The sequence below is a fragment of the Mesorhizobium sp. M0293 genome (genome assembly GCF_040321735.1).
Lineage (GTDB): Bacteria > Pseudomonadota > Alphaproteobacteria > Rhizobiales > Rhizobiaceae > Mesorhizobium.
This window is the reverse complement of record NZ_JAMYSA010000056.1, coordinates 1-41,677: the sequence shown is the minus strand read 5'-3', so window position 1 is coordinate 41,677 and position 41,677 is coordinate 1. Positions and strand designations below refer to the sequence as shown.

Sequence of the window (41,677 nt, the reverse complement as noted above, 5' to 3'; positions counted from 1 at the left end):
GGACAATCGCGAGACCATCTTCGACATCGTCGCCCGCACCGCCGAACAATGCTTCATGCCGCTGACCGTCGGCGGCGGCGTGCGCCAGGTCGCCGACATCAGGAAGCTGCTGCTGGCTGGCGCCGACAAGGTGTCGATCAACACGGCGGCGGTGAAGAACCCGGATTTCGTCGCCGAGGCGGCCGACAAGTTCGGCAACCAGTGCATCGTCGTCGCCATCGACGCCAAGAAGGTGTCTGGCACCGGCGAGGCCGATCGCTGGGAGATATTCACCCATGGCGGGCGCGAGAAGACCGGCATCGACGCGGTCGAATTCGCTCGGCTGATGGTCGATCGCGGCGCCGGCGAGATCCTGCTGACGTCGATGGACCGAGACGGCACCAAGGCCGGCTACGACATCGCACTGACCCGCGCCATTGCCCACGCGGTGCGCGCGCCGGTGATCGCTTCCGGCGGGGTCGGCACGCTGGATCACATGGTCGAAGGCATTCGCGATGGCCATGCCGGCGCGGTGCTGGCGGCCTCCATCTTCCATTTCGGCACCTACACGATAGCGCAGGCCAAGGCGCATATGGCCGCCGCGGGGCTGCCGATGCGGCTGGACTCCCTCGGTAATCGGTCCTAAAGCATGATCCCGAAAAATGGGAACCGGTTTTCGGAAAAAGATCATGCTTAAACAAGCAGATAGATGACGGTCATGACAGAGTTTTCGCTATCCGACCTGGAAAAGATCATCGGGGAACGCGCCCATTCCGGTGATCCGGACTCCTGGACCGCAAACCTGTTTGCGCGCGGCATCGACAAGGCGGCGCAGAAGCTCGGTGAAGAAGCGGTCGAGACTGTCATTGCCGCCGTCAAGGGCGATAAGCAGGCCCTCGTTTCGGAAAGTGCCGATCTTGTATATCATTGGCTCGTCGTTCTCGGCCTCTCCGGGGTTCCGCTGAGCGAGGTGCTTAGGGAACTCGAAGGCCGCACCAGGCGTTCGGGCATCGCCGAGAAGGCGTCACGGCCCAAGGGCTGACCGCGAGGAGGGCAGGTATCTCGATGGATCAGCTCGCGCCAACCGAGAAATATTCCCCCTTTCGTTTCTTCTCCGCCGAGCAATGGTCGCAATTCCGCGCCGACACGCCATTGACGCTGAGCGCGGACGAATTCCGCCGCCTGCGTTCGCTCAACGACCCGATCGACCTCGAAGAGGTCAAGCGCATCTATCTGTCGCTGTCGCGGCTTTTGTCCGCGCATGTCGAGGCGAGCCAGCTGCTGTTCAGGCAACGCCAGGCCTTCTTCAACGCGGTGGACATCGTCAAGACGCCTTTCATCATCGGCATTGCCGGTTCCGTCGCGGTCGGCAAATCGACCACGGCGCGCGTGTTGAAGGAGCTGTTGGCGCGTTGGCCGTCGAGCCCCAAGGTCGACCTCATCACCACCGACGGCTTCCTGCTGCCCAACGAGGTGCTGCGCCGCGAGAACCTGATGGAACGCAAGGGTTTTCCAGACAGCTACGACGTCGGCGCGCTGCTGCGCTTCCTCTCGGGCATCAAGTCGGCGCTGCCCGATGTCCGCGCGCCGGTCTATTCGCACCTGACCTATGACGTCATTCCCGGCGAGTTCGTCACCATCGACCGGCCCGACATCCTGATCTTCGAAGGCATCAATGTCCTGCAGCCAGGCAAGCTGCCGCAGGACGGCAAGATCGTGCCCTTCCTGTCGGATTTCTTCGACTTCGCCATCTATATCGACGCCGACGAGAAGCTGATCCACAATTGGTACATCTCCCGCTTCATGCGGCTGCGCGAGACCGCCTTCCGCAACCCGGACTCCTTCTTTCACCGCTATTCGCAGCTCTCGGAGGGTTCGGCGCGCGCCATCGCCGAAGGCCTGTGGACGAACATCAATCTGAAGAATCTGCGCGAAAACATCCTGCCGACGCGGGCCCGCGCCGACTTGATCCTGCGCAAGGGCGCCGACCATCTCGTTGAGGAAGTGGCGCTCAGGAAGCTGTGACGGCCGGCTTCGTCACCCGTCGCAGCGTCAGGTTGATGCGGCCGCCATTTTTCAGCAGCGCCGAGGTCGAGGGATAGATCCGATCGACGCCGTGAAAGCACAGCCGCCCCTCGCCGCCGAGCACCACGACATCGCCGCTTTTCAGTCGGAACGACTTGGTGGCACCATCGCGCGTCGCCCCCTCGCCCGTCACTTGGCCGACCCGGAACAGGCAGTCGTCGCCGAGCGAGACGGAAACCACCGGCGCCGAAAAATCGGCCTCGTCGCGGTCCTGGTGCAGGCCCATTTTTGCTTCCGGCGTATAGAAATTGACCAGGCACGCCTCAGGCGGATGCGGATAGCCAGAGACCTGCCGCCACAGCTCGAGCAATGCCTCCGGGATTGGCGGCCATGGCGCTCCGGTCACCGGATGGGTCGGCTGGTAGCGGTAGCCCTGCTCCTTGTCGGTGACCCAGCCGAGCGGGCCGCAATTGGTCATGCGAACGCTCATCTCCTTGCCGGTGCGCGGCATGGCCGGCACGAACAGCGGCGCCTGCTGCACGATATTTCTCACCTCCTCGACCAGCGCTTCCTGCACGCTGCGTGACAGGTAAGCCGGCATGTGGCGGACGCCTTTGGGCAGGACAAGCACGGATTCGGTCACCTCGCGAAGAGTTCGGAACCGTAAAATGTCACGATCGAATGAAAACGGCGACCCGAAAGCCGCCGCTCATGCCTAATTCGCAGTTCGCCCCGATCAGGCCAGGTCCGGTATCCGCAGCACCTGGCCCGGATAGATCTTGTCGGGATGGGTCAGCATCGGCTTGTTGGCCTCGAAGATGACCGTGTTCTTGACACCCTTGCCCTTGCCGTAGCTCTTCTCGGCGATCTTCCAGAGATTGTCGCCCTTCTGGACAGTATAGAAGGTGGGTTCCTTGGCTGGGGCCGCGGTCTTGCCGGCCTCTGGCGCGACCTGCAATTCGTCCGCCTGCACCTTGGAGACGCCAAGCGTGTTGCCGACGGCGATGACCGCCTTTTCGAAGATCGACTGGTCCTTGACCACACCCTTGAGTACTGCCGTATCACCCTTGACGACGACCTCGACGCCATCGGTGCCGAGCTTGTGCGAATCGAGCTCCTTCTTGAGTGTATCGGCCGTGGGTGCGGCTTCTTCGTCGCCGCCGATGCCCAGTTTCTTGCCGACGCTCTTGACGAAATCGAACATGCCCATCTTTGGTCTCCCTTGCTGTGGCAATGAGGGAACCTTGCATCTGCGATGCGAAATGGGAAGTCGTTTTGAGCGCGTTATTGGTGTGGTGCTTAATCGTTCTCCACCCGGCCGCGTAGTTTCTTGATCGTGCCGCGTCCGGCCTTGCTCTTCAGCCGCCGCTCCACGGCGCCCTTCGACGGCCGCGTCTTCTTGCGCGGCGGCGGCGGCGGTTCGGCGGCCTTGGCGACCAGCGCCGTAAGCCGTGCGCGTGCGTCCGCCCGGTTCTGTTCCTGGGTGCGGAAGCGGCCTGGCTCGATGACGATGACACCGTCCTTGGTGGCGCGCTGGCCGGCAAGCTTGATCGCCCGCTCGCGCACGCGCTCCGACAGGCCCGTCGCGTTGGCCGCGTCGAAGCGCAGTTGCACCGCTGTCGCCACCTTGTTGACGTTCTGGCCGCCCGGACCGGACGAACGGATGAAGTCCTCGTGCAGGTCGCCCGGGTAGATCACCGCATCGTCGGATATGATGATGTTGTCGTCGTTCGCCATGCCGCAGTCATGGCGCGGCGGATCGAAAAAGAAAAGGCCCGATCGAAACCGGGCCTTTCAACGATAGCCGAGCCGGATGGCGTGATTACTCCGCCGCTTCCTGCATGCGCGGCGCGGCACCCAGCACCACGGCGTCGACATGGCTTTCGAATTTCTCGAAGTTGACGGCAAACATGCCGACCAGTCTTGTCGCCTGCAGGTCATAGCCGGCCTTGTCCGCCCAGGTCGCCCGAGGGTCCAGAATCATCGGGTCGAGAATGGCGCTGTCGACGCCGCGAACCGCCACCGGCACCTCGAAACCGAAATGCGGGTCGGTGCGGAACTCGGCCGTCTTCAGCGAGCCGTCGAGTGCGGCGGCAAGCAAGGCCCGCGTCGCCTTGATCGGCATCCGCTTGCCGGTGCCGTAGGCGCCGCCGGTCCAGCCGGTGTTGACCAGCCAGCAATCGGCACCATGGCGTGCAATCAGTTCACGCAGCAGATTGCCGTATTCCGATGGATGACGTGGCATGAAGGGGGCACCGAAGCAGGTCGAAAACGTCGCTTCGGGCTCGGTCACGCCCTTTTCGGTCCCGGCCACCTTGGCGGTGTAACCGGACAGGAAATGATACATCGCCTGCGCCGGGCTCAGCCGCGCGATCGGCGGCATCACGCCGAAGGCATCTGCGGTCAGCATGATGATGTTGTTGGGATGGTTGGCGCGTCCGGTCTTGCTGGCGTTGGGGATGAAATCCAGCGGGTAGGCGCAGCGTGTGTTCTCGGTGAGCCTTCCATCGTTGAAATCCGGCACGCCATGGACATCGAGCACGACATTTTCCAGCACGGTGCCGAAGCGCTGCGTGGTGGCAAAGATTTCCGGCTCGGCCTCCGCCGACAGCTTGATCGTCTTGGCGTAGCAGCCGCCTTCGAAATTGAAGATGCCGTGCGGCCCCCAGCCATGCTCGTCGTCGCCGATCAGCGTGCGCGAGGGATCGGCCGAGAGCGTCGTCTTGCCGGTGCCCGACAGGCCGAAGAAGATGGCGGCATCGCCGGCCGCACCCTCATTGGCCGAGCAATGCATCGGCATCACGCCTTTCGCCGGCAGCAGATAGTTGAGCATGGTGAACACCGACTTCTTCATCTCGCCGGCATAGGAGGTGCCACCGATCAGCACGATCTTGCGCGTGAGATCGACGGCGATCACCGTTTCGGTGCGGCTGCCGTGGCGGACGGGATCGGCTCGGAAGGACGGCAGGTCGATGATGGTCATCTCGGGCACGAAATGCTCAAGTTCGGCCGCATTCGGACGGATGAGCAGATTGCGGATGAACAGCGAGTGCCAGGCAAACTCGGTGATCACCCTGGTGGGCAGCTTCAGCTCCTCATCGGCGCCGCCGACCAGATCCTGGACGTAAAGATCCTTGTCCGCGGCATGCGCCCGGAAATCGGCAAGCAGCGTGTCGAACTGGGCCGGCGAGATCGCCTTGTTGTTGTCCCACCAGATATGCGGCTCGGTGGCGCCGTCGCGGACGACGAACTTGTCCTTGGGCGAGCGGCCGGTGTGCTGGCCGGTCTCGGCGACCAGCGCGCCATGTGCGGTCAGCCGGGCTTCGCCGCGCCGGATCGATTCCTCATAAAGCGCGGCTGCACCGAAATTATAGCGCACCATGCCGGTGGTTTTCAGGCCGATATGATCGATCGCGCAGGCGGAATTGCGTTTGCCGACTTCCGACATGGGTGTCCCTTCTGGATTTGCCGCATCTTTGCCGGCACGTTTCCGGCAAGCCCGCACCGCAGGCTGAAATGGTCAGAACCAGAAAAGCCAAATGATATCAAATCATTAATCGATTTAAATATTTTGAAAGTTGTTTAAATCGTTTATATGTGCAAAAAGTTTCGCGGTTGCCCAAAGGATTGGCGATGTTCGTTCGTCCAATCCATATCGAGGTAGGATTGTGGCCGCCGGCAAGCCGCGCGTGACAGCGGACAAGGCCTATGCCACATTTTGTACCTAATTTGTCCTGCAAAAGCCCCTTCTACGAAAGAAGGGACAGCTCATGAGGGAGCCGCTTGAAATGGCAACAATCGCGCTTGTCGATGACGACCGCAACATTCTGACATCGGTGTCGATCGCCCTCGAATCCGAGGGGTATCGCGTCGAGACCTACACGGATGGTGCGTCAGCGCTGGAAGGATTGGCGGCACGCCCGCCGAATCTTGCCATCCTCGACATCAAGATGCCGCGCATGGACGGCATGGAACTGCTGCGCCGGATGCGCCAGAAGTCCGACCTCCCGGTGATCTTCCTGACTTCCAAGGACGACGAGATCGATGAATTGTTCGGCCTCAAGATGGGCGCCGACGATTTCATCCGCAAACCGTTCTCGCAGCGTCTGCTGGTCGAGCGGGTGCGCGCCGTGCTGCGCCGTGCCAGTGCCCGCGAAGCCGCGGCCAAGACACCAAGCCAAGCGGCCCGCTCGCTCGAGCGCGGTCAGCTTGTCATGGACCAGGAGCGCCATACCTGCACTTGGAAGGGCGAGCCGGTGACGCTCACGGTCACCGAATTCCTCATCCTGCATTCGCTGGCGCAGCGTCCCGGTGTCGTAAAAAGCCGTGATGCGCTGATGGATTCGGCCTATGATGAACAGGTCTATGTCGACGACCGCACCATCGACAGCCACATCAAGCGGCTGCGCAAGAAGTTCAAGGCCGTCGACGACGACTTCGAGATGATCGAAACCCTTTACGGAGTCGGATACCGGTTCCGCGAAGCGTAAGTTAGCAGGGACTGCTATTCGATGGCAGTGGAAGCACAGCGAAGCAGACCGGCGGGCGCCTCCAGGCGGCCGTCGCGGATCATGCCGTCTTTCGTGTCGAAGATCACGGTGCCGATGCGCCGCTTCCTCGGCCATCATATCTTTTCCAGCCTGACGCGGCGTATCCTCTTCCTCAACCTTGCCGGCCTTGCCGTCCTGGTGACCGGCATCCTCTATCTCAACACCTTCCGCGACGGGCTGATCGACGCCCGCGTCGAAAGCCTGATGACCCAGGGCGAGATCATCGCCGGCGCGATCGCCGCGTCGGCGACGGTCGAGACGGACTCGATCAGCATCGACCCGGAAAAGCTGCTTGAGCTGCAGGCCGGCGAAAGCCTGGGACCGGGCTCCGACCAACTCGACAATCTCGACTTCCCGATCAACCCGGAGCGCGTCGCGCCGGTGCTGAGAAGGTTGATCTCGCCGACCCGGACCCGCGCCCGCATCTATGACCGCGACGCCAATCTGCTGCTCGATTCGCGCCATCTCTATTCGCGCGGCCAGATCCTGCGCTACGACCTGCCGCCGGTCGAAGAGGAAGAGCCCGACCTGGTCGAGCGCATCCAGAAATTCGTCTTCGACTTCTTCCGCAACACCGAGCTGCCGGTCTATCACGAGCAGCCGGGCGGCAATGGCGCCGCCTTCCCGGAAGTGGTCAAGGCGCTCACCGGCAGCCCGTCTACCATCGTTCGCGTCTCGGAACAGGGCGAGCAGATCGTTTCCGTGGCGGTGCCGATCCAGCGCTTCCGCGCCGTTCTTGGCGTGCTGATGCTGTCGACCGAAGGCGGCGACATCGACAAGATCGTTGCCGCCGAGCGCAAGGCCATCCTGCGCGTCTTCGGCATCGCGGCCTTGGTCACCGCCATCCTGTCGCTGCTGCTCGCCTCCACCATCGCCAATCCGCTGCGCCGGCTGTCGGCGGCGGCCGTGCGGGTGCGGCGCGGCGTCAAGAGCCGTGAGGAAATCCCCGACTTTTCCGACCGCCAGGACGAGATCGGCAATCTGTCGATCGCCATACGCGACATGACCAACGCGCTCTACGCCCGCATCGAGGCGATCGAAAGCTTTGCGGCAGATGTGTCGCATGAATTGAAGAACCCGCTGACGTCGCTGCGCAGCGCGGTGGAAACCTTGCCGCTGGCCAAGAACGACGATTCGCGCGGCCGTTTGATGGACATCATCCAGCACGATGTCAGGCGGCTGGACCGGCTCATCACCGATATTTCCGACGCCTCACGCCTTGATGCGGAGCTCGCGCGCGAAGATGCCGGGAACGTCGACCTGAAGAAATTCATCACCGATCTCGTCGCCGTTTCGCGTGAAGCCACGCGCAACAAGAAGGCGGTCGAGATCGAGTTCAAGGTCGCCAAACTGCCGCAAGGCGTCAAAGGCTATTTCGTCGTTGGCCATGATCTGCGCATCGGCCAGGTCATCACCAATTTGATCGAGAACGCCCGCTCCTTCGTTCCCGAGGACCATGGCCACATCGGCCTGTCGCTGGCGCGCGCCGGCAAGTTCAACATTGTCACCGTCGACGACAATGGTCCCGGCATCCGCGCCGACAACATCGACCGCATCTTCGAACGCTTCTACACCGACCGGCCGGCCGGCGAGGCGTTCGGCCAGAATTCCGGCCTTGGCCTGTCGATATCCAGGCAGATCGTCGAGGCCCATGGCGGCACGCTGACCGCCGAGAACATCCCGGGCACCAAACCCGGCGAGATCAAGGGTGCGCGCTTTGTCGTGACGCTGCCGGCCGAAGCATGATCCCGAAAAGTGGAAACCGGTTTTCGGACAAGATCATCATGCTTCATCCAAAAACATGATCGTGCAAGATCGTGCCTGATTCAGTTGCACAGCCTGAAAACATTCACGGAACCGCGATCCTGATCGGCGAGCGCGGCGTCCTTATCACCGGGCCGTCCGGCGCCGGCAAGACGACGCTGGCGCTGACACTCCTGGACCATTGCCGCGCGCGCGGGCTGTTCTCGCGGCTGATCGGCGACGACAGGCTGCTTGCCGCGGCCCGCGCCGGGCGGCTGGTCTGTCGCGTGCCGGCGACCATCGCCGGTCTCGCCGAAGTACCTGGGTTCATGCCGCGCCCGCTGCCGTTTGAGCCGGGCGGAGTGATCGACCTGCATGTGAGGCTGGTGCCCAAGGCAGAGATGGCCCGTTTCCAGGAGGAAATCAGCGAGCCGGTCGCAGGCTGCCCGGTGCCGCGTATCGACCTCGCCGAGCGTAACGCTGCCACGGCCTTGCCGGCCGTGATGGCGCGGCTGTCGATCGCGCCTTTTCTATGATCCGCCCCGGCTTTTTTGCTGCAATGCGTCAAAATGGCATGGGCCTGCGCAATTTTGGGCTTGTCAACGGGCCGCGCGTCGACAAGATAGCGCTCCCGCCGCCAGGAATGGCTGGCGAGCATAATATGCGCCTGTGAAGCGGCGATGACGGGAGCCACCAAAGAATGATCGGACTCGTGCTTGTAACGCACGGTCAACTGGCCGCCGAGTTTCGACATGCCGTGGAACATGTCGTCGGGCCACAAGACAATTTCGAAACCGTGGCGATCGGCGCCGACGACGATATGGAGCAGCGTCGCCGCGACATCGTCGATGCGGTTGCCCGTGTCGACACCGGGACAGGCGTCATCGTGCTGACCGACATGTTCGGCGGCACGCCCTCCAATCTCGCTATCTCGGTGATGGAATCGGGCCGCACGGAGGTGATCGCCGGCATGAACCTGCCGATGCTGATCAAGCTCTCCTCGATCCGCAAGGGCGACAATATGGCGGCCGCCCTCGACGAGGCTCAGGCGGCCGGCCGCAAATACATCAATGTCGCCAGCCAGCTTTTGAGCAGCAAATGAACGCGCTGTACCCGGAAAAAGATCATATTGCCAAAGATACGATCACCAGGGACTTTCCCATCATCAACCAGCGCGGCCTGCACGCGCGCGCCTCGGCGAAGTTCGTCCAGCTGGCCAGCGGTTTCGACGCTTCGGTGCATGTCGAGAAGGACGGCGTCAAAGTCGGCGGCACCTCGATCATGGGCCTGATGATGCTGGCGGCAAGCCCCGGCTACTCGATCCGTGTTACCGCCAGCGGACCGGAGGCCCGGCAGGTCATCGACGCCCTTGAGCAGCTGGTGGCGTCTCGTTTCGGCGAGGAAAGCTGATCCGGTGCATCGCAAATGCATGTCCGAGAGACATGCACGAATAAAGATTTCTTTATATCCCATTGTCGTCTTCGCCCCGATCTGCTAGTCAGGCCGGCAATTCGCGCCCTTCGACGCGCCGGCCGGCGTGGGCGCATCCGCTACCAATTCGCAGCACAACATTCGCAGGGAGTACTACCATGACGGGTAGCAAGGACTATGTGGTCGCCGACATCTCGCTTGCCGGCTGGGGCCGCAAGGAAATCGAGATCGCCGAAACCGAAATGCCGGGCCTGATGGCCAGCCGCGAGGAATTCGGCGACAAGAAGCCGCTCAAGGGCGCGCGCGTCACCGGCTCGCTGCACATGACCATCCAGACGGCGGTGCTGATCGAGACGCTGAAGGCGCTCGGCGCCGATATCCGCTGGGCCTCCTGCAACATCTTCTCGACCCAGGATCACGCGGCCGCGGCCATTGCCGAGGCTGGCATCCCGGTGTTTGCCGTCAAGGGTGAGAGCCTCGAGCAGTACTGGGACTACACCGACAAGATCTTCCAGTGGACCGACGGCGGCCTTTCCAACATGATCCTCGATGATGGCGGCGACGCCACCATGTACATTCTGATCGGCGCGCGCGCCGAGGCCGGCGAGGACGTGCTGTCCAACCCGCAGAGCGAGGAGGAGGAGTACTTCTACGCCCAGGTCAAGAAGCGCCTGAAGGCCTCGCCCGGCTTCTTCACTAAGCAGAAGGCGGCGATCCGCGGCGTCACCGAAGAGACGACGACCGGCGTCAACCGGCTTTACCAGCTGCAGAAGAAGGGCCTGCTGCCCTTCCCCGCCATCAACGTCAACGACTCGGTCACCAAGTCGAAGTTCGACAACAAGTATGGCTGCAAGGAATCGCTCGTCGACGGCATCCGTCGCGGCACCGACACGATGATGGCCGGCAAGGTCGCGGTCGTCTGCGGTTATGGCGACGTCGGCAAGGGCTCGTCGGCCTCGCTCAAGGGTGCCGGCGCCCGCGTCAAGGTCACCGAGGTCGATCCGATCTGCGCCCTGCAGGCGGCGATGGACGGTTTTGAAGTCGTCACGCTGGAAGACGCGGCTCCGACCGCCGACATCGTCATCACCACCACCGGCAACAAGGATGTCGTTACCCTCGACCACATGCGTTCGATGAAGGACATGGTGATCGTCGGCAACATCGGCCACTTCGACAACGAGATCCAGGTGGCTTCGCTGCGCAACCTGAAATGGACCAACGTCAAACCGCAGGTCGACATGATCACCTTCCCGGACGGCAAGCGGATGATCCTTTTGTCGGAAGGCCGTTTGCTCAATCTGGGCAACGCCACCGGTCACCCGAGCTTCGTCATGTCGGCGTCCTTCACCAACCAGGTGCTGGCCCAGATCGAGCTGTACACCAAGCCCGGCCAGTACGAGAACCAGGTCTACGTCCTGCCCAAGCACCTCGATGAAAAGGTCGCGCGCCTGCATCTCGACAAGCTTGGCGCCCGCCTGACCGAATTGTCCGGTGAGCAGGCCGCCTATATCGGCGTCACCCAGCAGGGGCCGTTCAAGCCGGAACACTACCGCTATTAACCAAAGCTAAAATTACTACCAGATATTGAGGCCGGGCGATTGACTTTTCGCCCGGCTTTATTTTTGCGCGCCATCAGCCTTCACGCCGATTCGGCGAGGGTTTATTGTCAGGTGATTCGGCGATGCTTCCGGCCCGAGAGGGGTTCAAGAGAGGTGCGCATCAGGGCGGTCTTGCATTCAGGCGGCGGAGAGGACCAAGACATGCCGGGGCAACACCCGCACAGAGCGGGACGGGCCGTTTCCGGCGGCCATGACGATTCGAGGATCACCGGCTCCGCCTTGCAAAACGGAAGCCTGTCCTGGCGCGCCCGCGCGTCAATCTTCCTTGCCACCTCCGCGCTTGCCGGCCCCTTGGCCGGTGCTGTCGCGCATGCCGAAACCGCTGGTTCCGCCGTCGCCGGATTTTCCATGAGCGCCGTCGAGGTGATGCAGCTTGCGGTGTTTGTCGGTGTGACGGGTGCTGCGCTGATATCGGCGATCGTCCTCATCCGCGAAAGAGCCCGCACCTCGGCGGAAAATGTCGAGCTCAGGAGCCGCCTCGCCGACATCAACGCGGCGCTCCGCCGCTCGGAGGCGCTGCTCAATCTGCGCGACCAGCGCGTGGTCGTCTGGGCCGCGGAAAACAAGAAGCCCGAACTCATCGGCACATTGCCCGTCGAAAGCGGCGCTCCGGAGGACAGGGCGGCTTTTCTTGCTTTCGGCCGCTGGCTGATGCCGCGTTCGGCGGCGGCGCTTGAACATGCCGTTGCGGGATTGCGCGAAAAGGCGAAACCCTTCGACCTCGTCATCGAATCGCAGGCCGGCGCGCCGCTCGAAGTGCATGGCCGCAAGAGTGCGGCGCATGTGCTCGTGCGCTTCGTCTCGCTTTCGGAGACGCAGCGCAGCCAAGCCAGGCTGAAGATCGAGAACCAGCGGTTGGCCGCCGACCATGACACCATGATCGGCCTGCTCGACGCGCTGAACATGCCAGCCTGGCTGCGCAGCGAGGATGGGCGGCTGAAGTGGGTCAACCGCGCCTATGCCGATGCGGTCGAGGCTGAAAATGCCGAAGCCGCGGTACGGGAGGCAAAAGAGTTCCTCGGCGGCCAGGCACGCGACGCAATTGCCGCCCAGCACAAGACGCATCCGGTCTTCGAACAGTCGCTTTCCACCGTGATCGAAGGCGATCGCCGTGTGTTCGCGGTCACCGATTTCGCCGGCAGCGATGGCTCGGCCGGTCTTGCTTGCGACACCAGCGCTATCGAGACGGTTCGCGGCGAATACGAGCGGACCGTCAGGAGCCATGCCGACACGCTCGACCAGCTCAATACGGCGGTCGCCATTTTCGACACCGACGAGAAGCTTCGGTTCTTCAACCAGGCTTTCCAGAAGCTGTGGGGCCTCGACAGCGGCTTCCTGCACAGTGCTCCCGACAATGCGCTGCTGCTCGACCGGCTGCGCAGCGAGGGCAAGATCGCCGAGCAACCTGAATGGCGCCGCTGGAAGGAAGGCCTGCTCAGCGCCTATCGCGCTGTCGAATCCCAGGAACATTGGTGGCATCTGCCGGACGGCAAGACCATCCGCGTCGTCGCCAACCCGCAGCCCAAGGGTGGCGTGACCTGGGTGTTCGAGAACCTGACCGAGAAGATGGACCTCGAAAGCCGCTACCAGACGGCGGTGCGCGTCCAGGGCGAGACGCTCGACAATCTTGCCGAAGGCGTGGCGGTGTTCGGCCCCGACGGCAGGCTTCGTCTGTCGAACCCCGCCTTTGCCACGCTCTGGGGTTTGAGCGGCGAAGCGGCCAAGGCCAATGTCCACGTGTCCACGATCCGCGACCTTTGCGACCGGCAGGCGGCGGACAGTCCCTGGCCAGGCTTCGTGGCGGCCGTCACCGGGTTCGACGACGAGCGCCGCGACCGCCACGGCCAGACCGAACTCAACAACGGCAACGTGCTGAGCTACGCCATGATCCCGTTGCCCAACGGGCAAGTGATGATGACCTTCGTCGATGTCACCGACAGCGTCCATGTCGAACGGGCGCTGAAGGACAAGAACGAGGCGCTGCAAAAATCCGACCAGCTCAAGAACGAATTCGTCCAGCACGTCTCCTATGAGTTGCGCTCGCCGCTGACCAACATCATCGGCTTCACCGAACTGCTGTCGCAGCCCACGACCGGTCCGCTGACGCAGAAGCAGCGCGAATATGTCGAGCATGTCAGCTCGTCTTCCTCGGTCCTGCTCACCATCGTCAACGATATCCTCGACCTGGCGACGGTGGACGCCGGCATCATGCAACTCGACATTTCCGAGGTGCAGGTCGATCGCACCATTGCGGCCGCGGCCGAACTGGTGGCCGACCGGCTGGAAGAGCATTCGATCAGGCTCGAGGTCGACGCCACTGCCGCGCCGAAGACGTTCCACGGCGACGAAATCCGTGTCCGCCAGATCCTCTACAATCTGCTCAGCAACGCCGCCAACTACGCGCCGGAAGCCAGCACCATCCGGCTCACTTGCCGCCATCTGGCGGACGGGGTGGAATTCTCGGTTCATGACGACGGCCCCGGCATGCCGCCCGATGTGCTCGATTCGGTGTTCCGCCGTTTCGAGCCGCGCGCCAATGGCGGCCGCCGGCGCGGCGCCGGTCTCGGCCTGTCGATCGTCAAGAGCTTTGTCGAGCTGCATGGCGGCAGCGTTCGCATCGAAACCGGCAAGGACAAGGGTACGACCGTCATCTGCACCTTTCCCGACATGCCGGGCATCCGCGCCGCGGCCGAGTAGCGCGCTCGATGACCGAATTGGTGCTGGAGCGTTTACTCGCCGACGAGACACAGACAGCGCGGCTGGGCGAGGATCTCGCGCTGTCGCTACGCCCGGGTGATGTGCTTGCCCTCAAGGGCGATCTCGGTGCCGGCAAATCCACGCTCGCCCGAGCCTTGATCAGGACCCTGGCCGACGATGCCGGCCTCGATGTGCCGAGCCCGACCTTCACGCTGGTGCAGAGCTACGACACCCGCATTCCGGTCCATCATTTCGATCTCTACCGCCTGTCCTCGGCGGCCGAGATCGATGAGCTCGGCTTCGACGAAGCCCTGACCCAAGGCGCTGCTTTGGTCGAATGGCCGGAACGGGCGGAAGATTATCTGCCGAAAACCACGGTCCTGATCGAACTCGTCCAGCATGGCGACGGCCGCCTGGCGCGGCTGTCGGGGCAGGATGCTGCCTTCGACCGGGCGGCACGGTCGCTGGCTATGCGCGACTTTCTCGTGAACGCTGGCTGGGGGGAAGCGCAGCGCCGCCATTTCATCGGCGATGCCTCGGCCCGCTCCTATGAGATCGTTTCGCTGCCGGACCGGAAGCCGCAAGTGCTGATGAACTCGCCCCGGCTGGTCCTCGGCCCGCCGGTGCGCGACGGCAGGCCCTATGCCGAAATCGCTCACACCGCCCAGTCGGTCTCGGCCTTCGTCGCCATCGACCGTGCCTTGAAGGCCGGCGGCGTCAGCGTTCCGGAAATCCATGCCGAGGACCAGGAGCAGGGGTTTTTGCTTCTCGAACATCTGGGTTCGGAAGGGTTTCTCGGCAGCGATGGCCAGCCGGTGGCGGAGCGCTGCGCGGCGGCGGCCGAGCTGTTGGCCATGATGCATGGCAGGACTTGGCCGCGACGCCTGGAAACAGGGCTGGGCGGCTTCCACGAAGTGCCGCCTTTCGACCGCGATGCCATGATGATCGAAGCCGATCTGCTGGTCGACTGGTACGTGCCGGCGATATCGGGCAGCCCGGCAAGCGACAGGTTGCGCGCCGGCTACCACAAGGAATGGAACGTGCTTCTCGACCGGCTGCACGGCCGCGAAGTCACACTGATGCTGCGTGATTTCCATTCGCCCAACATCATCTGGCGTGGCGACCGTTCCGGGCATGATCGGCTGGGCATCGTCGATTTCCAGGATGCGCTGATCGGCCCATCCGCCTATGATGTCGCCTCGCTCGCCATGGACGCGCGCGTCACCATGTCACCCGAGATCGAGAAACAGACGCTGGATGCCTATATCGCGGTGCGCCACGCAGCCGGTGCTTTCGACGAAGCAAGTTTCCTGGAATCCTACGCAATCATGGCGGCGCAGCGAAACTCCAAGATCCTCGGCATCTTCGTTCGTCTCGAAAAGCGCGACGGCAAGCCCTATTATCTAAAACACCTGCCGCGCATTCGTGACTATCTGCGCCGGGCCTTGTCTCATCCGGCGCTGGCAAGCCTGCGGGATTTCTACAACGCCAACGGTTTGCTGGAGGAGCGAGCGCTGTGACAGCAAAACCGGACACCGCCATCGTACTTGCCGCCGGGCTCGGCAAACGCATGCGGCCGATCACCGACACCATTCCCAAGCCGCTGGTCCAGATCGCCGGCAAGACATTGCTCGACTGGAGCCTCGACAGCCTGGCCGCCGCCGGTGTCGGCAAGGCCGTGGTCAACGTCCATTATTTTCCCGAACAGATCGTCGCCCATGTCGCGGCGCGCCAGTCGCCGAAGATTGTTATCTCCGATGAGAGTGAGAAACTGCTCGATTCCGCCGGCGGCATCGTCAAGGCTTTGCCGGAGCTGGGTGGGCAGCCCTTCTACATCCTCAACGCCGACACGTTCTGGATCGACGACGGTCCTCTCAATCTCAAGCGCCTCGCCCTTGCATGGGACGCAGCGAAAATGGATATTCTGCTGATGCTGGCGGATCTCCATCAGGCGACCGGACACTGCGGCAGCACCGATTTCCTGGTGGCGCCGGATGGTGGCTTGCGGCGTTCAAAAGGCGATCCGGCGGGCCTGATCTATGCCGGCGCGGCGATCGTCCATCCGCGCCTGTTCAGGCATGCACCGGCCGGGCCGCACTCGCTCAACGCTTATTTCGACACGGCCATTGCTGCCGGGCGCCTGTTCGGCATGCCGATGCATGGCCACTGGATCACCGTCGGCACACCCGATGCCATTGCGCTCGCTGAAGCGGCGGTCGCCGGCGCGCTAGCCGAGTTGCAATGAGCGGCTCAAGCCGCGTTTTCTCAATTCCACCCGGAGCGCCGTTTCTGCCGACGCTTGCCGAGGCGCTGCTTGCCGGCCGCCTCGTTCCGGGCTTTCGCTTCGACGGCGACCCGCTCGCTCTGGCCGATGTCACCATCTATGTGCCGACTCGCCGCGCCGCGCGCGCCTTGCGGGGTGTCTTCGTCGACAGCCTGGCGGCACGCGGCGGCGGCGGTTCGGCGATCCTGCCGGTCATCCGCCCACTCGGCGAATTCGACGAGGACGAGGCCGTATTCGAGACCGAGGCAGCGGCCGCCATCGACCTCGCACCACCGATCGCCGCTGCCGAACGCCTGTTGCTGCTGACGCCGCTGGGGCGCGCCTGGAAACGCAGGCTGCCGGCGCATGTCGCCGCCCTCTTCGCCGAGGAGATCGTCATCCCGGCCTCCACCGCCGACGCGATCTGGCTGGCGCGCGATCTCGCGGGGCTGATGGATGAGATTGAGACGGAAGGCACGGACTGGGCCAAACTCACCGATCTGGTAACCGGCAGCCTTGCCGGATGGTGGCAGGTGACGCTCGAATTCCTCGGCATTGTCACCGAAGCCTGGCCGAAATTCCTTGCCGAGAGCGATCGCTCAAACCCGGCCGCACATCGCAGCGCGCTGATCCGCGCCGAGGCAGCGCGGCTGCAGCGCAATCCGCCCGCTTGACCGGTCATCGCCGCAGGCTCGACCGGCTCGATACCGGCCACCGCCGAACTGCTTGCCGCGATCGCGCGCTTGCCCGGCGGCGCCATCGTGCTGCCCGGCCTTGACCGGACACTGGACGAAGCGTCCTTCCAGGCAATCGCGGCGCCCGGCGCCCGTCCGGCCGTGCTCGGCCACCCCCAATATGGCCTCGCCAGGCTGATCGGCAAGATCGGCGTGTTGCGCGGCGATGTCGAGGAGATCGGCGCGGCCGAACCGCAACTTGCGCTTCGCGCCGCTCTTGTCGGCGAAGCGTTGCGGCCGGCCGAGACCACCGAATTGTGGGCCGAGACGCGCGACGGCTTTTCAGCATCCGACATCGCCGGGGCCTTCGCCGGCGTGACCTTGCTCGAAGCGGCCAGCGAACGCGATGAAGCCGTCGCCATTGCCGTCGCGCTGAAGCGCGCGGTCGAAGTATCAGGCCAAAGGGCGGCTCTCGTCACCGGAGACCGCGCGCTGGCGCGGCGCGTCTCGATCGAGCTCCAGCGCTTCGGCGTCGTCGCAGACGATTCCGGCGGAACCTCGCTCGCCAACACCCCGCCGGCCAGTCTGCTCCGGCTGGCGCTCGAAGCGGTGTTCCGGCCGGGCGATCCGGTTGGCCTCTTATCGCTGCTCAAGCATCCGCTGCTTGGCCTCGGCCTCGAACGCGCTGATGTGCGCCATGCGGCGGAACTGGTCGAACTGGTGGCGCTGCGCGGCGGCACAGGCCGCCCCGATATCGTTTCGCTGCCGGAACTATTCGAGGCCCGCCTCACCGGCCTGGGCAGCGGCAGCCGGCCGCCCTTCTGGTTTTCCCGGTTGACCGTGCGCGCCATCGAAAGCGCGCGGAATTTGCTGGACCGTCTCACGCAAGCACTGGCGCCACTTGCGGCTTTCCGGAGCCAAGGTGACGCCGACCTTGCCGCGCTGGTCGGGGCCAGCGTCGTCGCACTCGAAAATCTCGGCCGCACCGCCGATGGCGGTCTTGGAGAACTCTATGCCGGTGACGCGGGCGAAAGGCTTGCCGAACTGCTGCGCGGGCTGGTCGCGGCTTCCGCATCGCTGTCTTTCGCGGCGAGCGAATGGCCAGACGTGATGGCGGCACTGATCGCGCCTGAAACTGTCAAGCCGGCGCAAGGCACCGACAGGAACATCGCCATCTGGGGCGCGCTGGAAGCGCGCTTGCAGACTGTCGATACGCTGGTCATCGGCGGGCTCAACGAGGGCGTGTGGCCGCGCAAGCCAGAGAGCGACCGCTTCATGTCGCGGCTGATGAAGACCGGTATCGACCTCGAACCGCCGGAACGGCGCATCGGCCTCGCCGCGCATGATTTCCAGATGGCCATGGGGGCGAAGAAGGTGGTGCTGTCCCGCTCGGCGCGCGCCGGCGATGCGCCCGCCGTACCGTCGCGCTGGTTGCAGCGTCTGCTCACCTTCATCGGTAAGGACCAGGGGCTAGAGATACGCCGCCGCGGCGACGAACTGCTCGCCTGGGCGCGCTCGCTCGACACCGGCCCAAGGCAGGATTTCGCGCCGCGGCCACAGCCGAAACCGCCACTGTCAGTGCGCCCAACCCATTTCTCGGTCACCGAGATCGAGACCCTGCGCCGGGATCCCTACGCCGTCTATGCAAGACGGATCCTCGGCCTGATGCCGCTCGATCCGGTCATCCGCGACCCCGGTGCGGCCGAGCGCGGCACGCTGTTCCATGCCATCCTGCATCTGTTCTCGGCGCGCGTCGCCGATCCGCGCGCGCCAGATGCGCTCGCCGGCCTCATATCAGCCGGCCGCGCCTGTTTTGCCGAAGCCGCACTTCCGGCCGATGTCGAGGCGGTGTGGTGGCCGCGTTTTGAAAAACTCGCCGCCAACATCATCGAGTGGGAGCGCACGCGCGCCGACGCGGTGATACGGCGACATGCCGAGGAGCGCGCCGGCAAGACCGTCGTCGGCCAGTCCGGTGTGACGCTGTCCGGCTACGCCGACCGCGTCGACCTATTGGCCGGCGGCATGGCCGACATACTGGATTACAAGACCGGCTCCTCGCCGTCCAAGGCGCAGGCGCACACGCTGCTGGCGCCGCAGCTGGCGCTGGAGGGCGCACTGCTCAGGCGTGGCGCCTTCAAGGATTTGGGCGCGCGCGAACCCTCGCAACTGGCCTTCATCAGGTTGAAGCCGAATGGCGAGGTGTTCGAGGAGTCCATCCTCGAACACAACCGCCAGCCGCGGACCGCCACAGATCTTGCCGAAGAGGCCTGGGCGCGGCTGGAAAAGCTTCTGATCCACTATGCCGACCCGGCGACGGGCTATCTGTCGCGCGCGCTGCCGTTTCGCGAAGGCGAGACCGATGGCGACTACGACCATCTCGCTCGCGTGCTTGAATGGTCGGCCGGCGGCGACGCCGGTGACGAGGGAGGGGAGGCATGAAGAAGGCCTATCCCATCCCGAGCGACACCGCGACCAGCCAGGCCCGCGCGGCCGATCCTCAGAATTCCGCCTGGGTCTCGGCGAACGCCGGCTCCGGCAAGACCCATGTGCTGGCCCAGCGCGTAATCCGGCTGCTGCTGCGCGGCACCGATCCGTCGAAGATCCTGTGTCTGACCTACACGCGCGCCGCCGCCGCCAACATGTCCAATCGGGTGTTCTCGACACTGTCGGAATGGACGACGCTCGGTGACGCGGATCTGGCGTCGAAGGTCGAGGCGCTGGAAGAGCGTCGGCCCGATATCGAGACCATGCGCCGGGCGCGGCGCCTGTTCGCCGAGGCGCTGGAAACACCCGGCGGGCTGAAGATCCAGACCATTCACGCCTTCTGCGAATCGGTGCTGCACCAGTTCCCGCTGGAAGCCAACATCCCAGCTCATTTCGAGATGCTCGACGGCCAGATGGAGGCATCGCTGTTTGCCGCCGCGCGTCGCGACATGATCTCCGGAACCGCCGCCGGCGACAGGGATCTGGCCGAGGCCTTTGCCACCATCCTCGACCGTGGCGGCGAAGCCGGGCTCGACGCCTTGCTGGGCGAGATCGTGCGCAAGCGTGACGGCTTGCGCAATTTCATCGACGCGGTCGGGCGCGAGGGCACGCGCTTCCAGGCGCTGTTCGACGAATTCCATTTCCGCCCCGGCCAGACCGCCGAAGGCATAGCGGCATCGGCCTGGCCGCTGCCGGGTTTCCTGCCGGACTATTTTGCCGGCTTCGCCCAGGCCGCCGACGCCACCGATGCGAGAGCGGTGCTGAACAACATCCTGCCCTATGCGCGCCAGGCTTTCGCCGAAAGCGATCCCATTCGCCGCCTGCAATTGCTCGCAAGAGCCTTCCTCAAGACCGATGGCGATGCCTATGACCCGGCCAAGGCCTTCAAGAAGGCGCTGGTCGACCGGCTGCCGGATCTGGCGGAACGCTACCTCTCGGCGGCCAACACGATCGTTGAAACCGTTGACCGGCTGGCCCTGTTCCGGATGCTGGAAGGCACGGTTGCCGCGCTGACCATCGCCGACTGGCTGATCGCTCGCTATGAAGTGCTGAAGCGCAGCCGCGGCTTTCTCGACTTCAACGACCTGATCACCCGCACCGTCAACCTTCTGGCGCGGCCCGATGCCGGCCCCTGGGTGCAATACAAGCTCGACCAGGGCATCGATCATATCCTGCTCGACGAGGCGCAGGACACCAGCCCGGATCAATGGGAGGTTGTGAAGCGGCTGGCGGAAGAGTTCTTTGCCGGCTTCGGCGCCCGCGACAGGGTCCATCGCACGGTCTTCGCCGTCGGTGACGAGAAGCAGTCGATCTATTCTTTTCAAGGAGCGGCACCGGACTCCTTCGCCGACAGCCGGCTGCTGTTTGCGGGACGAGTGCGCGACGCCGAAGCGTCCTTCGCCGACCTCAAGCTGACCTGGTCGTTTCGCTCGACCGACGACGTTTTGGCCGCCGTCGACCGCGTCTTCGCCGATCCCCTCGTGCGGCGCGGCATCAGTCACGATCCCGACCCGCTGAGCCACAAGGCGATCCGCACCGATGCGCCGGGCTATGTCGAGGTCTGGCCGTCGGTCGGCGCCGATGTCGTCGACGAGCCCGACGACTGGACGCAAGCCATCGACCACGCGCATGCGCCGGCGGTGCGCGTTGCCGAGAACGTCGCCGCCACCATAGCCGGCTGGATCGGCACCGGTGAGATCATCGAAGGCAGCGGCAAGCGGTTGCGGCCGGGCGACGTGCTGGTGCTGGTGCGCAAGCGCGACCGCTTCGTGCATGCGCTGACTCGCGCCTTGAAACGCCGCGACATTCCGGTCGCCGGCGCCGACCGGCTGAGCTTGCCCGGTCACATAGCGGTCAAGGACCTGATCGCGCTTGGCCATCTCCTGATCCAGCCGCAGGACGATTTGTCGCTCGCCGCCGTGCTGCGTAGTCCGATCTTCGATCTGCCTGAAGAGACGCTGTTCACGCTCGCCGCGCAGAGGCCGCCCGGCCTGTCGTTGATCGCATCGCTGCGCGCCCAGGCCGGCGACAGCGAGCGACTGATGGCGGTCGTCGCCCGGCTCGATACCTGGACGAGCGAGGCCGCCTTCAAGCCGGTGTTCGAATTCTATGCCGGGCTGCTGGCGCGCGATGGCGTGCGCAAAAAGATGATCGCGCGGCTCGGGCCTGAGGCCGGTGACATTCTCGACGAGTTCCTGAGTTTCTGCCTTGCCGAGGAGCGGACCGGCCTGCCGGGGCTGGAAGCGTTCCTGTCGACGCTGGAAAACGCCGGTCCCGAGATCAAGCGCGAGATGGACCAAACCCGCGACGAGGTCCGGGTCATGACCGTGCACGCCGCCAAGGGCCTGGAAGCGCCGGTCGTGTTCCTGGTCGATGGCGGTTCGGCCCCGTTCAGCGACCAGCATCTGCCGCGCCTGATGCCCTTCGATGGCTCCGGCGCCAATTGGGACGGCAAGGGCTATCTCTGGCGCTCAGCCAGCGACGTCGCCAACGGCTTTTCCAAAGCAGCGGCAGCGCGGGCGCGGGAACTCGCCGACGACGAATACCGCCGGCTGCTCTATGTCGGCATGACCCGCGCCGAGGACCGGCTGATCGTCTGCGGCTATCACGGCAAGCGGGCACCGAACGCCGGCACCTGGCACTCTATCGTCAGCCGAGCGCTGCTCGGCGCTCCAGAGAGCGAGCAACGTCTCCATCCCGCCGGCGGCGAGCCGGTGCATCGGTTCCATGTCACGAAGCTGCCGCCGGTCGCACTGGTATCCAGCGAGCAGGCACGGCAAGCCGACGCTTTCGAGCCTTTGCCGACAGGCCTGTTCCGGCCCTTGCCGCCTTTCGAGGACTTGCCGCGCCCGCTGTCGCCATCCGGCGCCTCGGCGCTGATCGACGAGGGCAAGGAAGCGGTGGTCGACAAGGCCTCGCCGGTGCTGGACGCCGATGCCGAGCCGGGCTTTGCCGTGCTGCGCGGGCTTGCCCTGCACAAACTGCTGCAAATGCTGCCCGGCATTGCCAAGCCCGAGCGCCAGGGCGCGGCGGAACGCTATCTCGCACGAACCGGTGCGGAATGGCCTCCGTCGGAGCGGGAGAAAGCCCTGGCTTCGGTGACCGCCATCCTTGCCGACGCTAGCTTCGGTCCGCTGTTTGCGCCGTCGTCGCGTGCCGAGGTCGCGATCATGGGCAGCCTGGAGGTCAAGGGCAAAAAGCGCTCGATTTCCGGCAAGATCGACCGGCTGGCGGTGACGCCGGATACGGTATCGATCGTCGACTACAAGACCAACCGGCCGGCACCCGCCTCTCTGGCCGAGGTCCCGCCGGCTTATGTCCTGCAGCTCGCGCTCTATCGCGCTTTGTTGCAGCCGCTTTATCCCGGACGCGCGGTCAAGGCGGCCCTGCTGTTCACCGAGGCGCCGCGGCTGATCGAGCTGCCGACCGGTGCCATGGATGACGCCCTTGCTCGACTCACGGGAGCGTGACACAACACCTGCTTGAAGACGGGCGCGATCACCACCACATTTGGTGCGACGAAAAATTTCGAAAGGATTTCTGCATGACCACTGTCAAGGTCGACAAGAGCAATTTCCAGGCCGATGTGCTTAACGCCAGCGTACCGGTCGTCGTCGATTTCTGGGCGGAATGGTGCGGTCCCTGCAAGATGATCGCGCCGGCGCTGGAAGACATCGCCACCGAACTTGGTGCCAAGATCAAGATCGCCAAGCTGAACATCGACGAGAATCCCGAACTTGCCGCGCAGTTCGGCGTGCGCTCGATTCCGACGCTGATGATCTTCAAGGGCGGCGAAGTGGCCGACATGAAGGTCGGTGCGGCGCCCAAGACCGCGCTGTCGCATTGGATCAACGGCAGCCTCGCCTGATCCATCTGAAATTCCTGATATCAAGCCCGGCCTCGCGCCGGGCTTTTTGTTGGCGTCATCTACAGCGCCGCGCGTCCTTGGACGCGCAAAGGACGCTGTAGCAGTTTGATTGGCGCATGATCCTTTCAGAAAATCGATTCCGATTTTCTGGGTCATGCGCTGCCATGCTCTGGCCCTCGCGTCCGGCCACTCCATGTCATCTGCTTGAGGGAGATAGGAGAACCCAATGACCGGATCCGCCAAGGCCACCGTCTTCATCGACAATGAGCGTGTCATCGTCACCGAATATCGCTTCGCGCCGGGCGAAAACACCGGCTGGCACCGCCACGGCCACGACTATGTCGTCGTGCCGCTGATGGACGGCAAGGTGAAGCTGTTGACCAAGGATGGCGAATCCTTTGCCGAGATGAAGAAGGGCGCACCCTATTTCCGCAAGGAAGGCGTCGAGCACGACGTCATCAACGCCAATGACGGTGAATATGCCTTCATCGAGATCGAGCTGAGGTGATGGCCTGCCATCAACTGCCATCTTGATGGCAGGCGCAGGAAAGGCTATCTTTCTCAAAAGGGAGTTTGAAATGGCCGAACCCCAGCTTTCCGTCCGCAGCGCAAAAGCACGTGATCTTGCGCATCGACTCGCTCGTCGCGAAAACCGCTCAATAGCTGATGTTGTCGAACGCGCGCTTGAATCCTATGAGATTCGGGAGGCCGGGCGAGAACCGGCATCCGCCTTCTACTCTCGCCTGACGGCAAGCGTTGGCGTCGACATCGATCTGGAAGAAATCATCCGGGAAGGCCGCAAGGTCCATACAGGGCCGGAGCTTTGATTTTCGTCGACACCAATGTGATTTCAGAGAGCCTTAGAAAGGCGCCTGACGCGGCTGTCATGGCTTGGCTGGTCCGCAACGATGCCGAACTGGCGCTTCCCACGGTCACGATTGCCGAGATCGCTTTCGGCATCCAAAAGATACGACCTGACGAGCGTGCCGATCGCCTAGAGCAAGGTCTCTCCCAATGGCGCCATCGCTTTGCCGGTCGCATTTTTGGGCTGACGGAGGAGGCGGCTCTGGCTTATGGCGAGATTATGGGAGCGGCGACGCGCCAGGGCCGGGGCATGTCGGCACCCGATGGCATGATTGCAGCGATAGTGCGCGTGAATGGCGGTCGGCTGGCGACGCGTAACCTGAACGACTTCGGTCCGGCCAACCTTGAGCTGATCTCACCTTGGGATTTCTAATGCATGTCGCCCAAAAGTGATCTCGGTTTTGGGAAGACGACATGCATAAAAACAAAGACCTAAAGCGCGCCGCCTGAATCCGTTCAAACGCGACGCGCTTTAGGGCGTTTCACCGTTTCACGGAAAGGCAGAATGCTCTACCAGTCGGCGATACGATCGCCGCCGGCGAATTGCGCACTTTTTTCGGTGTATTCGAACAGCTCTATTTTCACGTCGTTGGGGTCGCGGATCCAGGCCTGGTAAGTGTCGTCGCAGGCGAGTTTCCTGGACGTGACCTCGCATCCCTTCGACCGGATGTGAGCGATTGCCGCGTCGATATCTTCTACTTCGAGGCAGAAATGGTTGATCTGGTTCAGGTCGCTGTAGCGGGCCTCGCTTTTCCGGAACACCTCGACATGGCTGCGACCGCCGCAATCGAGATAGAACCCGAAAATCTTGCCGTCACGCAGGAAATTGAAGCGGGTGTCCATTCCCAGCACGTCGCGGTAGAAGCTTCGCGTCGCCTCCAGGTCGTCGGCGAAGATACAGACGTGAGCGAGTTGCTTGACCTTGATCATGACTGGCTCCTCTCGAGAAGGTCTGGCCTTAGGTTGGCGGCGTGCCGTTCTCGGCCAGGACAGCGCCAGCCAGATAAAGCGAACCGCCGATCAGGATGCGCGGCGCCGGACCATCCCAGGTGTCGCGCAGCAGCATCAGCGCATTGGCGACCGAACTCACCGGCTCGGCCGTCAACCCGGCATCCGTCGCGCGGATCGCCAGTTCGTCGTTCGGCACGCCGGCCTCGCTGAGGCTCACCGGCACCGTGTAGACATGCCGGGCGAGGCCCTTGAAGGCACGGAAATAGCCGCTCTGGTCCTTGGTGTTGATCATGCCCGAGATGAGGAAGAGCGGCCGCGGGTTCTTTTCTTCCTGCTCGGCCAGCGCTTCGGCAATGACCACGCCGGCGCCGGGATTGTGGCCGCCATCGAGCCAGATATCGGCGCCCTTGGGCGCCAGTTCGGCCAGCCGGCCTTGCGCCAGCTTCTGCATGCGGCCGGGCCAGGCGACACTGATCATCGCCTTTTCGGCGGCGCGATGGCTGATCTCGAAACCGGCCGCCTTGACCGCTGCGATCGCCGCCGCCGCATTGGCGAACTGGTGGCGCCCCGGCAGCCGCGGCGGCGGCAGGTCCATCAAACCGTCTTCGTCCTGGTAGACCATGCGGCCGTTTTCCTCGAAGGCGAGGAAATCCTGGCCATAGACGAAGGTGGGACACTCGAGCCGCTCGGCGGTTTCGATCAGCACCTGCAGCGCCGTCTCGCTTTCCTGAGCGCCGATGACCACCGGGCAGCCAGGCTTGATGATGCCGGCCTTTTCGGCCGCGATCAGTTCGACACGGTCGCCGAGATGGGCCTCGTGGTCGAGCGACACCGGCATGATCACCGATACGGCCGGCTCCTTGACGACATTGGTGGCATCGAAACGGCCGCCGAGCCCGACCTCGATGATGGCGACATCGGCCTGATGTTCGGAAAATAGCAGGAAAGCAACTGCGGTGAGAATCTCGAAGACGGTAATCGTCTCGCCTTCATTGGCCCTGGCGACGCGCGCGATGGCGTCGGCGAATACCCTGTCCTCGACCAGCCTGCCGCCGCCATCGGCGGCCAACCGATAGCGCTCGTGCCAGTTGACCAAATGCGGCGAGGTGTGGACATGGACGCGGTAGTCCGCCGCCTCGAGCAGGGCGCGCGAAAAGGCCGCGCACGAGCCCTTGCCATTGGTGCCGGCGATGTGGATCACCGGCGGCAACCGGTCCTGCGGATTATCAAGCCGCTCCAGCACGCGCGAAATGCGGTCGAGCGAAAGGTCGAAGCCTTTCGGGTGAAGCGCCATCAGGGCTCCGATTTCGCGGTCGGCGGCAAGCGTCATCATGGAAGAATCCTATGCGGGTCGCAAAGCGCGCGCAATCGCGGTTCGCGGCGCACGATGGCGCGTCAGGCGTGCGGTCGGGCTTCCGTCGGGATGGTGGCCGGCGGCAGGATTTCCGGCTCCAGCGGCTTTTGCTCCTCCGGCAGCTTGAGCAGCATCTTGAGCAGGCGCGCGATGGTTTCGCGCAATTCCAGCCGCGACACCACCATGTCGACCATGCCGTGCTCCATCAGATATTCGGAGCGCTGGAAGCCGTCGGGCAGTTTTTCCCGGATGGTCTGTTCGATGACGCGCGGTCCGGCAAAGCCGATCAGTGCGCCGGGCTCGGCGATGTGCACGTCGCCCAGCATGGCGTAGGAGGCCGTGACGCCGCCGGTGGTCGGGTTGGTCAAAACGACAATGTAGGGAAGGCCGGCTTCCTTCAGCCGGTCGACGCCGACCGTGGTCCTCGGCAATTGCATGAGGGACAAAATACCTTCCTGCATACGGGCGCCGCCGGAGGCGGCAAACAGGATCAGCGGCCGCTTGCGCTGCAGGGCGACTTCAAAACCATGCACGATGGCGTCACCGGCAGCCATGCCGAGCGAGCCGCCCATGAAGGCGAAGTCCTGCACCGTGACCACAACCGGCAGGCCCTCGACGGTCCCCAGCGCGTTGATGATCGCATCTTCCAGGCCGGTCTTGGCCTTGGCGTCCTTCAGCCGGTCGACATAGCGCTTCTCGTCGCGGAATTTCAGCGGGTCCTGCATGACCTTGGGGTTGTCCAGGGTCTCGTATTTGCCGTCGTCGAAGAAGAATTTCAGCCGCTCCTTGGCCGAGATCTTCATGTGATGGCCGGACGAGGGGATGACGAACTGGTTGGATTCCAGATCCTTGTGGAACACCATCTCGCCGGTCTCCGGATCCTTGATCCAGAGATTCTCGGGCATGTCGGTGCGTCGGCCGAGCATCGAATTGATCTTCGGGCGAACGTAATTGGTGATCCAGTTCATCGCTTCGGCTCCTGTCCTGACGAAGAGTTGGGTAAAGAGGTAGGGAAACTATTCGGCGGCAGCAAGGCGGGCCGAGCGCACACCTTGCGCAAGGCCGCTGACCAACGTGGCCACGGCTTCGGCAGGGTCGGCGGTCTTTTCGCCTTTCGGCCCCAGCACATTGGCCACCGCATTGACGATCGCGGTGCCGACGACGACGCCGTCGGCATTGGCGCCGATGACGCGGGCCTGCTCGGCGGTCTTGACGCCGAAGCCGACGCAGACCGGCAGGTCGGTGTGGCCCTTGATGCGCTTGACCGCCGCCGCCACCTTGCCGGTGTCGGCCAGCGCCGAGCCGGTGATGCCGGTCATCGACACATAATAGACGAAGCCCGACGTGTTCTGCAGCACCTTGGGCAGGCGCTTGTCGTCGGTGGTCGGCGTCGCCAGCCGGATGAAATTGATGCCAGCCTTGAGCGCCGGAATGCACAGTTCCTCATCCATCTCCGGCGGCAGGTCGACGACGATCAGTCCGTCGATGCCGCTGGCGATCGCGTCCTTGAGAAAGCGGTCGACGCCATAGATGTAGATCGGGTTGTAGTAGCCCATCAAAACGATAGGTGTCTCATTGTCGCCGGTCCGGAACTCCGACGCCATCTTCAGCGTCTTGACCAGCGTCTGGCCGCCTTTCAGCGCCCTGAGGCCCGCCGCCTGGATCGCCGGGCCGTCGGCCATCGGGTCGGAAAACGGCATGCCGAGCTCGATGATGTCGGCGCCTGCGCCGGGCAGTGCCTTCATGATCGACAGCGAGGTATCGTAGTCCGGGTCGCCACCCATGAAATAGGTGACGAGCGCCGGGCGGCCTTCGGTCTTCAGCTTCGCCATGCGGCGATCGATGCGGGTAGCCATGATCAGATCTCCATGCCCAGCATCGAGGCCACCGTATGCACGTCCTTGTCGCCACGGCCGGACAGATTGACGATGACGATCTGGTCCTTGTCCATGGCGGGCACGATCTTCACCGCATGCGCGATGGCATGCGCCGATTCCAGCGCCGGAATGATGCCTTCGACGCGCGTCGTCAGCTTGAAGGCTTCCAGCGCCTCGTCGTCGAGGATCGGCACATATTCGACGCGGCCTGAATCGCGCAGCCAGGAATGTTCCGGCCCGACGCCGGGATAGTCCAGTCCGGCCGAGATCGAATGGCCGTCCATGATCTGGCCGTCGGCATTCTGCAGGAGATAGGTGCGGTTGCCATGCAGCACGCCCGGCGCGCCGGCATTCATCGAGGCGCAATGCTCGATGCCATTGAGGCCGCGCCCGCCGGCCTCGATGCCGATGATGCGAACCTCTTTGTCGTCGAGGAAGGGATGGAACAAGCCGATGGCGTTCGAACCGCCGCCGACAGCGGCGATGATCGTGTCCGGCAGCCGGCCTTCCTGTTCGAGGATCTGCGCGCGCGCCTCGATGCCGATCACCGACTGGAAGTCGCGCACCAGCTCCGGATAGGGATGCGGGCCGGCGGCGGTACCGATGAGGTAATAAGTGTCCTCGACATTGGTCACCCAATCGCGAAGGGCTTCGTTCATGGCGTCCTTCAGCGTGCCGTGGCCGGCGGTCACCGGCCGCACTTCGGCGCCGAGAAGCTTCATGCGGAAGACGTTGGGGCTTTGCCGGGCGACGTCGGTGGCGCCCATATAGACGACGCAGGGAAAGCCGAAGCGGGCCGCGACTGTCGCCGACGCCACGCCGTGCTGGCCGGCGCCCGTCTCGGCGATGATGCGCTTCTTGCCCATGCGCTTGGCCAGCAGGATCTGGCCGAGGCAGTTGTTGATCTTGTGCGAACCGGTGTGGTTCAGATCCTCGCGCTTGAAATAGACTTTCGCGCCACCGAGATGCCTGGTCAGCCCTTCGGCGAAATAGAGCTTTGAGGGCCGCCCGGCATAGTGGGTCGAGAGGTCGGTGAGTTCAGCCCTGAAATCCGCGTCGTTCTTGACCTCGTTCCAGTGCCGCTCCAGGTCGAGGATCAGCGGCATCAATGTTTCGGCAACGAAACGACCGCCGAAAATACCGAACATGCCCTGTTCGTCGGGTCCAGTGCGGAAGGAATTGGGTGTCGCCGGCTTGTTCATCGCCGATCTCCTGGCATCTTGATGTCTTGAGCATGTTCTTGTCGGAAAACCAGTTCCCACATGCTCTGTTTGAACCGGTCAGGCGGCGCGGTTGTCGCGCGCTGCCCTGACGGCCCGGAAAAACTGTTCGATCAGCGCCGGATCCTTGACGCCCGGCGCGCTTTCCACGCCTGAGGAAATGTCTATTCCGGGCGGGTTAGCAAGCTGAAGGGCCTCGCCGATGTTGGCGGCGTTGAGCCCACCGGAAAGCATGTAATCGACGCCGGCGTCAAGGCCGACAAGAACGCGCCAATCGAAGGCCACCCCGTTGCCACCCGGCAACTCAGAGCCCTTTGGTGGCTTGGCGTCGAAGAGGAAGCGGTCGGCGACGCCGATGAACGGCTTTATCCGTTCGAGATCGGCAGCCACGCTGAGCGGCAGCGCCTTCATCACCGGCAGGCCATAGCTGGCCTTCACCTCGGCCACCCGCTCCGGCGTTTCCGCGCCATGCAGCTGCAGCATGTCGGGCTGCATCTTGGCAACGATTTCATCCAGGAAGACGTCACCGGCATCGACGGTGACGGCAACCGCTTTGGCCTTGCCGCGTGCGGCTTCGCGCAGACGGCCAGCCTCGGCAGGTTGGACATAGCGTGGGCTTTTCGGGAAGAAAATAAACCCGACATGGCTGGCGCCGCCGGCCAGCGCCGCGGCCATTGCCCCGTCGGTTTTCAAGCCGCAGATCTTGATGTCGAGTGCCATGGCGCGGGAATTGGCATGAAAAGCGAAAAGAGTCGAGAAAAAGCATGCTGTTTGCCGGCAAGGCCAAAGGCGCTACCTATGGATGGATAGGATGCAAGGCGGGAGCACGATCATGGCCGACAGAACCGTTGCCGAACTCAGGCAGAAGATAACGCAGGCGCGCGAGGTCATCGCCCACCTGATGGACAAGGCCGCCTTCAACGGCGCCGAGGCACACCGCGCGCTCGACTATTTCGGCAGCGACGCCTTCGACGGCAATTTTTTGCCCTGGCCGCATCATGGCGATGAGGGGCTGCGTCCGGAGGAGCTCAACGCTGCCAATGACGATTGAATGTCGTCATCCTAGGGCGGAGCGACGCGAAGCGGAGCGCAGACCCTAGGATGACGACATTGGAGGTGGCTTCGCCAATCTTCAATGGTCACGTGAGTAGCCTACTGCGCTCGACGTGCCGCCCGGCTGCCTCTACTCGAACGCAATCGCCTGCAGCGCGCCGCCATTGCGCTTCAGCCATGCCTTGCAGCGCTCCGTGTCCGGGCAAAGCTGCTCGCACAGCTTCCAGAATTTCGGCCCGTGGTTCATCTCCTTGAGATGCGCCACTTCATGCGCGACGAGGTAATTGATCACCGGCGACGGCGCCATCATGATCCGCCAGGAGAAGGACAGATTGCCGTCGGAGGTGCAGGAGCCCCAGCGGCTCGACGTGTCCTTGAAACGGACGGCCTTGGCGCGCTTGCCCAGCGCCTGGGTGTGCTTGAGCACCAGCTTCTCGATTTCCTTCTTGGCCTCGCGCTTGAGAAAATCGGCGACGCGGCGCGGCAGGTGTATGCGGTCGCCATGCACGATCAGCAGCGGGCCGCGCTCGTCGCTCGACATGGTCACGGTCCCGCGGCTTGAAGGCTCATGGACTATGCGGTGCGCCACGCCACGCACTGGGATCTTGATGCCGGGCCGCACCTGCGGCCGAGCCGGAACCTTGGCCAAACGCTGTTCCAGCCAGTCCTGATGGCGGTCGAGGAATTTTTCCACTTCGCCCCGGCGCAAGCCTGGCGGCACGGTGATGCGCAGGCCCTGGCCACCGGAATCGATGCGTAGCGTCAGCCGCCTTGCGCGATCGTTCTCGACGATCTTGAGCGGCAGCGAGCGTCCGGCAACGACATGCTCGCGCTCTTCGGGCGCGGGCTTGGGCTTTGGCAGATTGCGGAAGAAGCCGAAAGACATGGCCGGACGATACGTGATTCGAGGAAAACGAATAGAACAAAAAAGAAACGGCGCCGCTTTCGCGACGCCGTTTTTTCACGATGTGACCAGTCGCCGGGTCATTAGAGCGACGTGCGTCCAATTGGACGCACAAAGTACGCTCTAACACTTTTGAATCTACGCATCGTGCTTTCCGAAAATCGAAGTCGATTTTCGGGCCGATGCGCTAGTCGTCAAGCAGGTTCGAACCCTTGCCACGCTTGGTGGTCGTCCCCGTGCTCGGATCGGCCTTGGTTGGCGCCGTCGACTTGTTGCGGTTGGCCATGAAACGGTCGAACTCGTCCTGGTCCTTGGCGCGGCGCAATTCGCGGGCGTACTCGTCGAACTCGGTCAGCATCTCGTCGAGCTTGCGGCGTTCCTCAGCGAGGCGCTCAAGTTCTTTTTCGCGCCAGTCGTCGAAAGCGACATTGCCGGTGCGGGCGGAGCCGTGACCCCAGCGCGCGGCCTTGTCGGAACCGCGGCGGCAGCCGGCGAAGATGCCGTCGGTCGCGCGGTTGACGTCACGCTTCAAGCCATCGAGGCGGTCACCCCAGATGATGTAGGCGAGCATGGCGAAGCCGAGTGGCCAGAACACCATGAAACCGATCACCATCAACGCGATGGTTGCCGGCGTCCAGGCCGGGCGGATCAATGCAGATGTGTTCATTTTCTCCCATTCCTTCGGTTGGAGACAGCCAAGACCGGCTGCGTGGAATCGAAATGGGAAGAAGAAAACGGCGATTCAAGACAATATCCGCCAAAACCGGACAAGAGGCTGAAATGATTGTTGCTTTTTGAATGCTTCGAGGAAAAGCACGACCAATCCGGCGACAAGTCCCCAAAATGCAGCGCCGACGCCGAACAGCGTCAGTCCCGACGCGGTGACGGCGAAGGTGACGGTGGCAGGCATGTGTTCGCCTTCATCCTTCAAGGCGATCGACAAAGCATTGGCAAGCGGCGCCATCAGCGCGAGACCGGCCACCAGCACGATCAGGCTCTGCGGCAGCACGGCGAAGATCGCCACCAGCGAAGCGCCGAAAATGGCGAAGATGAGATAGGCGAGCGCATAGAACGGACCGGTCTTCCAGCGCTCGGCGGGGTCTGGATGGACGTCAGGTCCGGTGCAGATCGCCGCCGAAATCGCCGCCAGATTGGTGGTCGAGCCGCCAAACGGCGCCGACAGCAGCGAAAGCAGGCCGGTGACGCCGATCAGCGGGCCGGGCTCCGGGTGATAGCCGGCGGCGCGCAGCACGGCGAGGCCGGAGAGGTTCTGCGAAGCCATGGTGACGAGATAGAGCGGCAGCGCCAGGCCGATGATCGCGGCGGCGCTGAACTGCGGCGCGATCAGCGTCAGCGTCGACAGTTCCGGCGTCGGCAGGCCGCCGACGCGGCCGGTGAGAAATGCCGCGAGGCCGCCGCCGATCAGGACGACCAGCACCGACACCGCCGGATTGAACAGCCTGATGATGAAAAAGGCCGCGATCAGCGGCAGGATCAGCCAGGGATCGGCGGGGATGGCCTTGACCGCGTTGATGGCGAAGCTGACGAGGATGCCGGCCAGCATGCCGGATGCCACCGACGCCGGTATCCTGGCGATCAGCCGCGTCAGCGGGCCGAACAGGCCGGTAGCGATCAACAGGATGCCGGTGACGATGAAGGCTCCGACCGCCTCGTTCATCGAAAAGCCGCTCGACGCGGCGATCAGCGCCAGGCCCGGCGTCGACCATGCGGTGATAACAGGCATTTTCGTGCGCCAGGACAGCCACAGGCACTCGATCGCCATCGCCAGGCAGATCGCCGTTACCCAGCTCGCCGTCTCGATCTGCGTCGCGCCGACCGCCTTGGCGGCGGCAATGACGATGGCCAGCGTGCCGCCGAAGCCGACGATTGCCGCGACGAAGGCGGATATCGGAATGGAAAGGCGCATCAGTTTCCCCTCTGCGCCATCGCGTCGACAGCCCGCACCAGCATGTCGAGATCCTGCGGCCGCGACAGACGGTGGTCGCCATCGGGGATCAGCGACAAGGTCACGTCGTCGGCCGGCAGCAGGCTGACCAGCTTCAGCGCGTGGCTTGCCGGCACGTCCGCATCGGCCAGCCCCTGCAAGATGTGCACTGGGCAATGCGTGTCGATCGGACCCGACATCACCCTGTTATCGCGCCCGTCCTCGATCAGGGCGCGCGTGTAGATGTAGGGCTCGGCGGCATAGTCCGACGGCTCTTCGAAAAACCCCTTTTTGGCGAGGTCGCGTTTCTGCGCCTTTGTCAGCGCCGGTTCGACCAGCTCAACGGTAAAATCCGGTGCCGGCGCCAGCAGCACCAGGCCGGCGACGTTGCTGTCGCCCGCTTTGCGCAATTCCTGCACCATGCGCAGCGCAATCCAGGCGCCCATAGAGGAGCCGACCAGGATCTGCCTGCCCTTGGTGAAATGCCTGAACACGGCAAGGCTTTGCGCAAGCCATATCGAAATCGTCCCGTCGGCAAAGGCGCCGCCGGATTCGCCATGGCCTGAATAATCATGGCGCAGGAACGCGCGGCCTTCTCTTGCCGCCCAGTCCGACAGCGTCTGCGCCTTCGTGCCAAGCATGTCCGACTTGTAGCCGCCGAGCCAGACGATGCCGGGCGCAGAGCCAGCAGTGTGGCGCACCGCGATGCGCGATCCCCCAACACCGGGAAAGATTGGGACATCTAGAAAGAGTGGGGGCGTGACAATCATGGTTTTTTCCTCAACATCGGTCTTGTGACACAGCCGGCGGCGAGGCGGAAAGTGCTCGCGATGTTTCTTTGTTTGGTGCAGGGCAGCGATCAGGGTGATTTTCTGTCAATGCTGTGCTATTGACTCCGCCCGCGCGCTCACCACATTGGCGCGTCCACGCATCAACACTGACAAACCCTGAACGAAACGGCCAAGGAGACCACGACCATTCGCAGACCTTTCAAAGCAGCGGCGCCGACCAAGGATGGCCCGCGCTCCAACCGTGATATCCGGGTTCCCCGGGTCCAGCTTATCGACGCCGAAGGTCAGAACCGCGGCGATATTTCCATCAACGACGCATTGCTGCTCGCCGAAGAGGCTGGGCTCGATCTCGTCGAGATATCGCCCAATGCGGTGCCCCCCGTCGTCAAGATTCTCGATCTCGGCAAGTTGAAATACGCCAACCAGAAGAAGGCGGCCGAGGCGCGCAAGAATCAGAAGGTCATCGAGATCAAGGAGATCAAGATGCGCCCGAACATCGACAGCCATGACTATGAGACCAAGATGAAGGCGGTTCGCCGCTTCTTCGAGGAAGGCGACAAGGTCAAGCTGACGCTGCGGTTCCGTGGCCGCGAGATGGCGCATATGGAACTCGGCATGCAGCTTCTGAACAAGGTTCGCGAGGAAGTAGCGACCATCGCCAAGGTCGAGGCGGAACCGAAGCTCGAAGGCCGCCAGATGATGATGGTGCTGTCGCCGCGCTAAGCCGCGCTAAGGTGTGCTGAATACCAACACGTCTGAGATCACGATGACGTCAGGCTGGGTTGTCGCGCTTAAATCCGCCTGAATCACATCCCAAGGCGTCCCGGCGATCGGCGGGACGCCTTATTTCATTGGCCCAAGCTGCGACCGCCAGCAAAGCTCTTCGACGATCGGATTCCGCCATGGTCAATGAAGTCAAGATTTCGGACGTTCAGGACTTTAAATACGGGCTGGGCAACTATCAGCGGACACGCAGGATGGTGCTTGCCGTTCTGGTCCTGGTGCTGTTCGCGGCGTTGTTGTTCGGCCAATCGACCTTCCCGCCTGAAACCTGGGTGCATGAGTCGATCGAAATGTTCGGCGTGCTGCTGATTTTCCTCGGCATCGTCGGGCGCCTTTGGTCGACGCTCTACATTGGCGGGCGCAAATCTTCCGAGGTGGTGACCGGCGGGCCTTACTCGATCACCCGCAACCCACTTTATGTGTTCTCGACGGTAGCCGCGGCCGGCGTCGGGGCGCAGATCGGTTCGTTCTCCGGCATCGTTCTCTTCGCGCTTCTGTGCGCGGGCGCCTTCCATATCGTCATCCTGCGCGAGGAGAAATTCCTCAAGGAAGTACTCGGCGCGCCGTATGCGGCCTATCTGGCGCGGGTGCCGCGCTTCTTCCCGAAATTGTCGCTCTACCAGGAGGGCGACACGGGCAGCTTCAAGCCGCGCCTGTTGTTGACCACGCTGCTCGACGGCCTGGTGTTCCTCGTCGCGCTGCCGGCCTTCGAGCTGATCGATGGCGCTCAGCAGTCGGGCATGTTGCCGGTGCTGTTCCGGCTGCCTTAAGCCAAGGTAAGGCCTAGATAGGGCGCGCCCGGCTTCGGGTGTTGCACAGCAGCCGTCTTTCACGTATAGGACCGCCGTTCAAGAAAACCGCCCGGCAGGGCATGCCGTGGCGGTTTCATTTGCTTTTCGGGCTTTGGTCGGCCCGAAGCGAACAAGAAGCGCGATACTGCGCCAACAATACGGAGTAGCAAAATGCCCAAGATGAAGACCAAGTCCGCCGCCAAAAAGCGGTTCAAGATCACAGGTACGGGTAAAGTCCTGTCGGCTGCGGCCGGCAAGCGTCACGGCATGATCAAGCGTTCCAACAAGTTCATTCGAAATGCCCGCGGCACGATGGTTCTGGCTGAACCGGATGGCAAGAAGGTCATCAAGAATTTTCTTCCGAACGGCCTCTAAGGCATTCGGTCCGGACACGTTTTAAGGAGATCATGACATGGCACGCGTAAAGAGAGGCGTCACCTCGCACGCCAAGCACAAGAAGGTCCTGAAAGCCGCAAAAGGCTTCTACGGCCGCCGCAAGAACACCATCCGCATCGCCAAGCAGGCGGTGGAAAAGTCGCTGCAGTACGCTTACCGCGACCGCAAGAACCGCAAGCGCTCGTTCCGCGCTCTGTGGATCCAGCGCATCAACGCAGCGACCCACGAGCATGGCCTGACCTATGGCCGCTTCATCGACGGCCTCAACAAGTCGGGCATCGAGATCGATCGCAAGATCCTGTCGGATATGGCCATCCACGAGCCGCAGGCTTTCGCAGCGCTTGTGGCCAAGGCCAAGGTGGCGCTCGAATATCTGAAGAACACCACGCCGAACGCTTTTGAAAGCGCTGTCGCCTAAGACCAGCGCTTCCCAAGCATTCGCAATTCTGATTTGGGGAACCCGCGCTGGCACGGCTGGCGCGGGTTCTTTTTTGACTCTGATGTAACCAAATTGGTGACACGCCTGATGGTGGCGGGTCGCCCGATCGAGAGAGCTTCGCCGTGAACGCCACCGCTGGAAATCTTGAAGCCCTGGAAGATTCACTTCTGGCCGACATCGCGTCGGCCGCCGATGAGCCGGCCATCGAGGCCGTGCGCATCGCTGCCTTCGGCAAGAAGGGCACAGTGTCCGAGATGCTGAAAACGCTTGGCGCCATGACCGCCGAGGAGCGGCAGGTCAAGGGTCCTGTTATCAACGGCCTCAAGAACCGCGTCACCGACGCGCTGACGGCCCGCAAGGCCGAACTCAGGGATGCGGCGATCACCGCCCGCCTGGCCGCCGAAAAGGTCGACGTGACGCTGCCGGTGCGGCAGTCGCCGGCCGAGCGCGGCCGCATCCATCCGATCAGCCAGGTCATCGACGAGATCGCGGCGATCTTCGGCGATCTCGGTTTCTCCATAGCCGAAGGTCCGGATATCGAGACCGACTATTACAATTTCACCGCGCTGAATTTCCCCGAAGGCCATCCGGCGCGCGAGATGCACGACACCTTCTTCTTCCAGCCGGACGAGAAGGGCGAGCGGAAGCTTTTGCGCACCCACACCTCGCCGGTGCAGATCCGCACCATGGAGACGAAGAAGCCGCCGATCCGCATTGTCATTCCGGGCAAGACATACCGGCAGGATTCCGACGCCACCCATTCGCCGATGTTCCATCAGGTCGAGGGGCTTGTGATCGACAAGACAGCCAATGTCGCCAACATGAAGTGGGTGCTGGAGGAGTTCTGCAAGGCCTTCTTCGAGGTGCCACAGGTCAAGATGCGCTTCCGGCCGTCCTTCTTCCCGTTCACCGAGCCCAGCCTCGAGGTCGACATTCAGTGCGACCGCTCAAGGCCCGGCGAAGTGCGCTTCGGCGAAGGCTCCGACTGGATGGAGATCCTCGGCTGCGGCATGGTGCACCCCAACGTGCTGCGCCATGGCGGGCTCGACCCGGACGAATATCAGGGCTTTGCCTGGGGCATGGGCATCGACCGCATCGCCATGCTGAAATACGGCATGCCGGACCTGCGCGCCTTCTTCGATGCGGATGTACGCTGGCTGTCGCATTACGGTTTCAGGCCGCTCGACATGCCGACGCTGTTCGGCGGCCTGAGCGCATGACAGCGCCGCACACCGGCGGCTGTCGCTGCGGCGCCGTGCGGTTCGAGGCCTCGGCCGAACCGCATCACGTCAGCTATTGCCATTGCGGCGATTGCCGGCGGGCCAGCGGCGCGCCGGTATCGGCCTTTGTCGGCTTCCTGGTCGGTCAGGTCGCGTTCACCGGCAAGGCGCTGAAGATGTACGAGAACGGCCCGGTGACGCGCTCCTTCTGCGGCATCTGCGGCTCGCCCATCGCCTATGTCGACGAGCGGCTGGAGGACGACATCTACTTCATGCTCGGCGCCATGGACATGCCGGCCGATTTCAAGCCGACGCTGCATGCCTATGTCAGCGAGCAGCTTCCCTTCCTGCATATGTCCGACGACCTGCCGAGACATCTGAAAACAAGCGTCAAAAGACCAGACGGAACAATCCAATGAAATTCACCCTTTCCTGGCTCAAAGATCATCTCGAGACCGATGCCACGCTCGACGAGATCGTCGAACGGCTGACCTCGATCGGCCTCGAAGTCGAGCATGTCGACGACAAGTCGAGCCTGAAACCGTTCGTCATCGCCAGGGTTCTGACGGCGGTGCAGCATCCCGATGCCGACCGGCTGCGCGTGCTCACCGTCGACACCGGCGACGGCAAGCCACCGGTGCAGGTCGTTTGCGGCGCGCCCAATGCACGCGCGGGCCTGATCGGCGCCTTTGCCGCGCCCGGCACCTATGTTCCCGGCATCGACGTGACGCTGACGGTCGGCAAGATCAGGGGCGTCGAAAGCCATGGCATGATGTGTTCCGAGCGCGAGCTGGAACTTTCCGACGAGCACCACGGCATCATCGACCTGCCTGAAGATGCGCCGGTCGGCACCAGCTTCGCCGCCTATGCGCATCTCGACGATCCGGTCATCGAGATCAACCTGACACCCAACCGGCCGGACGCGACCAGCGTCTACGGCATCGCCAGGGATCTGGCGGCGAGCGGTCTTGGTCGCCTCGTCGGCGGCGCCATCATGCCCCATGTCGGCAACGGCATGTGCCCGGTGAAGGTGACGATCGTGGCGCCGGAACTTTGCCCCGGCTTTGCGCTGCGGCTGGTGCGTGGCGTCAAGAACGGTCCATCGCCGAAATGGCTGCAGCAGCGCTTGATCGCCATTGGGCTGCGGCCGATCAGTGCGCTGGTCGACATCACCAATTATGTCACCTTCGATCGCGGCCGGCCGCTGCATGTGTTCGACGCGAAGAAGGTTGCCGGCAATCTGGCCGTGCGGCGCGCGCACGATGGCGAAAAGGTGCAGGCGCTCGACGGCCGCGAATACACGCTGACACCAGAGATGTGCGTCATAGCAGACGACAATGGCGTCGAGTCGATCGCCGGCATCATGGGCGGCGAGCATTCGGGCTGTGACGAGAACACCACTGACGTGCTGATCGAATCTGCCCTTTGGGATCCGATCACCACGGCGCGCACCGGCCGCACGCTCGGCATCATCACCGACGCGCGCTACCGCTTCGAGCGCGGCGTCGACCCTGAATTCATGGTGCCCGGCGTCGAGCTGGCGACCAGATTGGTGCTCGATTTCTGCGGCGGCACGCCGACGGAGATCGAAGTGGCAGGCTATGGAGGCCACACGCCCAGGATCGTCTCCTTCCCGCTCTCGGAAGTGAAGCGGCTGACCGGCATCGAAGTGCCAACGGAGGAAAGCCGCCATATCCTGTCGCGCCTTGGCTTCAAGCCTGAGGGCTCGGGCGACGTCATCGATGTGGCGGTGCCGTCCTGGCGCCCGGATATCGACGGCAAGGCCGACCTGGTCGAGGAGGTGATGCGTATCCACGGCGTCGACAACATCGCACCGCAGCCGCTCGGTGCGCATGACGCGGTCAATGCCAAGATCCTCACCACGCTGCAGGTGCGTACCCGCACGGCCAAGCGCGCGCTTGCTGTACGCGGCATGATGGAAGCCGTCACCTGGTCGTTCATCCCGGCCAAACACGCCGAATTGTTCGGCGGTGGCCAGACGGCACTGAAACTCGCCAACCCGATCGCCGCCGACATGTCCGACATGCGGCCCTCGCTCTTGCCGGGGCTGATCGCCGCTGCCCAGCGCAACGCCGACAGGGGCATCGGCGACGTGGCGCTGTTCGAAGTTTCGGGCACCTATGAAGGCGACGGCGCCGACCAGCAGCGGCGCGTGGCCGCCGGCGTGCGTCGCGGCACCGCCAAGCTCGACGGTTCCGCCCGCAACTGGGCCGGCAATTCCGGCCCGGTCGGCGTGTTCGACGCCAAGGCCGACGCCATCGCCGCGCTCGAAGCCTGCGGCGCGCCGGTCGAGCGGCTGCAGATCGAGGCCGGCGGCCCGGCCTGGTATCATCCCGGCCGTTCCGGCACGATCAAGCTCGGCCCGAAAACCGTGCTCGGCACCTTCGGTGAATTTCACCCGAAGACGCTTGAGGGCCTCGACGCTTCCGGGCCGCTCTGCGGTTTCGAAGTGTTCGTCGATGCCGTGCCCGAGCCGAAGGCCAAGCCGACGAAAACCAAGCCGAAGCTGGAACTGTCTGCCTTCCAGGCGGTCAAGCGCGACTTCGCTTTCGTCGTGGACAAGACCCTCGAGGCCGGCACGCTAGTGCGCGCGGCGCTCGCCGCCGACAAGAAGCTGATATCAGGCGTTTCGGTGTTCGATATCTTCGAGGGAGCATCGCTTGGCGAGGCCAAAAAATCGATCGCCATCGAAGTGTCGATCCAGCCGGTCGAGAAGACATTGACCGACGAGGATTTCGAGGCGCTGGCCAAGCGCATCGTCGAGAATGTCGGCAAGCAGACCGGCGGCGTTCTGCGCGGCTAGAGTCTTTTGACGCAATTCCCAAGGGAAAGCGCTCTGCGCTTTTCCCGGGAAAACCGTTTCACACTTTTCCTGGAATTGCTCTGAGCCTTGCGAGCAGATGGCGAATCGCCCTCCAAAAGGGCGATGGACCATCTGCGTTATTCCGGCCTTCCTTTCGAAACGCAACGCACGGCGTTTCTTGAGATCGTCTCGGCTGACCCGCTCGTTCGCGAAGCGCTGACGCATGCCCGCGCGCTTGGTCTTGCCGACTGGCTGGTCGTCTCCGGCGCGCTCTACAACTCTGTCTGGAACCATCTGACCGGTAAGCAGCCGGGCTATGGCATCAAAGATGTCGACCTGTTCTATTTCGATGACAGCGACCTGTCCTACGAGGCGGAGGACGCGGTGATCCGCCGCGCGGCGGTGCATTTCGATGGACTGCCGCTGCCGGTCGAGGTGCGCAACCAGGCGCGGGTGCATCTGTGGTATCCGCAGAAATTCGGCCAATCGTGCCCACGCTATTCGAGTTCCAGCGAATCCGTCAGCTATTTCGCGTCGAAGACCCACGCGGTCGGCGTGCGATACAACGCGGATGGGCAGCTCGATCTGGTGGCGCCGTTCGGGCTCGACGACATTTTCTCGTTTCGCATCGTGCCGAACCGGGTGATGGACAACCAGCGGACGCATGAGGTGAAGAGTGCGCGGGCGAAGGAGCACTGGCCGGAGATTTCGGTGGTGGCTTGGTAGGAATGCCGGAATGTCGGCGCGAGGCACCCCCCTCTGTCCTGCCGGACATCTCCCCCGCAAGGGGCAGGGCTGTCCGGGGAAAGTTTTGAGTGAATCGAAATGCCGCATGTGCATGCCCCGCAAAACGGGGTTTGTCCGTCTTCTCTCTGGTTGTCGAGACTCAGAAAAGGAACGGGGCATGCGCTTTGCACCTAGCATCTTCGGGC

At 63.4% G+C, this 41,677-nt stretch carries 40 protein-coding genes and 1 pseudogene; 27 read left to right on the top strand and 14 right to left on the bottom strand.

The features are described from left to right. From hisF to coaA, 3 genes are all read left to right on the top strand, one after another. The coding region (hisF, locus tag NKJ06_RS20975) for an imidazole glycerol phosphate synthase subunit HisF (protein WP_352810492.1) at positions 1 to 625 on the top strand (625 nt) is incomplete at its 5' end. A gap of 72 nt (positions 626 to 697) precedes the next feature. Next, positions 698 to 1,021 (top strand): phosphoribosyl-ATP diphosphatase, encoded by a 324-nt coding sequence (locus NKJ06_RS20970; protein ID WP_352630632.1) that lies wholly within the window; start codon positions 698 to 700, stop codon positions 1,019 to 1,021. 23 nt (positions 1,022 to 1,044) lie between these two features. Continuing rightward, positions 1,045 to 2,004 (top strand): type I pantothenate kinase, encoded by a 960-nt coding sequence (gene coaA, locus NKJ06_RS20965; RefSeq protein ID WP_352630634.1) that lies wholly within the window; start codon positions 1,045 to 1,047, stop codon positions 2,002 to 2,004. Here coaA and NKJ06_RS20960 read toward each other — a convergent pair. The 4 genes from NKJ06_RS20960 to NKJ06_RS20945 form a co-directional block, all read right to left on the bottom strand. After that, positions 1,991 to 2,635: an alpha-ketoglutarate-dependent dioxygenase AlkB family protein gene (locus NKJ06_RS20960; protein ID WP_352630636.1), complete on the bottom strand. Its 645-nt coding sequence runs from the start codon at positions 2,633 to 2,635 to the stop codon at positions 1,991 to 1,993. The genes coaA and NKJ06_RS20960 overlap by 14 nt on opposite strands. A gap of 105 nt (positions 2,636 to 2,740) precedes the next feature. Then, complete coding sequence (gene lysM / locus NKJ06_RS20955) at positions 2,741 to 3,214, bottom strand: peptidoglycan-binding protein LysM (protein WP_352630638.1); 474 nt, start codon at positions 3,212 to 3,214, stop codon at positions 2,741 to 2,743. 89 nt (positions 3,215 to 3,303) lie between these two features. Beyond that, a complete protein-coding gene (arfB, locus tag NKJ06_RS20950; protein WP_352810490.1) occupies positions 3,304 to 3,741 on the bottom strand; it encodes an alternative ribosome rescue aminoacyl-tRNA hydrolase ArfB in 438 nt (145 codons plus the stop codon). Positions 3,742 to 3,826: 85 nt separating this feature from the next. Then, the gene (locus NKJ06_RS20945) at positions 3,827 to 5,452 is read right to left on the bottom strand and encodes a phosphoenolpyruvate carboxykinase (protein WP_352630642.1); all 1,626 of its coding nucleotides are present in this window, start codon (positions 5,450 to 5,452) and stop codon (positions 3,827 to 3,829) included. Positions 5,453 to 5,792: 340 nt separating this feature from the next. Here NKJ06_RS20945 and NKJ06_RS20940 point away from each other — a divergent pair, with 340 nt between their 5' ends. From NKJ06_RS20940 to NKJ06_RS20870, 15 genes and pseudogenes are all read left to right on the top strand, one after another. Further along, positions 5,793 to 6,494, top strand: coding sequence for a response regulator transcription factor (locus NKJ06_RS20940; RefSeq protein ID WP_352630644.1), 702 nt, complete (start codon positions 5,793 to 5,795; stop codon positions 6,492 to 6,494). A 21-nt stretch (positions 6,495 to 6,515) separates the two neighbouring features. Continuing rightward, the gene (locus NKJ06_RS20935) at positions 6,516 to 8,300 is read left to right on the top strand and encodes a sensor histidine kinase (protein ID WP_352630646.1); all 1,785 of its coding nucleotides are present in this window, start codon (positions 6,516 to 6,518) and stop codon (positions 8,298 to 8,300) included. A gap of 71 nt (positions 8,301 to 8,371) precedes the next feature. Further along, a complete protein-coding gene (locus NKJ06_RS20930; protein ID WP_352630647.1) occupies positions 8,372 to 8,833 on the top strand; it encodes an HPr kinase/phosphorylase in 462 nt (153 codons plus the stop codon). A gap of 164 nt (positions 8,834 to 8,997) precedes the next feature. After that, the gene (locus NKJ06_RS20925; protein WP_056589309.1) at positions 8,998 to 9,399 is read left to right on the top strand and encodes a PTS sugar transporter subunit IIA; all 402 of its coding nucleotides are present in this window, start codon (positions 8,998 to 9,000) and stop codon (positions 9,397 to 9,399) included. Next, a complete protein-coding gene (locus tag NKJ06_RS20920) occupies positions 9,396 to 9,707 on the top strand; it encodes an HPr family phosphocarrier protein (protein ID WP_352630650.1) in 312 nt (103 codons plus the stop codon). Before NKJ06_RS20925 ends, NKJ06_RS20920 begins: the two co-directional genes overlap by 4 nt. Positions 9,708 to 9,886: 179 nt before the next feature. Next, complete coding sequence (gene ahcY, locus NKJ06_RS20915; RefSeq protein ID WP_352630652.1) at positions 9,887 to 11,287, top strand: adenosylhomocysteinase; 1,401 nt, start codon at positions 9,887 to 9,889, stop codon at positions 11,285 to 11,287. Between the two features lie 201 nt (positions 11,288 to 11,488). Then, complete coding sequence (locus NKJ06_RS20910) at positions 11,489 to 14,044, top strand: sensor histidine kinase (RefSeq protein WP_352810487.1); 2,556 nt, start codon at positions 11,489 to 11,491, stop codon at positions 14,042 to 14,044. 8 nt (positions 14,045 to 14,052) lie between these two features. After that, positions 14,053 to 15,564, top strand: coding sequence for a tRNA (adenosine(37)-N6)-threonylcarbamoyltransferase complex ATPase subunit type 1 TsaE (tsaE, locus tag NKJ06_RS20905; protein WP_352810486.1), 1,512 nt, complete (start codon positions 14,053 to 14,055; stop codon positions 15,562 to 15,564). Continuing rightward, entirely contained in the window at positions 15,561 to 16,289 is a 729-nt protein-coding gene (locus tag NKJ06_RS20900; protein ID WP_352810485.1) for a nucleotidyltransferase family protein, read from the top strand. Before tsaE ends, NKJ06_RS20900 begins: the two co-directional genes overlap by 4 nt. Continuing rightward, a pseudogene (addB, locus tag NKJ06_RS20895) lies at positions 16,286 to 19,420 on the top strand (double-strand break repair protein AddB). The gene NKJ06_RS20900 and the pseudogene addB overlap by 4 nt, the downstream one beginning before the upstream one ends. Next, positions 19,417 to 22,935, top strand: a complete 3,519-nt coding sequence (addA, locus tag NKJ06_RS20890) for a double-strand break repair helicase AddA (RefSeq protein ID WP_352810483.1) — start codon at positions 19,417 to 19,419, stop codon at positions 22,933 to 22,935. Before addB ends, addA begins: the two are co-directional and overlap by 4 nt. Before the next feature lie 74 nt (positions 22,936 to 23,009). After that, positions 23,010 to 23,333, top strand: coding sequence for a thioredoxin (gene trxA / locus NKJ06_RS20885; RefSeq protein ID WP_023761143.1), 324 nt, complete (start codon positions 23,010 to 23,012; stop codon positions 23,331 to 23,333). Positions 23,334 to 23,559: 226 nt separating this feature from the next. Continuing rightward, positions 23,560 to 23,841, top strand: coding sequence for a cupin domain-containing protein (locus NKJ06_RS20880; protein ID WP_352810482.1), 282 nt, complete (start codon positions 23,560 to 23,562; stop codon positions 23,839 to 23,841). Positions 23,842 to 23,911: 70 nt separating this feature from the next. Then, positions 23,912 to 24,160: a type II toxin-antitoxin system VapB family antitoxin gene (locus tag NKJ06_RS20875; RefSeq protein WP_352810481.1), complete on the top strand. Its 249-nt coding sequence runs from the start codon at positions 23,912 to 23,914 to the stop codon at positions 24,158 to 24,160. Beyond that, the gene (locus NKJ06_RS20870; RefSeq protein WP_352630668.1) at positions 24,157 to 24,570 is read left to right on the top strand and encodes a type II toxin-antitoxin system VapC family toxin; all 414 of its coding nucleotides are present in this window, start codon (positions 24,157 to 24,159) and stop codon (positions 24,568 to 24,570) included. Before NKJ06_RS20875 ends, NKJ06_RS20870 begins: the two co-directional genes overlap by 4 nt. A gap of 137 nt (positions 24,571 to 24,707) precedes the next feature. Here the strand turns inward: NKJ06_RS20870 and NKJ06_RS20865 are convergent, their stop codons facing one another. The 6 genes from NKJ06_RS20865 to NKJ06_RS20840 all read right to left on the bottom strand — a co-directional run bounded on the left by NKJ06_RS20865 (position 24,708) and on the right by NKJ06_RS20840 (position 30,319). Continuing rightward, positions 24,708 to 25,127, bottom strand: coding sequence for a VOC family protein (locus NKJ06_RS20865; protein ID WP_352630670.1), 420 nt, complete (start codon positions 25,125 to 25,127; stop codon positions 24,708 to 24,710). A gap of 28 nt (positions 25,128 to 25,155) precedes the next feature. Next, positions 25,156 to 26,481 (bottom strand): bifunctional folylpolyglutamate synthase/dihydrofolate synthase, encoded by a 1,326-nt coding sequence (locus tag NKJ06_RS20860; protein WP_352630672.1) that lies wholly within the window; start codon positions 26,479 to 26,481, stop codon positions 25,156 to 25,158. A gap of 62 nt (positions 26,482 to 26,543) precedes the next feature. Beyond that, complete coding sequence (gene accD / locus NKJ06_RS20855; protein WP_352630674.1) at positions 26,544 to 27,470, bottom strand: acetyl-CoA carboxylase, carboxyltransferase subunit beta; 927 nt, start codon at positions 27,468 to 27,470, stop codon at positions 26,544 to 26,546. 48 nt (positions 27,471 to 27,518) lie between these two features. Continuing rightward, on the bottom strand, positions 27,519 to 28,358 hold the full coding sequence (trpA, locus tag NKJ06_RS20850) for a tryptophan synthase subunit alpha (RefSeq protein WP_352655362.1): 840 nt from the start codon (positions 28,356 to 28,358) through the stop codon (positions 27,519 to 27,521). A gap of 2 nt (positions 28,359 to 28,360) precedes the next feature. Next, positions 28,361 to 29,581: a tryptophan synthase subunit beta gene (gene trpB / locus NKJ06_RS20845; protein ID WP_352630678.1), complete on the bottom strand. Its 1,221-nt coding sequence runs from the start codon at positions 29,579 to 29,581 to the stop codon at positions 28,361 to 28,363. A gap of 78 nt (positions 29,582 to 29,659) precedes the next feature. Then, positions 29,660 to 30,319, bottom strand: coding sequence for a phosphoribosylanthranilate isomerase (locus NKJ06_RS20840; protein ID WP_352630680.1), 660 nt, complete (start codon positions 30,317 to 30,319; stop codon positions 29,660 to 29,662). Positions 30,320 to 30,431: 112 nt separating this feature from the next. Here NKJ06_RS20840 and NKJ06_RS20835 point away from each other — a divergent pair, with 112 nt between their 5' ends. After that, positions 30,432 to 30,650, top strand: coding sequence for a hypothetical protein (locus NKJ06_RS20835; protein ID WP_352630682.1), 219 nt, complete (start codon positions 30,432 to 30,434; stop codon positions 30,648 to 30,650). A 132-nt stretch (positions 30,651 to 30,782) separates the two neighbouring features. Here NKJ06_RS20835 and NKJ06_RS20830 read toward each other — a convergent pair whose 3' ends face one another. From NKJ06_RS20830 to NKJ06_RS20815, 4 genes are all read right to left on the bottom strand, one after another. Further along, positions 30,783 to 31,538 (bottom strand): M48 family metallopeptidase, encoded by a 756-nt coding sequence (locus tag NKJ06_RS20830; RefSeq protein ID WP_352630684.1) that lies wholly within the window; start codon positions 31,536 to 31,538, stop codon positions 30,783 to 30,785. Positions 31,539 to 31,743: 205 nt separating this feature from the next. Then, complete coding sequence (locus NKJ06_RS20825; RefSeq protein ID WP_352630686.1) at positions 31,744 to 32,223, bottom strand: DUF2852 domain-containing protein; 480 nt, start codon at positions 32,221 to 32,223, stop codon at positions 31,744 to 31,746. A gap of 75 nt (positions 32,224 to 32,298) precedes the next feature. After that, entirely contained in the window at positions 32,299 to 33,483 is a 1,185-nt protein-coding gene (locus tag NKJ06_RS20820; protein WP_352630688.1) for a benzoate/H(+) symporter BenE family transporter, read from the bottom strand. Then, complete coding sequence (locus tag NKJ06_RS20815) at positions 33,483 to 34,271, bottom strand: alpha/beta hydrolase (protein ID WP_352630690.1); 789 nt, start codon at positions 34,269 to 34,271, stop codon at positions 33,483 to 33,485. Before NKJ06_RS20815 ends, NKJ06_RS20820 begins: the two co-directional genes overlap by 1 nt. A gap of 207 nt (positions 34,272 to 34,478) precedes the next feature. On the opposite strand from NKJ06_RS20815, the gene infC reads away from it, so the two are divergent. The 8 genes from infC (at position 34,479) to NKJ06_RS20775 (ending at position 41,471) form a co-directional block, all read left to right on the top strand. After that, on the top strand, positions 34,479 to 35,015 hold the full coding sequence (gene infC, locus NKJ06_RS20810; protein WP_352630715.1) for a translation initiation factor IF-3: 537 nt from the start codon (positions 34,479 to 34,481) through the stop codon (positions 35,013 to 35,015). Positions 35,016 to 35,194: 179 nt separating this feature from the next. Next, on the top strand, positions 35,195 to 35,845 hold the full coding sequence (locus NKJ06_RS20805; RefSeq protein WP_352630692.1) for a methyltransferase family protein: 651 nt from the start codon (positions 35,195 to 35,197) through the stop codon (positions 35,843 to 35,845). Between the two features lie 192 nt (positions 35,846 to 36,037). After that, positions 36,038 to 36,241: a 50S ribosomal protein L35 gene (gene rpmI, locus NKJ06_RS20800; RefSeq protein ID WP_006201248.1), complete on the top strand. Its 204-nt coding sequence runs from the start codon at positions 36,038 to 36,040 to the stop codon at positions 36,239 to 36,241. A 37-nt stretch (positions 36,242 to 36,278) separates the two neighbouring features. Beyond that, positions 36,279 to 36,680 carry a 50S ribosomal protein L20 gene (gene rplT / locus NKJ06_RS20795; RefSeq protein ID WP_013528310.1) on the top strand — a complete coding sequence of 134 codons (402 nt, stop codon included), beginning with the start codon at positions 36,279 to 36,281 and terminating at the stop codon, positions 36,678 to 36,680. 143 nt (positions 36,681 to 36,823) lie between these two features. Then, entirely contained in the window at positions 36,824 to 37,921 is a 1,098-nt protein-coding gene (gene pheS / locus NKJ06_RS20790; protein ID WP_352630694.1) for a phenylalanine--tRNA ligase subunit alpha, read from the top strand. Continuing rightward, the gene (locus NKJ06_RS20785) at positions 37,918 to 38,340 is read left to right on the top strand and encodes a GFA family protein (protein ID WP_352630696.1); all 423 of its coding nucleotides are present in this window, start codon (positions 37,918 to 37,920) and stop codon (positions 38,338 to 38,340) included. The genes pheS and NKJ06_RS20785 overlap by 4 nt, the downstream gene beginning before the upstream one ends. Beyond that, positions 38,337 to 40,745 (top strand): phenylalanine--tRNA ligase subunit beta, encoded by a 2,409-nt coding sequence (gene pheT / locus NKJ06_RS20780; RefSeq protein WP_352810480.1) that lies wholly within the window; start codon positions 38,337 to 38,339, stop codon positions 40,743 to 40,745. The genes NKJ06_RS20785 and pheT overlap by 4 nt, the downstream gene beginning before the upstream one ends. A gap of 123 nt (positions 40,746 to 40,868) precedes the next feature. Then, entirely contained in the window at positions 40,869 to 41,471 is a 603-nt protein-coding gene (locus NKJ06_RS20775) for a nucleotidyltransferase family protein (protein ID WP_352630700.1), read from the top strand. The last annotated feature ends 206 nt before the right edge of the window (positions 41,472 to 41,677 follow it).

Coding starts and splice junctions, on each gene's coding strand:
- NKJ06_RS20970 (WP_352630632.1), top strand. CDS start 698: ATGACAGAGTTTTCGCTATCCGACCTGGAAAAGATCATCGGGGAACGC.
- coaA (WP_352630634.1), top strand. CDS start 1,045: ATGGATCAGCTCGCGCCAACCGAGAAATATTCCCCCTTTCGTTTCTTC.
- lysM (WP_352630638.1), bottom strand. CDS start 3,214: ATGGGCATGTTCGATTTCGTCAAGAGCGTCGGCAAGAAACTGGGCATC.
- arfB (WP_352810490.1), bottom strand. CDS start 3,741: ATGGCGAACGACGACAACATCATCATATCCGACGATGCGGTGATCTAC.
- NKJ06_RS20945 (WP_352630642.1), bottom strand. CDS start 5,452: ATGTCGGAAGTCGGCAAACGCAATTCCGCCTGCGCGATCGATCATATC.
- NKJ06_RS20940 (WP_352630644.1), top strand. CDS start 5,793: ATGGCAACAATCGCGCTTGTCGATGACGACCGCAACATTCTGACATCG.
- NKJ06_RS20935 (WP_352630646.1), top strand. CDS start 6,516: ATGGCAGTGGAAGCACAGCGAAGCAGACCGGCGGGCGCCTCCAGGCGG.
- NKJ06_RS20925 (WP_056589309.1), top strand. CDS start 8,998: ATGATCGGACTCGTGCTTGTAACGCACGGTCAACTGGCCGCCGAGTTT.
- NKJ06_RS20920 (WP_352630650.1), top strand. CDS start 9,396: ATGAACGCGCTGTACCCGGAAAAAGATCATATTGCCAAAGATACGATC.
- ahcY (WP_352630652.1), top strand. CDS start 9,887: ATGACGGGTAGCAAGGACTATGTGGTCGCCGACATCTCGCTTGCCGGC.
- NKJ06_RS20910 (WP_352810487.1), top strand. CDS start 11,489: ATGCCGGGGCAACACCCGCACAGAGCGGGACGGGCCGTTTCCGGCGGC.
- tsaE (WP_352810486.1), top strand. CDS start 14,053: ATGACCGAATTGGTGCTGGAGCGTTTACTCGCCGACGAGACACAGACA.
- addA (WP_352810483.1), top strand. CDS start 19,417: ATGAAGAAGGCCTATCCCATCCCGAGCGACACCGCGACCAGCCAGGCC.
- trxA (WP_023761143.1), top strand. CDS start 23,010: ATGACCACTGTCAAGGTCGACAAGAGCAATTTCCAGGCCGATGTGCTT.
- NKJ06_RS20880 (WP_352810482.1), top strand. CDS start 23,560: ATGACCGGATCCGCCAAGGCCACCGTCTTCATCGACAATGAGCGTGTC.
- NKJ06_RS20875 (WP_352810481.1), top strand. CDS start 23,912: ATGGCCGAACCCCAGCTTTCCGTCCGCAGCGCAAAAGCACGTGATCTT.
- NKJ06_RS20865 (WP_352630670.1), bottom strand. CDS start 25,127: ATGATCAAGGTCAAGCAACTCGCTCACGTCTGTATCTTCGCCGACGAC.
- NKJ06_RS20860 (WP_352630672.1), bottom strand. CDS start 26,481: ATGATGACGCTTGCCGCCGACCGCGAAATCGGAGCCCTGATGGCGCTT.
- accD (WP_352630674.1), bottom strand. CDS start 27,470: ATGAACTGGATCACCAATTACGTTCGCCCGAAGATCAATTCGATGCTC.
- trpA (WP_352655362.1), bottom strand. CDS start 28,358: ATGGCTACCCGCATCGATCGCCGCATGGCGAAGCTGAAGACCGAAGGC.
- trpB (WP_352630678.1), bottom strand. CDS start 29,581: ATGAACAAGCCGGCGACACCCAATTCCTTCCGCACTGGACCCGACGAA.
- NKJ06_RS20840 (WP_352630680.1), bottom strand. CDS start 30,319: ATGGCACTCGACATCAAGATCTGCGGCTTGAAAACCGACGGGGCAATG.
- NKJ06_RS20835 (WP_352630682.1), top strand. CDS start 30,432: ATGGCCGACAGAACCGTTGCCGAACTCAGGCAGAAGATAACGCAGGCG.
- NKJ06_RS20830 (WP_352630684.1), bottom strand. CDS start 31,538: ATGTCTTTCGGCTTCTTCCGCAATCTGCCAAAGCCCAAGCCCGCGCCC.
- NKJ06_RS20825 (WP_352630686.1), bottom strand. CDS start 32,223: ATGAACACATCTGCATTGATCCGCCCGGCCTGGACGCCGGCAACCATC.
- NKJ06_RS20820 (WP_352630688.1), bottom strand. CDS start 33,483: ATGCGCCTTTCCATTCCGATATCCGCCTTCGTCGCGGCAATCGTCGGC.
- NKJ06_RS20815 (WP_352630690.1), bottom strand. CDS start 34,271: ATGATTGTCACGCCCCCACTCTTTCTAGATGTCCCAATCTTTCCCGGT.
- NKJ06_RS20805 (WP_352630692.1), top strand. CDS start 35,195: ATGGTCAATGAAGTCAAGATTTCGGACGTTCAGGACTTTAAATACGGG.
- rpmI (WP_006201248.1), top strand. CDS start 36,038: ATGCCCAAGATGAAGACCAAGTCCGCCGCCAAAAAGCGGTTCAAGATC.
- rplT (WP_013528310.1), top strand. CDS start 36,279: ATGGCACGCGTAAAGAGAGGCGTCACCTCGCACGCCAAGCACAAGAAG.
- NKJ06_RS20785 (WP_352630696.1), top strand. CDS start 37,918: ATGACAGCGCCGCACACCGGCGGCTGTCGCTGCGGCGCCGTGCGGTTC.
- pheT (WP_352810480.1), top strand. CDS start 38,337: ATGAAATTCACCCTTTCCTGGCTCAAAGATCATCTCGAGACCGATGCC.
- NKJ06_RS20775 (WP_352630700.1), top strand. CDS start 40,869: ATGGACCATCTGCGTTATTCCGGCCTTCCTTTCGAAACGCAACGCACG.